General features: G+C 70.5%; 50 protein-coding genes (2 of these 50 running past the window's edge). 32 read left to right on the top strand and 18 right to left on the bottom strand.

Annotated elements, in window-relative coordinates; all coding sequences use genetic code 11:
• Positions 1-1,158 carry the 3' portion of an amidohydrolase gene (locus J3S20_RS31370; RefSeq protein WP_456305689.1) on the top strand. Its footprint begins 1,002 nt before the window's first position, so the window shows 1,158 of its 2,160 coding nt (coding positions 1,003-2,160); its start codon lies off the left edge, out of view; its stop codon occupies positions 1,156-1,158.
• Between the two features lie 10 nt (positions 1,159-1,168).
• Here J3S20_RS31370 and J3S20_RS06715 read toward each other — a convergent pair whose 3' ends face one another.
• The 3 genes from J3S20_RS06715 to J3S20_RS06725 all read right to left on the bottom strand — a co-directional run bounded on the left by J3S20_RS06715 (position 1,169) and on the right by J3S20_RS06725 (position 5,773).
• Positions 1,169-4,093, bottom strand: coding sequence for an ATP-binding protein (locus J3S20_RS06715; RefSeq protein WP_216835683.1), 2,925 nt, complete (start codon positions 4,091-4,093; stop codon positions 1,169-1,171).
• Positions 4,094-5,158 (bottom strand): TRAP transporter substrate-binding protein, encoded by a 1,065-nt coding sequence (locus J3S20_RS06720; protein WP_216835684.1) that lies wholly within the window; start codon positions 5,156-5,158, stop codon positions 4,094-4,096. It abuts the gene before it with no gap.
• A 222-nt stretch (positions 5,159-5,380) separates the two neighbouring features.
• Positions 5,381-5,773, bottom strand: coding sequence for a hypothetical protein (locus tag J3S20_RS06725; protein ID WP_216835685.1), 393 nt, complete (start codon positions 5,771-5,773; stop codon positions 5,381-5,383).
• A gap of 126 nt (positions 5,774-5,899) precedes the next feature.
• Between J3S20_RS06725 and J3S20_RS06730 the strand changes: the two genes are divergently transcribed.
• From J3S20_RS06730 to J3S20_RS06780, 11 genes are all read left to right on the top strand, one after another.
• Complete coding sequence (locus J3S20_RS06730) at positions 5,900-6,643, top strand: glycerophosphodiester phosphodiesterase family protein (RefSeq protein ID WP_216835686.1); 744 nt, start codon at positions 5,900-5,902, stop codon at positions 6,641-6,643.
• A gap of 87 nt (positions 6,644-6,730) precedes the next feature.
• Complete coding sequence (locus tag J3S20_RS06735; protein WP_216835687.1) at positions 6,731-7,546, top strand: ABC transporter ATP-binding protein; 816 nt, start codon at positions 6,731-6,733, stop codon at positions 7,544-7,546.
• Positions 7,543-9,426, top strand: coding sequence for an AMP-binding protein (locus tag J3S20_RS06740; protein ID WP_216835688.1), 1,884 nt, complete (start codon positions 7,543-7,545; stop codon positions 9,424-9,426). Before J3S20_RS06735 ends, J3S20_RS06740 begins: the two co-directional genes overlap by 4 nt.
• An 11-nt stretch (positions 9,427-9,437) precedes the next feature.
• Positions 9,438-10,331: a branched-chain amino acid ABC transporter permease gene (locus J3S20_RS06745; protein WP_216835689.1), complete on the top strand. Its 894-nt coding sequence runs from the start codon at positions 9,438-9,440 to the stop codon at positions 10,329-10,331.
• A 1-nt stretch (position 10,332) separates the two neighbouring features.
• Positions 10,333-11,400 carry a branched-chain amino acid ABC transporter permease gene (locus J3S20_RS06750; RefSeq protein WP_216835690.1) on the top strand — a complete coding sequence of 356 codons (1,068 nt, stop codon included), beginning with the start codon at positions 10,333-10,335 and terminating at the stop codon, positions 11,398-11,400.
• A gap of 23 nt (positions 11,401-11,423) precedes the next feature.
• The gene (locus J3S20_RS06755) at positions 11,424-12,707 is read left to right on the top strand and encodes an ABC transporter substrate-binding protein (RefSeq protein ID WP_216835691.1); all 1,284 of its coding nucleotides are present in this window, start codon (positions 11,424-11,426) and stop codon (positions 12,705-12,707) included.
• A complete protein-coding gene (locus J3S20_RS06760) occupies positions 12,704-13,543 on the top strand; it encodes an ABC transporter ATP-binding protein (RefSeq protein WP_343215178.1) in 840 nt (279 codons plus the stop codon). The genes J3S20_RS06755 and J3S20_RS06760 overlap by 4 nt, the downstream gene beginning before the upstream one ends.
• The gene (locus J3S20_RS06765; RefSeq protein WP_216835692.1) at positions 13,540-14,760 is read left to right on the top strand and encodes a phenylacetate--CoA ligase family protein; all 1,221 of its coding nucleotides are present in this window, start codon (positions 13,540-13,542) and stop codon (positions 14,758-14,760) included. The genes J3S20_RS06760 and J3S20_RS06765 overlap by 4 nt, the downstream gene beginning before the upstream one ends.
• Entirely contained in the window at positions 14,757-16,343 is a 1,587-nt protein-coding gene (locus tag J3S20_RS06770) for an acyl-CoA synthetase (protein ID WP_216835693.1), read from the top strand. Before J3S20_RS06765 ends, J3S20_RS06770 begins: the two co-directional genes overlap by 4 nt.
• A 60-nt stretch (positions 16,344-16,403) precedes the next feature.
• Complete coding sequence (locus J3S20_RS06775; protein ID WP_216835694.1) at positions 16,404-17,618, top strand: hypothetical protein; 1,215 nt, start codon at positions 16,404-16,406, stop codon at positions 17,616-17,618.
• 13 nt (positions 17,619-17,631) lie between these two features.
• Positions 17,632-18,804, top strand: a complete 1,173-nt coding sequence (locus tag J3S20_RS06780) for an isovaleryl-CoA dehydrogenase (RefSeq protein ID WP_216835695.1) — start codon at positions 17,632-17,634, stop codon at positions 18,802-18,804.
• 6 nt (positions 18,805-18,810) lie between these two features.
• On the opposite strand, the gene J3S20_RS06785 is transcribed toward J3S20_RS06780, so the two are convergent.
• Entirely contained in the window at positions 18,811-18,963 is a 153-nt protein-coding gene (locus tag J3S20_RS06785; protein ID WP_216835696.1) for a hypothetical protein, read from the bottom strand.
• A gap of 114 nt (positions 18,964-19,077) precedes the next feature.
• Here J3S20_RS06785 and J3S20_RS06790 point away from each other — a divergent pair, with 114 nt between their 5' ends.
• A complete protein-coding gene (locus J3S20_RS06790; RefSeq protein ID WP_216835697.1) occupies positions 19,078-19,494 on the top strand; it encodes a rhodanese-like domain-containing protein in 417 nt (138 codons plus the stop codon).
• Positions 19,495-19,497: 3 nt separating this feature from the next.
• Positions 19,498-19,968: a DUF3237 domain-containing protein gene (locus J3S20_RS06795; protein ID WP_216835698.1), complete on the top strand. Its 471-nt coding sequence runs from the start codon at positions 19,498-19,500 to the stop codon at positions 19,966-19,968.
• Here J3S20_RS06795 and pcaG read toward each other — a convergent pair.
• The 3 genes from pcaG to J3S20_RS06810 are packed head-to-tail and all read right to left on the bottom strand — an operon-like array spanning position 19,965 to position 22,476.
• Entirely contained in the window at positions 19,965-20,582 is a 618-nt protein-coding gene (gene pcaG / locus J3S20_RS06800) for a protocatechuate 3,4-dioxygenase subunit alpha (protein WP_216835699.1), read from the bottom strand. The two genes, J3S20_RS06795 and pcaG, sit on opposite strands and share 4 nt — an antisense overlap.
• Entirely contained in the window at positions 20,579-21,283 is a 705-nt protein-coding gene (locus J3S20_RS06805; RefSeq protein WP_216836385.1) for a dioxygenase family protein, read from the bottom strand. Before J3S20_RS06805 ends, pcaG begins: the two co-directional genes overlap by 4 nt.
• Complete coding sequence (locus J3S20_RS06810; protein ID WP_216835700.1) at positions 21,283-22,476, bottom strand: ATP-grasp domain-containing protein; 1,194 nt, start codon at positions 22,474-22,476, stop codon at positions 21,283-21,285. The genes J3S20_RS06805 and J3S20_RS06810 overlap by 1 nt, the downstream gene beginning before the upstream one ends.
• On the opposite strand from J3S20_RS06810, the gene J3S20_RS06815 reads away from it, so the two are divergent.
• Positions 22,467-23,327: a CoA-binding protein gene (locus tag J3S20_RS06815; RefSeq protein WP_216835701.1), complete on the top strand. Its 861-nt coding sequence runs from the start codon at positions 22,467-22,469 to the stop codon at positions 23,325-23,327. The genes J3S20_RS06810 and J3S20_RS06815 overlap by 10 nt on opposite strands.
• Before the next feature lie 245 nt (positions 23,328-23,572).
• Here J3S20_RS06815 and J3S20_RS06820 read toward each other — a convergent pair whose 3' ends face one another.
• On the bottom strand, positions 23,573-24,553 hold the full coding sequence (locus J3S20_RS06820) for a Bug family tripartite tricarboxylate transporter substrate binding protein (RefSeq protein WP_216835702.1): 981 nt from the start codon (positions 24,551-24,553) through the stop codon (positions 23,573-23,575).
• Between the two features lie 76 nt (positions 24,554-24,629).
• Between J3S20_RS06820 and J3S20_RS06825 the strand changes: the two genes are divergently transcribed.
• The 4 genes from J3S20_RS06825 (at position 24,630) to J3S20_RS06840 (ending at position 28,706) form a co-directional block, all read left to right on the top strand.
• The gene (locus J3S20_RS06825) at positions 24,630-25,820 is read left to right on the top strand and encodes a CaiB/BaiF CoA transferase family protein (protein ID WP_216835703.1); all 1,191 of its coding nucleotides are present in this window, start codon (positions 24,630-24,632) and stop codon (positions 25,818-25,820) included.
• Entirely contained in the window at positions 25,817-26,554 is a 738-nt protein-coding gene (locus J3S20_RS06830; protein WP_216835704.1) for an enoyl-CoA hydratase/isomerase family protein, read from the top strand. The genes J3S20_RS06825 and J3S20_RS06830 overlap by 4 nt, the downstream gene beginning before the upstream one ends.
• A complete protein-coding gene (locus J3S20_RS06835; protein WP_216835705.1) occupies positions 26,551-28,110 on the top strand; it encodes an AMP-binding protein in 1,560 nt (519 codons plus the stop codon). The genes J3S20_RS06830 and J3S20_RS06835 overlap by 4 nt, the downstream gene beginning before the upstream one ends.
• 149 nt (positions 28,111-28,259) lie before the next feature.
• Positions 28,260-28,706, top strand: a complete 447-nt coding sequence (locus J3S20_RS06840; RefSeq protein ID WP_216835706.1) for an NUDIX hydrolase — start codon at positions 28,260-28,262, stop codon at positions 28,704-28,706.
• A 3-nt stretch (positions 28,707-28,709) separates the two neighbouring features.
• Here the strand turns inward: J3S20_RS06840 and J3S20_RS06845 are convergent, their stop codons facing one another.
• From J3S20_RS06845 to J3S20_RS06855, 3 genes are all read right to left on the bottom strand, one after another.
• Positions 28,710-29,399, bottom strand: coding sequence for an amino acid ABC transporter permease (locus J3S20_RS06845; RefSeq protein WP_216835707.1), 690 nt, complete (start codon positions 29,397-29,399; stop codon positions 28,710-28,712).
• 74 nt (positions 29,400-29,473) lie between these two features.
• Positions 29,474-30,313 (bottom strand): ABC transporter substrate-binding protein, encoded by an 840-nt coding sequence (locus tag J3S20_RS06850; RefSeq protein ID WP_216835708.1) that lies wholly within the window; start codon positions 30,311-30,313, stop codon positions 29,474-29,476.
• Positions 30,314-30,347: 34 nt separating this feature from the next.
• Positions 30,348-31,259, bottom strand: a complete 912-nt coding sequence (locus tag J3S20_RS06855; RefSeq protein ID WP_216835709.1) for a dihydrodipicolinate synthase family protein — start codon at positions 31,257-31,259, stop codon at positions 30,348-30,350.
• A gap of 68 nt (positions 31,260-31,327) precedes the next feature.
• On the opposite strand from J3S20_RS06855, the gene J3S20_RS06860 reads away from it, so the two are divergent.
• Positions 31,328-34,195: an FAD-dependent oxidoreductase gene (locus J3S20_RS06860; protein ID WP_216835710.1), complete on the top strand. Its 2,868-nt coding sequence runs from the start codon at positions 31,328-31,330 to the stop codon at positions 34,193-34,195.
• Between the two features lie 15 nt (positions 34,196-34,210).
• Here J3S20_RS06860 and J3S20_RS06865 read toward each other — a convergent pair whose 3' ends face one another.
• From J3S20_RS06865 to J3S20_RS06875, 3 genes are all read right to left on the bottom strand, one after another.
• Positions 34,211-35,203 carry a S1C family serine protease gene (locus J3S20_RS06865; RefSeq protein WP_246602471.1) on the bottom strand — a complete coding sequence of 331 codons (993 nt, stop codon included), beginning with the start codon at positions 35,201-35,203 and terminating at the stop codon, positions 34,211-34,213.
• Between the two features lie 101 nt (positions 35,204-35,304).
• Positions 35,305-35,688: a hypothetical protein gene (locus J3S20_RS06870; RefSeq protein WP_216835712.1), complete on the bottom strand. Its 384-nt coding sequence runs from the start codon at positions 35,686-35,688 to the stop codon at positions 35,305-35,307.
• Positions 35,689-35,741: 53 nt separating this feature from the next.
• Positions 35,742-37,919, bottom strand: coding sequence for a malate synthase G (locus J3S20_RS06875; protein WP_216835713.1), 2,178 nt, complete (start codon positions 37,917-37,919; stop codon positions 35,742-35,744).
• A 261-nt stretch (positions 37,920-38,180) separates the two neighbouring features.
• On the opposite strand from J3S20_RS06875, the gene J3S20_RS06880 reads away from it, so the two are divergent.
• The 6 genes from J3S20_RS06880 to J3S20_RS06905 all read left to right on the top strand — a co-directional run bounded on the left by J3S20_RS06880 (position 38,181) and on the right by J3S20_RS06905 (position 45,317).
• A complete protein-coding gene (locus J3S20_RS06880; RefSeq protein ID WP_216835714.1) occupies positions 38,181-38,930 on the top strand; it encodes a GntR family transcriptional regulator in 750 nt (249 codons plus the stop codon).
• 99 nt (positions 38,931-39,029) lie between these two features.
• On the top strand, positions 39,030-40,604 hold the full coding sequence (locus tag J3S20_RS06885; protein WP_216835715.1) for a gamma-glutamyltransferase family protein: 1,575 nt from the start codon (positions 39,030-39,032) through the stop codon (positions 40,602-40,604).
• Positions 40,601-41,266 (top strand): GOLPH3/VPS74 family protein, encoded by a 666-nt coding sequence (locus J3S20_RS06890; protein ID WP_216835716.1) that lies wholly within the window; start codon positions 40,601-40,603, stop codon positions 41,264-41,266. The genes J3S20_RS06885 and J3S20_RS06890 overlap by 4 nt, the downstream gene beginning before the upstream one ends.
• Positions 41,267-41,382: 116 nt before the next feature.
• A complete protein-coding gene (locus J3S20_RS06895) occupies positions 41,383-42,366 on the top strand; it encodes a Bug family tripartite tricarboxylate transporter substrate binding protein (RefSeq protein ID WP_216835717.1) in 984 nt (327 codons plus the stop codon).
• A 113-nt stretch (positions 42,367-42,479) separates the two neighbouring features.
• A complete protein-coding gene (locus J3S20_RS06900; protein ID WP_216835718.1) occupies positions 42,480-44,573 on the top strand; it encodes a catalase in 2,094 nt (697 codons plus the stop codon).
• 78 nt (positions 44,574-44,651) lie between these two features.
• On the top strand, positions 44,652-45,317 hold the full coding sequence (locus J3S20_RS06905; RefSeq protein ID WP_216835719.1) for a GOLPH3/VPS74 family protein: 666 nt from the start codon (positions 44,652-44,654) through the stop codon (positions 45,315-45,317).
• An 11-nt stretch (positions 45,318-45,328) separates the two neighbouring features.
• On the opposite strand, the gene J3S20_RS06910 is transcribed toward J3S20_RS06905, so the two are convergent.
• On the bottom strand, positions 45,329-46,864 hold the full coding sequence (locus J3S20_RS06910; RefSeq protein WP_216835720.1) for a TRIC cation channel family protein: 1,536 nt from the start codon (positions 46,862-46,864) through the stop codon (positions 45,329-45,331).
• On the bottom strand, positions 46,851-47,744 hold the full coding sequence (locus J3S20_RS06915) for a polysaccharide deacetylase family protein (protein ID WP_216835721.1): 894 nt from the start codon (positions 47,742-47,744) through the stop codon (positions 46,851-46,853). The genes J3S20_RS06910 and J3S20_RS06915 overlap by 14 nt, the downstream gene beginning before the upstream one ends.
• 69 nt (positions 47,745-47,813) lie before the next feature.
• On the opposite strand from J3S20_RS06915, the gene J3S20_RS06920 reads away from it, so the two are divergent.
• From J3S20_RS06920 to J3S20_RS06935, 4 genes are read left to right on the top strand one after another with little or no spacing between them, the layout of a single operon-like run.
• Positions 47,814-49,241, top strand: a complete 1,428-nt coding sequence (locus J3S20_RS06920) for an amidase (protein WP_216835722.1) — start codon at positions 47,814-47,816, stop codon at positions 49,239-49,241.
• 14 nt (positions 49,242-49,255) lie between these two features.
• On the top strand, positions 49,256-50,140 hold the full coding sequence (locus J3S20_RS06925; RefSeq protein WP_216835723.1) for a fumarylacetoacetate hydrolase family protein: 885 nt from the start codon (positions 49,256-49,258) through the stop codon (positions 50,138-50,140).
• Positions 50,141-50,172: 32 nt separating this feature from the next.
• Positions 50,173-51,144, top strand: coding sequence for a Bug family tripartite tricarboxylate transporter substrate binding protein (locus J3S20_RS06930; RefSeq protein WP_216835724.1), 972 nt, complete (start codon positions 50,173-50,175; stop codon positions 51,142-51,144).
• Positions 51,145-51,152: 8 nt separating this feature from the next.
• A complete protein-coding gene (locus J3S20_RS06935) occupies positions 51,153-51,959 on the top strand; it encodes an alpha/beta fold hydrolase (protein ID WP_216835725.1) in 807 nt (268 codons plus the stop codon).
• On the opposite strand, the gene J3S20_RS06940 is transcribed toward J3S20_RS06935, so the two are convergent.
• Entirely contained in the window at positions 51,956-53,578 is a 1,623-nt protein-coding gene (locus tag J3S20_RS06940; protein WP_216835726.1) for an ABC transporter substrate-binding protein, read from the bottom strand. The two genes, J3S20_RS06935 and J3S20_RS06940, sit on opposite strands and share 4 nt — an antisense overlap.
• 150 nt (positions 53,579-53,728) lie before the next feature.
• On the opposite strand from J3S20_RS06940, the gene J3S20_RS06945 reads away from it, so the two are divergent.
• A complete protein-coding gene (locus tag J3S20_RS06945; protein WP_216835727.1) occupies positions 53,729-54,901 on the top strand; it encodes a M20 family metallopeptidase in 1,173 nt (390 codons plus the stop codon).
• A 139-nt stretch (positions 54,902-55,040) separates the two neighbouring features.
• Here J3S20_RS06945 and J3S20_RS06950 read toward each other — a convergent pair whose 3' ends face one another.
• A complete protein-coding gene (locus J3S20_RS06950; RefSeq protein ID WP_216835728.1) occupies positions 55,041-55,616 on the bottom strand; it encodes a histidine phosphatase family protein in 576 nt (191 codons plus the stop codon).
• A 107-nt stretch (positions 55,617-55,723) separates the two neighbouring features.
• Here J3S20_RS06950 and J3S20_RS06955 point away from each other — a divergent pair, with 107 nt between their 5' ends.
• Positions 55,724-55,967: the 5' portion of an acyl-CoA thioesterase gene (locus J3S20_RS06955; RefSeq protein WP_216836386.1), read on the top strand. Its footprint extends 92 nt past the window's final position; the window shows 244 of its 336 coding nt (coding positions 1-244); its start codon is at positions 55,724-55,726; its stop codon lies off the right edge, out of view.

Here is a 55,967-nt window from a genome sequence, read left to right on the forward strand (position 1 = left end):
CTCCGCCTCCACCGGCACGGCGGCGGCGGTGCGGGACGACCATCCGCCGATCACCGCGGGCGAGGATTTTTCCGAGTTCCTGGCGCGCATCCCCGGCGCCTATGCCTGGCTCGGCACCGGCGACCCCGCCCATCCCGAGGGGTTCCACCACAATCCGCATTTCGACTTCCCGGACGCCGCCCTGCCGCATGGCGTGGCCTTCTGGTGCAGCCTGGTGGAGCGCGAACTGGCATGAGCCGCACGACCATCATCGATTGCGACCCGGGCACGGACGACGCCATCGCGCTCTGGCTGGCACTCGCCTCGCCGGAGCTGGATGTGCGGCTGGTGACGGTGGCGGGCGGCAATGTCGGCCTCGCCTCCACCACCGCCAATGCGCGCGCCATCGTGGGGCTGACGGGGCGGGACATTCCCGTGGTGGCCGGCGCCGAACGCTCCCTCATGGCGCCCTTCCGCTTCGAGACGGCAGTGCATGGGCAGGATGGGCTGGGCGGCGTGCAACTGCCAGCGGGTCCGCCGCTGGCGCCGGGCATCGCCGCGGATGCGATCCGCGACCTGCTGCGCGGCGCGCCGCCCGCCTCCGTCACCGTCATCGGCCTCGGCCCCGTCACCAACCTGGCGCTGGCCTTCGCGACGGAGCCGGCGCTGGTCGATCGGGTGGCGGAGATCGTGCTGATGTCCGGCGCCTGGTCCGAGGGCAACATCACCCCCGCCGCCGAATTCAACGCCTGGAACGACCCGGAGGCCCTGGCCATCCTGCTCGGACTCGGCTGCCGGCTGACCATGGCGACGCTGGACCTGACGGCCCAGGCCTTCGTGACGCCGGATGTGGTGACGGCGCTGGAGGCGCGGCCGGGCGGCGCCTGCTGGCGCGCCGCCACCGCCATCCTGCGCGCCTTGCCGCCCTCCCGCCGCATGGGGTTTCGGGGGTTCCCGCTGCACGACCCGACCGCCGTGGCCTGGCTGCTGGCGCCCGGCCTGTTCGGCGCGAAGGAGGCGCAGGCGGAGGTGGATTGCGGCCCGGGCCCCGGCCGCGGTCGCACGGTGATTGACCGCTGGCAGCGCCTCGGCCGGCCGCCCAACCTGACCCTGCTGGAAAGCCTGGAGGCGCCGGGCTTTTTCGATCTGCTGGCGGCGCGGATTTCCGCGCTGCCCTGAGGCGCCCTGGCTAGTCGCCCACGCTCTGCGCCAGCCGCACCGGGGGCCGCTGCGGGCCAGCCTGGTTCGGCGGGTTCCGGTCCAGCGGCGCCTCGATCAGCGGCAGGGTGGAAGCGGCGCTTTCCAGCACCAGGCGCAGGCTTTCGCTCGGGCTGCGCCCCGCATGCAGATCCTTCTGCAGCGCCTCCGTCACCGCGCCCAGCCGGCGGGCGCCGAGGGTGCGGGCGGCGCCCAGCATGCGGTGGGCGGCGTGGCGCAGGCGGGGGAGATCCTCGGCGATGCCGGGGGCGGAGAGGGTCTCGTAGCCGAACCGCACCTCGGAGACGAATTCCGAGATCACGACATCCGCCGTCGGGCCGAGATCCGCCGCCAGATTTCGCAGCGCCGCCTCATCCAGCAGCGGCTGCTGCGCATCGGCGGACGGGGACGTGGCGGCGCCGGGCAGCGAATCGCCGGCGGCGAGGCGGGCGACGGCGGCCAGCAGCGATTCGCGGTCGATCGGCTTGGCCAGGTGTCCATCCATGCCGGCGGCACGGCAGGCGGCCACCTGTTCGGGCAGGGCGGAGGCGGTGACGGCCAGCACCGGCACGCGGCGCCGCGCGGTATCCAGGGCACGGATGCGTCGGGTGGCCTCAAGCCCGTCCATCACCGGCATCTGGACATCCATCAGCACCACGTCATAGGCATCGCGTTCCACGGCGGCCAGGGCCTCGGCGCCATCGGCGGCGCTGTCCACCCGATGCCCGGCGCCCACCAGCATGGCACGCGCCACCATGCGGTTCGCCGCGACGTCGTCGGCCACCAGGATGCGCAGGCTGCGGCCCGGCGCGGCCAGGGTGACCTCGGTCGGCGCCGCAGTGGCCGCAGCCGCGACGGCCGGCAGCGGCACTTCCTTCAGCGGCAGTTCCACCCAGAAGCGGGCGCCCTGGCCCGTTTCGCTGTCGCAGCCGATGCGCCCGCCCATGGCGGCGGCCAGCCGGGCCGAAATCGCCAGGCCCAGCCCGGTGCCGGCGCCTTCCTGGCCGGCGACGGGGAAGAGCTGGGAGAAATCCTCGAACAGCAGGTGCCGCTTTTCCGGCGGCACGCCCGGGCCGGTGTCCTGCACCTCGATCCGCAGGCCGGCGCGGCCCTCCGCCAGGCGCATGGCGCGCAGATGCACCTGCCCGCCGGGCGGGGTGAACTTCACCGCATTGGACAGCAGGTTCAGCAGCATCTGCCGCACCCGCGTGGCATCGGCCTCCACCGCCTCCGGCGTGCCGGGGGCGATGTCCAGCGTCAGGGTCATGCCCTTGCGGTCCACCTCCGGCGCCAGCAGCCCGGCGCAGGCCTCCAGCAGCGGGCGGACGGCGACGTCGCGCAGATGCAGGTCGAGCTTGCCGGCCTCGATCTTGGACAGGTCGAGCAGGCTGTTCACCAGTTCCAGCAGGTGGCGCCCGGCCTCGTGCAGGGTCAGCACCTGGTCGCGCTGTTCCTCGGTCAGCGCCGGGTCGCGCAGCAGCACCTGGGCGAATCCGAGCACGCCGTTCAGCGGCGTGCGCAGCTCATGCGACATGCGGGCCAGGAACTGGCTCTTCGCCTCGCCGGCGGCGCGGGCATTGTCGCGCGCCTGGGCCAGGTCCTCCATGGCGCGCTTCAGCGGCGTGATATCCGTGCGGATGCCCACCGTGCCGCCATCCGGCGTGCTGCGTTCCGTGATCAGCACCCAGCGGCCATCCGGCAGCAGGCGCTCGATCGGCGGGTTGTTGGCGTGGCGCCACTGGTCCATCTCGTCGACGAAAGCTTCGATATCCCCCACCGCCTGGGGATACTGCCCGCGCTTCGCGCCCTCGCGCATGATGTCGCGGAAATGCGCGCCCGCTTTGATGAAAGGCGCGGAGATCGCGTAGAATTCCTTGTAGCGCTGGTTGCAGGCGATCAGCCGGTCGTCCGGGCCGAACATGACGAAGCCGTCCGACATGCTCTCCAGCGCATTCTCCAGCGTGGAGCGCCAGCGGGCGCGTTCCGCCTCCACCCTCTCCCGCTGCCGCAGGCCCAGCAGCAGGGCGGCGGCCAGGGCCAGCACCAGGGCCGCGAAAGCGGCGGAGACCAGCAGGCCGCGCTCGCGATCCGTGCTCCAGCCCTGCAGCGCCGCCTGCAGCTCCACCGTGGTGACGATGGACAGCGAGGGGTAGAGACTCGGCCGCACCGCAACCAGCACCGCCTGGTCGTTGAAGCGGCTGCGGGTCTGGCCCGCGGTGCTGAGCGCGGAGGAGGGCGGCGACAGGCGGCGGCCGATGCGCGTCTCGTCATGCGGCAGGGAGGCGAGGAGCGTGCCGTTATCCCGCTCCAGCGTGATGCGCAGCTCCGGCGCACTGCCGCCAACGCCCAGCAGGCTGCTGACCACCGGCACCGGAACCTCCGCGACCGCGGTCACCAGGCCCAGCACGGGCATCACCACGGGGCGGGCGAAGAACAGCGCCCATTCGCCGGTGGCCGGATTCTGTACCGGCCCGCCGATCATCAGCGTGCCGGTATTCGGCGTGGCATCGGTGAAGGCGGCGCCGAGCGGCAGCGGCAGCGGGCGGCGGCGGGAAACGGCGAGCGAGGTGGCGATGGGAATGCCATCCTCGCGCACCAGCAGGATGTCCCGGAAGGTGAAGTTCTGGTTGTTCAGCTCCCGCATCACCCGGCCGGCGGCATTGGCATCGAAGCGGCCGTCGCGGGCATAGGGGCTGAGGATGGCCGGCAGGCCCGCCAGCATCGCATCCACCTGCACGAAGCTGCGGTTGATGGAGCTTTCCACCGCGCGGCTGATGCGGTCCGCGGTATCCGCCGCGGCGCGCAGCGCCGCCTCTCGCGACCTTTCGAGCAGCATGGCCGTGGCCACCGCCTGCGCCAGCAGCAGCAGGACGACAGCGGCAAGGACGGCGAGGCGGAGGCGGCGGGCGGTCTGCATCTAATCGGGCCGGGCCCTGATGCCCAGGACCGGTGCGAGGTAGTCGTTCCAGGCATCCACGCAATCGGGCCCGCAGCGATTGACCCAGCGCGGCAGCACCACATCGGTCAGCAGGCGGCGGCGGCGTTCATTGTCGGCCTCGCTGACCGGCACCACCGTCATGTTGCCGCGGCGGCCGGCGGTGCAGCTGGGCAGGCCGGCATTGCAGGCCAGGCCTTCCCCGGTCTCGCGGTCCGCCGCATTCCAGATCTGCTGCTCCAGGTCATGGACGCCGGAGCGGATGATCGCCTGCAGGTCGGTGGGGATGGCGGCCCAGGCGGTGGCATTGGCGCCGAAGATGGAAATGCCCCAGGCCAGCGCCATGGCATGCACATGGGTGGTGATCTCGTGCAGCCCGATGGCATTGCCCGAAAGCGTGCCGGTGATGGCGCATTCCACCACGCCGCCGCGGATCGCCTGCACCACCTCGGCGAAGGGGATCACCACGGGGGTGGCGCCCAGCGCCTGCAGCATTTCCGACTGCCCGACGGAGGAGGAGCGGATGCGGCGCCCGGCGAGATCGGCGAGGCCGGAGAAGGGACGGTTGCAGAAGACGACCTGGGCGGGATAGGTGTAAATACCCAACAACTCGATCTGGTACCGCTCCCGCAGCACCTGCTCGATATGCGGGCGGAAGGCGCTGACGGTCTGGCGCAGGCTGGCCATGTCCGGCGCCAGGGCCGGCAGGTCGACCGCGTTAAATTCCGGCTCCTCAGTCGCGACGATCGCCAGCAGTGCCGTGCCGAAGGGCACGACGCCGAGCCGCATCAGCTGCAGCATTTCCTGCCCGCGGATCCCGCTGCGGTCGAAGGGCGCGATTTCCGCCTGCACGCGCCCGCTGGTCAGTTCCATGATCCGGCTGCGCCAGAAGGGCTCCTCATACCGCACGTACTGGCTGACATCGGCCAGGCCGCCGACAATCTTCAGGCGGATCGCGTGGGAATCGGCTCGCGCGGCCGAAGCGAGGGCGAGGCCGGCCAGCAGCAGGGCGAAAAGGATGGGAAAGCGGCGAAGCGCCGGCAGCATGCGTGGCTCCCTGTTGACGAGGGGCCCGGGGGATGGAAACGGGCCGCGGCGGTGCCGAGACATCGCGCGCAAGTATTATAGCAGTGACATTAACGTTCACAGCAACCCTAACGCGAGTGCGGTCGAAGGCAATCGCGTATTTTCATTCCGCACCCAGTTTCTGGGCGCTGGGCCCTGACTAAGGCCCCAAATTCAAGGCCTTGTCTCTCGCCGAGGGCGCGCTTACGCCAGCACATCCCGCAGCCAGCCCTCGGCCTCCTGCGGCAGGTCGGACCAGGCCACCCTGGGGCCGACGCTGGTCACCAGAAGCAGCCCGGTCTGGTCGAAGCCGCGCCGGGCCAGGGCGCGGCGGAAGTGGCTCAGCATATAGTCCGGCGAAAGGTCGGTGGAGACCAGGATGGCGTCACTGCCCATGGTCCAATGCGCATCAGCAATTTCCCAGACCGCATCGCGAACCGCAAGCCGCATGGCCTCGGCCTCGGCCGGTGCGGGGTCGGCGGCGGAGCTGTTTTCCGGCCGGTGGATTACGATGGACAGGGTCATGAAGCCCTCCGCACGGCAACTGCTGACCACGATATCGGCCAGCGCCTTTATGCGCTGAAGGCACGCCTGCATGCAATTATGCGCCGAAGGCAGGCCTGCATGCAATCTGGCGGCAGGCGGCCGCGGGGGGGAGGAGGCGGCCGGAGGAGGGGCGAAGGGGCTGGATTTGCCTGCGCCGCGCGGCGAGACTGCCGGGCCATGCAGCCCAAGACCCTGATCGCCAGCCACCGCGGCGGCCTGTTCCTCTGGCCCGAGAACAGCGCCACCGCCTTCCGCCACTCCGCCCGCCTGGCACTGGAACAGGCGGAATGCGACGTGCACATGACCGCGGATGCGGAGGTGGTCGTGATTCACGACGCCACGCTCGACCGCACCACCGATGCGCGCGGGCCGGTGGTGGCGCGGACCGCCGCGGAACTCGCTGCCGTGCGGGTGCGCGGCACGGCCGGGGAGGCGCCGCCGACCCTGGCCGGCTACCTGGAGATCCTGGCCGGCACGCCGGTGGCGCCGCGCATCGAGATCAAGTCCGATGCCGGCGGCCGGCCCTATCCCGGCATCGTTCCCGCCACACTGGCGCGGCTGGATGCGGCCGGGCAGCGGGGGCGCAGCTGGATCATCGGCTTCCATGCAGGCACCATGGCGGAAGTGCAGCAGGCCGGCGGCCTGGCGGGCGTCGCCTGGCTGCTGGAGCTTTCGACGCTGCGCGACATCGGTCTGCCCGGCCTGCTGGCCACCGCCAAGGCCTATGGCTTCCCCGAGGTCGGCATGCATGAAAGCGCGATCGATGCCGAGCTGGTGGGCGCCCTGCGCGGGGCCGGCATCGGCATCGGCACCTGGGGCGCCAACCACGCCCCCAGCATCCGGCGCATGCTGGGCCTCGGCGTGGACATCTTCGCCACCGACGATCCGCCACTCGCGATCGCGCTGCGCGACGCCGGCTGAGGCTTCCCAAAACACGGCGTTGCGGCGCGCCGCAAAGCCGTCCTAGGCTCCCCTCAACAAGACCGGCGTTCAGGGGAGCGCGTCCATTTGAGTGAAGAAACGCCGGATCTGGCGCCGATCCTGGCTGCGGAGGGTATCAGCCTGCGCTTCGGCGGCGTGCGGGCGCTGACCGATGTCTCTTTCGCCGTGCGCCGCGGCGAGATCTTTTCCATCATCGGCCCGAACGGCGCTGGCAAGACCTCCATGGTCAACTGCATCTCCGGCCGCTACCGGCCGACGCAGGGGCAGATCCGCTTCGACGGGCAGGACATCACCCGCCTCGGCCCCAATCGCCGCGCCGCGCTCGGCATCGGCCGCACCTTCCAGAACCTGGCGCTGTTCGGCCATATGACGGTGCTCGACAATATCATGGTCGGCCGGCACCACCTGCTGAAGTCCGGCTTCCTGCGCGGCATGCTCTATTGGGTGGGCGGTGCGCAGAAGGAGGAACTCGCGCATCGCCGCGAGGTCGAGGAGATCATCGACTTCCTGGAGATCCAGCCGGTGCGCAAGGCGGTGGCCGGCACGCTGCCCTATGGGCTGCGCAAGCGCGTGGAACTGGCCCGCGCGGTCGCCTTGAAGCCGAAGCTCATTCTCCTCGACGAACCCATGGCGGGCATGAACCTCGAGGAGAAGGAGGACATGGCCCGCTTCATCACCGACCTGAACGCCGAATGGGGCATGACCGTGCTGATGATCGAGCACGATATGGGCGTGGTGATGGACATCTCCCACCGCGTCATGGTGCTGGATTTCGGCCGCAAGATCGCGGAGGGCGAGCCGGATGCGGTGCTCGCCCATCCCGAGGTGCGCCGCGCCTATCTCGGCGAGGACGCGCTGGAAGCGGAGCCCGTGGAGGCATGAGGGCGCCGACGCTGGACACGCTGCCCAAGCTGCTGGCGCAGAATGCCCGCGAGCATGGCGCGGAGGTGGCGCTGCGGGAGAAGCAGTTCGGCATCTGGCGGTCCTTCACCTGGGCCGAATATCACGACCGCACCGGCGCCATGGCGCTCGGCCTGCGCGGCCTCGGCATCGGCGCGGGCGATGTGGTGGGGCTGATCGGCGACAACCGGCCGGACTGGGTGATGGGCGAGATCGCCGCCCATGCGGTGGGCGCGCGCAGCCTCGGCCTGTATCGCGACGCGCTGGATGAGGAGGTGGCGTATCTGCTGGCGCATGCCGGCGCGAAGCTGGTCTTTGCCGAGGATGAGGAGCAGGTCGACAAGCTGCTCAACATTTTCGACAGCGTCCCGACGCTGCGGCATGTGATCTATGCGGAGCCGCGCGGGATGCGGAAGCATGACGATCCGCGGTTGATGTCGCTGGAGGCGCTGCTCGCGGCGGGTCGTGCCTTGGAAGCCGAGCAGCCGGGGCTTTACGAGGCGCTTGTGGCGGCAACGGACGGCGAGAATATCGCGGTGCTCTGCACCACCTCCGGTACCACGGCGAGGCCGAAGCTGGCGATGCTGACCGCTGGCGCGCTGATCCGCCATTGCCGCGCCTATCTCAAGGCCGATCCGAAGGGGCCGCAGGACGAATATGTCTCCGTCCTGCCGCTGCCCTGGATCATGGAGCAGATCTACGTCCTCGGCTGGGGCTTGATCGCCCGGATGAAGGTGAACTTCGTCGAGGAGCCGGAGACGATGATGGCCGATTTCCGCGAGATCGGCCCGACCTTCGTGCTGTTTGCGCCGCGCGTCTGGGAACAGCTGGCGGCCGAGGTGCGGGCGCGGGTGATGGATGCCTCGCCGCTCAAGCGCCGCATGTTCGACCTCGGCCTGCAGATCGCGGATGGCAAGCGCTCCGCCATGGCGGACCTGCTGCTGTTCCGCGCGCTGCGCGACCGGCTGGGCTTTTCCAGGCTGCGCTCCGCCGCCACGGGTGGTGCCGCGCTGGGGCCCGAAACTTTTCGCTTCTTCCAGGCGATGGGCGTGCCGATGCGCCAGCTCTATGGCCAGACCGAGCTGCTCGGCGCCTATACCCTGCATCGGGCGGGGGAGGTGGACTTCGAAACCGTCGGCGTCGGCTTCGACGAATCCATCGAGATCCGCATCGACGCGCCCGATTCCAGCGGCGTCGGCGAAATCGTCACGCGGCACCCCAACATGTTCTCCGGCTACCTGGGCACGGAGGCACCGGCGGATATGCGCGACGGCTGGCTGCACACCGGCGATGCGGGCTACTTCGACAAGTCCGGCCACCTCGTCGTCATCGACCGCATCAAGGACATCGCCGAGACCCAGGGCGGCGATCGCTTCAGCCCGCAATACATCGAGAACAAGCTGAAATTCTCCCCCTTCGTGGCGGAGGCGGTGGTGCTGGGGGCGGGGCGGTCGCACCTGGCCGCCATGATCTGCATCCGCTTCCCCATCGTCAGCAAATGGGCGGAGCGCAACCGCATCGCCTTCACCACCTATTCGGACCTGGCGGCGCGGCCGCAGGTGCTGGACCTGCTGCGGGAGGAAGTGGCGAAGGTCAATGCACGCCTGCCGCCGGCGCAGCAGCTGCGGGAATTCGTGCTGCTCTACAAGGAGCTGGACGCGGATGACGGGGAGCTGACCCGCACCCGCAAGGTCCGCCGCGGCGTGATCGCGGAGAAATACGGCGAGATCATCGATGCGATCTACTCGGGTGCGGAGAGCATCCCGGTGGACACCACCATCGCCTTCCAGGACGGCACGACGCAGCGCATCCGCACCACGCTCGCCGTGATCCGCACCGAAGCCGCGCTGGCAGCGGCCTAGAGGACCCCCGCATGGACACGTCGCTGCTGCTGCAACTGACGCTGAACGGGCTGATCGTCGGCATGCTCTATGGCGTGGTCGCGATGAGCTTCGTGCTGATCTACAAGGCGTCCCAGGTGGTGAACTTCGCGCAGGGCGAGTTCCTGCTGGTGGGCGCCTGGGTCTGCTGGTGGTTCCTGACGGAATGGCAGCTGCCCTTCTATGCGGGATTCGCCTTCACCCTGGTCTTCATGATGCTGTTCGGCCTGGTGCTGCAGGTGGTGGTGCTGCGGCCGCTGATCGGGGAGCCGGTGATCAGCGTCATCATGGCGACCATCGGCCTCGGCATCTTCTTCCAGGCGCTGATGAAGTGGATCTTTGGCGTCTTCGCCAAACCCTTCCCGCCGATCTTCGCGATGGAGCAGGTGCGGGTGCTGGGGCTGGAGGTGCAGACGGTGTACCTGGCAAGCCTCGGCGTCTCGCTGCTGATCATGGCGGGGTTCGGATGGTTCTTCAAAGCCTCCAAGCACGGGCTGGCGATGCGGGCGACGGCCTTCGACCAGCAGGTGGCGCAATCGCTCGGCGTTTCGGTGCCCAAGGTGTTTGCGATGTCCTGGGCGATCTCGGCGGTGGTCTCTGCGGTCGCCGGCGTGGTGGTGGGCGTGGTGAACGGCGTGTCCAGCGCGCTGTCTTTCTACGGCATCAAGGTTTTTCCGGCGGTGATCCTGGGCGGCTTGGATTCCATCCTTGGCGCGGTGCTCGGCGGTGTCATCGTCGGGCTGCTGGAGAACTGGGCGCATTACATCGACAGCCAATGGCTCAACTGGGGCAACATGTTCCAGATCGCGCCCTTCTACGGGCTGGTGCTGATCCTGCTGATCAAGCCCTACGGGCTGTTCGGCACCAAGAATATCGAGCGCGTGTAGCATGACCGCGCTCACCCCCTGCGGCGATTGGCGCGCCAGCTACCGTGCCGACACCACCATCTTTCCCACGCGCAACAGCCGCATCGCGCTGCTGCTGGGCATCCTGCTTCTCTGCTGCGCGCCCCTTGTGTTCGGGCGGTTCGAGCTGTCGCTGCTGATCAATATCGGCTTCCTCGGCATCGCCGCACTCGGCCTGAACATCCTGGTGGGCTTCACCGGGCAGATCAGCATCGGGCACGCGGCCTTCTTCGGCCTCGGCGCCTTCGTCTCCGCCTATCTGCATGAGCGCTACCATGTGCCGGTGCTGCTCTGCATCCCGCTGGCCGGCATCTTCACGGCCTTCATCGGGCTGATCTTCGGCGCCCCTGCGGCGCGGCTGAAGGGGCTGTACCTGGCCATCGCGACGCTCGCCGCGCAGTTCATCCTGGAGGACTTTTTCGCCCGCGCGCAGTGGTTCACCGGCGGCGTGGCGGGGCGGATGACGGAGAGCCCCGTGCTCTTCGGCTTCGCCTTCGATCGGGACGAGAGCTACTTCTACCTGACGCTCGCCTGGGTCATCATCATGTTCACGGCGGCCGCGAACCTGATGCGGTCCCGCGACGGGCGGGCGCTGGTGGCGGTGCGGGACCACTACCTGTCCGCCGAGATGATGGGCATCAACCTGGCCTATTACCGCACGCTGAGCTTCGGCATTGCGAGCCTCTATGCCGGCATCGGCGGCGCGCTCTATGCGCACTACCTGCTGTTCGCCTCGGTCGAGGCCTTCAATATCCTGTTCTCCATCCAGTTCCTCGGCATGGTCATCATCGGCGGGCTGGGCAGCGTGATGGGCAGCCTGATGGGCGCGGCCTTCATGGTGATGCTGCCGGAAGTCACGCAGATGGGCGCGGACCTGCTGGCCGGCAGCAGCATCGACCGCGCGCTGAAGCTCGGCGCCAGCATCTCCTTCCTGCGGGAGATGGTGGTGGGGGCCGCGATCATCCTGTTCCTGATCTTCGAGCCCGACGGGCTCGCAAGGCGTTGGCGCCTGATCAAGGCGTATTGGAAGCTCTACCCGTATTCGCATTGAACCAAAGGGGAGGAACGAAGACAATGAAGATGCAGATCCTGGCTGGCGCCGCGACGATCGCTCTTACGCTGCCGGTCGCGGCGCAGCCGATTCCCATCGGCCATCTGATGGACAATTCCGGCGCCACCAGCGATGTGGGCCAGCCCTATGGCCAGGGCGTCGCGGATGCGTTGGCCTGGGTGAACAGCCGGCGCAATGGCGTGGCGGGGCGGCCCATCAATGTCTCCGGCTTCGATTACGGCTATGCCGCGCCACGCGCCGTCAGCCAGTACCAGTCCTGGACCGGGCGCACGCGCGTCGTCGCCATCCAGGGCTGGGGCACCGCGGATACGGAGGCGCTGGTGCGCTTCGTCACCCGCGACCGCATCCCCTATATCAGCGGCTCCTATTCCGCCGCGCTGACCGATGCGGCCGGGCAATCCGGGCGCCAGGGGGTGGAGGCCGCGCCCTACAACTTCTTCTACGGCCCGTCCTACTCCGACGCGCTGCGCGGCATGCTGCAATGGGCGGCACAGGATTGGCGGGCGCGCGGCCAGCAGGGGCGGCCGAAATACGTCCATATGGGCGCCAACCACCCCTATCCGAATTCGCCCAAGGCGGCCGGAGAGGCGCTGGCCGCGGAGCTCGGCTTCGAGGTGCTGCCCGCGATCCAGTTCGCGTTGACGCCGGGCGATTACACGGCGCAATGCCTGACGCTGAAGAATGCCGGCGCCAACTACGCCTATCTCGGCAATACCGCGGGCTCCAACATCTCCGTGCTGCGCGCCTGCCAGACCGCCGGCGTGCAGGTCCAGTTCATGGGCAATGTCTGGGGCATGGATGAGAATGCGATGAAGGCCGCCGGCACGGCGGCGAATGGCGTGGTCTTCCCGGTCCGCACCGGCGCCGTCTGGGGCGGCGACGCACCGGGCATGGCGCAGGTGCGGGAGATCAGCCGCGTGTCCGACAGCGCCGGCACCGCCTACCGCCCAGTGCACTACATCTCCGGCATCTGCTCCGCCATGCTGATGGTGGAGGCCATGGAGACGGCCGCGGAAGGCGGCGGCCAGGTGACGGGCGAGCGCATCCGCGATGGCTTCTACGCGCGCCAGAACTGGGTGCCGCGCGGCTTCGAGGGCGTGTGCAATCCCTCCACCTATACGCCGCAGGATCATCGCGGCACGCTGCGCGTGGCCCTCTACCGCGCCAGCGTCAGCGGCGACACGACCCAGGGCAGCGTGGCGGAGCTGATGCAGGCGGGCACGATGAAGATCGAGAATATCGCGACCATCGACCTCGAGCGCCGCCGCGACTGGCTCGGCTGGTGAGCCAGGCGCTCGCCACCCCTCCGCCGGCGGCAAGGCCGGCGGAGGACCTTCTGCTGGAGGTGAACAATATCGAGGTCGTCTATAGCGACGTCATCCTGGTGCTGCGCGGTCTGTCGCTGGCCGTGCCGCGCGGGAAGATCGTGGCGCTGCTGGGGGCGAATGGCGCGGGCAAGTCCACCACGCTGAAGGCCATCTCCGGCCTGCTGAAATCCGAGGATGGCGAGATCACGCGGGGCGATATCCGCTTCGCCGGCGAGCGTTTGAACGGCGTGGAGGCGCATCAGATCGTCCGCCGCGGCATCTTCCAGGTGATGGAGGGCCGGCGCATCGTCAGCGACATGACCTGCCTGGAGAATTTGCGCCTCGGCGCCTTCACGCGCAGCGACAGCGCGGAGATCCGGCGCGATATCGAGATGGTCTATGGCTACTTCCCGCGGCTGAAGGAGCGCACGGGGCTGGCCGGCTATCTCTCGGGCGGGGAGCAGCAGATGCTGGCGATCGGCCGCGCGCTGATGGCGCGGCCGAAGCTGATCCTGATGGACGAACCCTCCATGGGCCTCTCGCCGCTGCTGGTGAAGGAGGTCTTCGGCATCATCCGCCAGCTCAACGCCGATCTCGGCATCACCATCCTGCTGGTGGAGCAGAATGCGCGCATGGCGCTGTCCGTCGCCAGCCATGGCTATGTGATGGAGCAGGGCAAGGTCGTGCTGGATGGCAGCGCGGAGGATCTGGCGAACAACGAGGACGTGAAGGAATTCTACCTCGGCGGCCACGGCGCCGAACGCAAATCCTTCCGCAACCTGAAATCCTACAAGCGACGGAAGCGGTGGCTGTGACCGGGTTCTTCGACGATCGCGAAACCCGCAGCGCCGACCAGCGCGCGGCCGAAAATGCGCAGCGCCTGGTGCGGCAGGTGGCGCATGCGAAGCGCCAGGCGCCGGCCTATGCGGCGATGCTGGCGGATCTCGACCCGCAGGAGGTGACGCTGGCGGCGCTGCCCGTCACGCGCAAATCGGATCTCATCGCCGCGCAGGCGGAAGCCCCACCCTTCGGCGGCTTCACCGCGCTGCCTCTGGCCGATGTGCCGCGCGTCTTCGCCTCCCCGGGCCCGATCCATGAACCGCAGGGCGCGGGCGCCGATCCCTGGCGCTATGCCCGCGCCCTGCATGCCACGGGGCTGCGGCGCGGCATGCTGCTGCACAACTGCTTCGCCTATCACTTCACGCCCGCGGGCATGATGCTGGAGGAAGGCGCGCGGGCGCTCGGCTGCCCGGTCTTTCCCGCGGGGCCGGGCAACACGGAAAGCCAGGCCCGCGCGGCGGCGCATCTCAAGCCCGCCTGCTACAGCGGCACGCCGGATTTTCTCAAATCCATCCTGGAGGCCGGCGATGCGCTGGGCCTCGACCTTTCCTCGCTCAGGCTCGGCCATGTCACGGGTGGCGCCTATCTGCCGGCGCTGCGCCAGTTCTACGCCGCGCGCGGCCTCACCGTCCGGCAGAGTTACGGCACCGCGGATCTCGGCCTGATCGCCTATGAGTCCGAGGCCGGGGAGGGGCTGATCTGCGACGAGGATGTGCTGGTGGAAATCGTCCGCCCCGGCACCGGCGACCCACTGCCGGAAGGCGAGGTGGGAGAGGTGCTGGTCACCACCTTCTGCGCCACCTATCCGCTGCTGCGCTTCGCCACCGGCGATCTTTCCGCCGTGCTGCCCGGCGCCTCGCCCTGCGGGCGCACCAATATGCGCATCAAGGGCTGGATGGGCCGCGCCGACCAGGCGGCGAAGGTGCGCGGCATGTTCGTCCGCCCGGAACAGGTGGCGGAGGTGTTGCGCGCGCATCCGGGCCTGGGCCGCGCGCGGCTGGTCATCGGGTTGGACGAAACGCGCGACACCATGCTGCTGCGCGTGGAGACACCGGTGCGCGATGCGTCCCTGGTCCAGAATCTTTCCGCCACGCTGCAATCTGTCACGCGCCTGCGCGGCACAGTCGAACTGCTGGAACCCGGCGCCCTGCCGAATGATGGCAAGGTGATCGACGACACGCGCCCGGCATGAGCTTCGCCTGGAACATCCCCGCCCGCTGCAATATCGCGGAGGAAGCCTGCGACCGCTGGGCCGATGGCAGCGGCCGCCTGGCGCTACTGCATCTCGATGGCGACCGTGTCGAACGCATCAGCTTCGACGAGCTGCACCGCCGCTGCTGCCGCCTGGCCAACGCTTTCCTTGCCCATGGCATCACGCGCGGCGACCGCATCGGCGTGCTGCTTCCGCAGGGGCCGGAGGCGGCGGTGGCGCATCTCGCCGCCTATCGCATCGGCGCCATCGCCGTGCCGCTTTTTCTTCTGTTTGGCGAGGAGGCGCTGCGCTTTCGTCTCGCGGATTGCGGCGCCACTGCGCTGGTCACGGACCAGGACGGCCAGGCCAAGCTCGATAGCCTACGCGCCACGCTGCCCGCATTGTCAAAGGTCTTTGCCATCGGTGGCGGCACCGGCGCGCTGGATCTCGCAGCCGAGATGGCGCGAGCGCGCGACAGCCATGCCTGCCTCGCCACCGGCCCCGACGACCCCGCCCTCATCATCTACACCAGCGGCACCACCGGCAGCCCGAAGGGCGCGCTGCATGCGCATCGTGTGCTGCGCGGCCATCTGCCCGGCGTGGAATGGCCGCATGACGGCTTCCCGCAGCCCGGCGACCTGTTCTGGACGCCCGCCGACTGGGCCTGGATCGGCGGGCTGCTCGACGTGCTGCTGCCCAGCCTGTTCCACGGCGTGCCGGTGCTGGCGCATCGCATGCAGAAATTCGATCCGGAATTCTGCTTCGACCTTATGGCGCGGCATGGCGTGCGCAACGCCTTCCTGCCGCCCACCGCGCTGCGCATGCTGCGCGGCGTGGCGAACCCCGGCCGCTTCGGCCATCGCCTGCGCAGCGTGGGCTCGGGCGGGGAGACGCTGGGGGCGGAGATGCTGGATTGGGGCCGCAGCGCCTTCGACCTGACGATCAACGAATTCTACGGCCAGACCGAATGCAACCTGATCGTCGCCAATTCGGCGCAGCTGTTTCCCGTGCGCCCCGGCGCCATGGGCCGCGCGGTGCCGGGCCATGAGCTGGCGATCCTGGATGCCGAGGGCCAGCCCCGGCCCGATGGCCAGCAGGGCGTGCTGGCCGTGCGCGCACCCGACCCGGTGATGTTCCTGCGCTACTGGAACAACCCCGCGGCAACCGCGGCGAAATTCCACGGCGACTGGCTGCTGACCGGCGACCAGGCGGTGCGGGATGGCGAGGGCCTCTTCACCTTCATCGGCCGCGACGATGATGTCATCACCTCCGCCGGCTACCGCATCGGCCCCGGGGAGGTGGAGGACTTCCTGCTCACCCATCCCGCCATCGCCCAGGCCGCCGTCATCGGCCTGCCCGATGCGCTGCGCACGGAACGTGTCACCGCCGTGCTGGTGCTGCGGCCAGGCTTCGCCCCCAGCCCGGCGCTGGTGGCGGAGATCCAGGCGCAGGTGCGCGCGCGCCTGGCCGCGCATCTCTATCCGCGGCAGATCGAATTCGTCGATGCGCTGCCGCAGACCGCCACCGGCAAGATCATGCGCGGCGCGCTGCGGGCGCGCTTCGCCGTAACGGCGGCATCGTGAGCGGCAGGCGCGATTCCCCCATGGCAGACTCCCGGCTCCCGCAACAGCCGGAGCCCTCTGATGCGTCGCCTTCTCCTCGCCGCCCTGCTGCTTCCGCCGGCCGCCCTGGCCGAGACCCTCGACGGCATCTCCTTCGAGGCGCCGGCAGGCTGGCAGCGGCAGGAGCAGCGCGGCGGGCTGGTCTTCACACGGCCGCTGCCGGCCGAGCCCGGGCGCCGCGCCGCGCGGCCCGGCAATGCGATGATCGTGCTCCGCCGCCCAGGCCCCGCCACTGGGGATTTCGAGGCGGCGATGAATGGCTGGGCGCGCGCGCCGGAACAGCTGGCGGAGGCGCGCCCCCGCCGCCGCGATGGGGAGACGTTGGAAGGCGGAAGGTTCCGCATCGAGGAACGCAGCGGCAGCCGCCCGACGCTCCGCGCCGTGCATATCGGGCTGGAACAGCAGGGCCGGCGCGTGCTGCTCGCGCTGCTGCTGGTGAACCCGCCGCGAGAGGCCGGGCGGGCGGCGCGCCAGGACTTCGCCGCCATGGTGCGATCGCTGCGCCTGAATGGCGATGGCCGCGGCTTCGTGCTGGATCCGCCACGTGGCGGCGGCGCGAAGCTGGAGGGGCATTTCACGCGCATGCAGACCGGCGTGGTGCCCAATGCCTTCGGCGGGATGGATTTCCGCGCCGATATGCGCAGCCTGACCTTCTCGCCCGACGGGCTGTTCCGCAGCGACCCGCCCGCCGCCCAAAGCCTGGCGGAGGCCTGCGCCGCCGAACCGCGTGGCTGCGGCACCTATACGCTCTCGGGCGGCACCATCACGCTGCGCGAGGTGGAGGACGAATTCGGCCGCGTCAGCCGCCGCACCCTGCCCATCGCGCGGCAATCCAACGGCATCACGCTGGATGGCGCCAATTGGCGCCGCGTGGAGCCCTTCGCGCCCGGCACGCGGCTGGACGGGCTCTGGCGCCATACCTTCGCCAGCAGCGGCAGCACCGCCTTCTCCAGCGGCTCCGTCGCGGTGGAGCGCAGCCTGGCCCTGTCGCGCGACGGCAGCTATCGCCGCACCGGCTGGTCCGGTGCCAGCAGCACCTCCGAGGTCGGGGGCGGCCGCAGCGGCGTCACCACCAGCGCGCCGCGGCGCGACAGCAGCGGCCGCTACGAGCTTTCCGGCCATGTGCTGCTGCTGCGCGACGAGGCGGGGCGCGAGGAGCGGCTTTCGATCTTCCGCGGCGACCCCGATTCGGAAAACCTGCTGGTGATCAACGGTCAGAACTACCTTCGACGATGAGAGGAGAAGCGCGATGATCTCCAACCGCATGCCCATGCTGGACTTCGACCTGGGCGAGGAGATCGACGCGCTGCGCCACAGCGTGCGCGGCTTCGCCGAGGACCGCGTCGCCCCCATCGCCGCCGAGATCGACCGCACGGATGAATTTCCGCGCTACCTCTGGCCGGAGATGGGCGCGCTCGGCCTGCACGGAATCACGGTGGAGGAGGAGCATGGCGGCGCCGGCATGGGCTATCTCGCCCATTGCGTCGCGATGGAGGAGATCTCGCGCGCCAGCGCCAGCGTCGGCTTGAGCTACGGCGCGCATTCGAATCTCTGCGTCAACCAGATCCGCCGCAACGGGACGGAGGACCAGAAGCGGCGCTACCTGCCGAAGCTGATCAGCGGCGAGCATCTCGGCGCGCTGGCGATGAGCGAACCCTCCGCCGGGTCCGACGTGGTCTCGATGAAGCTGCGCGCGCAGAAACGCGGCGACCGCTGGGTGCTGAACGGCACCAAGCTCTGGATTACCAATGCGCATTACGCCGAGACGCTGGTGGTCTATGCCAAGACGGACCCCGAGGCCGGGCCGAAGGGCATCACTGCCTTCCTGATCGAGCGCGATTTCGCGGGTTTCCGCCCCGCCCAGAAGCTGGACAAGCTCGGCATGCGCGGCAGCCCGACCAGCGAGCTGGTCTTCGAGGATTGCGAGGTGCCGGAGGAGAATGTGCTGGGCACGGTCGGTGGCGGCGTGCGCGTGCTGATGTCCGGCCTGGATTACGAACGCGCCGTGCTGGCCGCCGGCCCCATCGGCATCCTGCAGGCCTGCCTCGACCTGGTGGTGCCCTATATCCATGACCGCAAGCAGTTCGGCCAGGCGATCGGGGAATTCCAGTTCATCCAGGGCAAGGTGGCGGACATGTACACGGCGCTGAATGCCAGCCGCGCCTATGTCTATGCCGTGGCGCGCGCCTGCGACCGGGGACACGCCAGCCGCAAGGATGCCGCCGGCGCCATCCTGTTTGCCGCGGAGGCCGCCACCAAGGCGGCGCTGGATGCCATCCAGATCCTCGGCGGCAATGGCTATATCAACGAATACCCGGCCGGGCGCCTGCTGCGCGACGCCAAGCTGTATGAGATCGGCGCCGGCACCAGCGAGATCCGCCGCCTGCTGATCGGCCGCGAGATCTTTCGCGAGACGGCGTAGCGCGCCTTACAGGCGGAAGTAGCCGGCCAGCGCCATGATGGTGAAGACGGTCAGGCCGGCGGTCGCGATGATCCAGGGCAGGTCCTGCTTGAAGGCCTCGCTCTTCGAATCGACGATCTTCCGACCCATGTGGTCGTGCGTCTCTTGCGTCTCGGACATGATGTGATCTTCCCCTTGCTCAGTCCGCGCATGGCAGGGCGCGGTGCCTCATGGTTGTCCCGCAGCCGGCCAGACCCCATCCTCCCAAAATATCAAACTGACGGAGAGGAAGCCATGCCCGGTGTTCCCGATGTAACCCCCCGCGCCGCCTACCAGGCCCTGGCCGAGGATCCCGACGCCATGCTGGTGGACGTGCGCACCGACGCCGAATGGAACTTCGTCGGACTACCGGACCTGAACGAGATCGGCAAGCAGGTCACGCTGATCCCCTGGCAGGTCTATCCCAGCATGCAGGTCAACGGATCCTTCGTGGAGCAGCTGCACCGCGCCGGCGCCTCGCCCCTGTCCAAACTCTATTTCATCTGCCGTTCAGGCGCCCGCAGCCTGGCCGCCGGGCAGGCGGCGCAGCAGGGCGGTTTCCCGCATGCCTTCAACGTGGCCGATGGCTTCGAAGGCCCGGTGGATGCGGAAGGGCATCGCGGCGGCATGGCCGGCTGGAAGGCCGACGGCCTGCCCTGGCGGCAGCGCTGAGCCATGCCCATCGAACGGATGCCGTTGAACTCGGATTTCCTCTTCCGCCTGGAGCTGACGGTGGATGTCCCGCAGGTGATCGGCGCTGGTCCGATCGGCGAAAGGCGGGTGGCGCAGATCACCGGCGGGCGCTTCTCCGGCCCCGGCCTGGCCGGCAAGGTACTGCCGGGCGGGCAGGACTGGCTGGTGACGCAATCGGATGGCGGCACGCGGCTCGATGTCCGGGTGGTGCTGCAGGCCGATGACGGGCAGATGATCGGCGCCACCTACCAGGGCATCCGCCACGCCCCGCCCGAGATCGCCGCACGCCTGGCCGCCGGGGAGGAATTGCAGCCCGGCAGCTACTACATGCGCGTCGCCATGCGCTTCGAGACCGGGCCAGGGCCGAATGAGTGGCTGAACCGGGTGCTGGCCGTGGGCGTCGGGCATCGCCCGGCCAGCGGTCCGGTCTATGACGTCTACGCCATCCTCTAATCCTCGAAGAAGGGCGTTTCCGTCGCGGCGTCGCCGCGCAGCAGCAGGTCCAGGCTGAAGCGCGGCGCGCCATCCTCCGCCAGCCCATCGGGCTGGGCCACCAGCAGCGGGCGCAGCGCCTCCGGCAGGCTGGCCAGCACCGGGTCCGCCGCATTGGCCTCGGCGAAGGCGGGCAGGAAGATGGTGGTGGCGAGCCGCCCCATGATGCCGCTGCCGATGATCGCCAGGTTGATGTGTGGCGCGCGCGGGCCGGTCGCATCCCGATAGGCGCCGGGGATGATGGTGCGGAAGGCGAAGCGGCCCTCCGCATCCGTCCAGGCGCGGCCCCAGCCATGGAAGCCGGGATCCGCCTGCTGCCAGTCCGGGTCCCGCGGATGGCGGAAGCGGCCCGCCGCATCGGCCTGCCAGGCCTCCAGCACCGCATTCACGCAAGGCCCGCCGCCTTCCTGCAGCACGCGGCCGGTGAGCCACATGGGCGCGCCCTGCGCCGTGGGCGGTGCATCGGGCGCCATGCGCGTCAGGTCGTTGTCGCCCTCCCGGAAGAAGGTGTTGGGGAAGAAGGGGCCGATGGTGGCCCAGGCGGTGGGCACCAGCGGGGCGTTGGGGCGGCTCACAGCGGCGGAGTCGCGTGGCGGCCACGCAGCACCAGGTCATGCGTGTAGCCGAGCCAGTCACCCGCGATCTCCGTGGGCAGCACGCTGGCGGCGATGCAGCGCGCGCGCGCCGCCAGGTCCGGCACGGAGTTCAGGATGCGGTCCAGCCCGTTCAGCGGATCGCCCGGGAAATACATCTGCGTCACCAGCCGCATCAGCGAACCCGGGCCGAGGACCGAGATATGGATATGCGGCGGCCGCCACCAGCGGCCGCTATCCGGCACCGGATAGGCGCCTGGCTTGATGGTGAAGAAGCCGTAGCGCCCTTGCGCGTCGCTGCGCGTGCGGCCATTGCCGATGAAATTTGGATCGAGCGGCGCGTCGCGCTGGTCGATCGGGTGGAAGTAGCGGCCCCCCGCATTGGCCTGCCACAGCTCCACGATGGCGCCCGCCACCGGCCGCCCATCCTCGTCCAGCACCCGCCCGCCGACATGGATCAGCTGCCCCTGCGCCGCCCGCCCGGGCGCCAGCATCGCCAGGTTGTCATCCCCCGGCCGCAGTTTTTGCGAGAGGTCCAGCGGACCGGTCAGCTCCGTCCGCGTCAGCACCCGCCGGAACGGCGCGCGGGCCGGGTTGCGGCGCTGCGTGTTCGGGTAGCCCGGGATCGGCACCACCGGCTGCGTCGCCGGGTCCAGCGGGTCGAAGCGGTCCGGATGCTGCATCACGCTGTCCTCCCGGGGCGGATTGCTGCCGCCAATTGTCGCACCAGCGCATGCGGATCGGCCTCCAGCGCTGTCACGCCCACCGCGGCCAGCTCCGCCGCCGCCTGCGCCATGGAATAGCCCGCCAACGCCGCATGTCCCGCCGCCAGCCCGACGAACAGCGGCTTCGGCGAGGGCCGTTCGCGCAGTGAGGCCGCCAGCGCCTCCACCCGCCCGCGCAAGGGGCGGGAGGCGAGGGTGGTGTAGAACAGCACCGCCTCGATCTCCGGCCGCTGCGCCATCTCGAAGGCGATGGCGAAGCGCTGCGGCGCGGTCTCCGCCGGGCCGCCCTGGGCATTGTCCATGAAGCAGGCCGCGGGGCAGCCGGCATCGCCCAGAAGGTCCAGCATCATCATGCCGAGACCCGCCCCGGCGGTGACCATCGCCACGCGCCCGCCAGGGATCTCCACCATCTGGAAGCCCTCATCCCGCGCCCGGCGCTCCAGCGGCGTCATCGCCGCGGCCTCCAGCCCCGCCGAGAGCGCCGTCGCCTCCGCATCGTGCCGGAACCCTGCCGCCTCATCCCGCACCGCTTTGCAGTCGCAGGCCACCAGTCTGCCATCAGCGAGCCGCGCCAGCGGGTTGATCTCCAGGCTTTCGAGATCCTCCGCCACCATCACCCGCGCCAGCCGCACCACCATCCGCGCCAGCCGTGCCGCCAGATCCGGCGCGAAGGCGCCGCGCAGCATCCGCAGGCTGTCCGCCAGCGCCGCCGCGGCTTCCGGTGCCACATGCCAGCGCAGCGGCGGCGCGCCCGCCTCCACCTCCACGCCACCCTCCGGCGCACAGAGCACCTCGATGGCCTGCGCCGTGCCATCGACCCGCAGCGCCAGGAAGATCTCCTGCGCGATCGGCACCGGACGCTCCAGCAGCAGCGGCGCCGCGGCATCGCCCAGCCGCGCGCGAATGTCCTGCGCCAAGGCCGCGGGCGCTCCCCGCTGCACCAGGCCGCGCTTGCCGCGCCCGCCCTCCAGCACCTGCGCCTTCACCACGGCGTCGTCCCAGCCGGGCCGCAGCGCCTCCCGCAGCAGCACCCCCTCCGGCACCGCCAGGCCATGACGCCGGAGCGCCGTCTTGCCGTCCCACTCCGTCAGCCGCATCGTGACGCCCAACCGCCCGTCGCCAAAAAACCCGTCCGAGACGAATGAACCCAAGCTTCCTGCACGCACCGCCGCGGCGCGTCGTCATCATCAACCCGACGGGACGCTACGCAAGTGCCCAGGTCGCCGCCATGCGCGCCGCCGGCACCGCCCTTATCGCCGGCATCGCCCCCGGCCGCGGCGGCACCACGCTGGACGGGCTGCCGCTGCTCGACGACCTCTCCCAACTCGATGCCCCCGCCGACGCCGCCGTGCTCTACACCCCACCCGAGGGCGTGCTCGACGCCGTCCGCGCCTGCATCGCCGGACGCATCCCTCTCATCGTCGCCGCCGCCGAATACGTGCCGGTGCACGACAGCCTGAAAGCCGCCCAGGAAGCCCGCGCCGCCGGAAGCTGGCTCATCGGGCCCAACACCCTCGGCCTCTGCATCCCCGGCCAGACCCTGCTCGGCTCCATCGCCCCGGAATTCTGCACCCCGGGCCACATCGCCCTGCTCTGCCGCAGCGGCACCCTGACCCTGGCGCTCGCCCGCCTCCTCACCGAAGCCGGCCTCGGCCAGTCCGCCGTCATCCATATGGGCGGCGACCTCGTCATCGGCCGCAACCCGCACGAATACCTGGCTCCCCTGGCCGCGGACCCGAACACCCGCGCCATCCTCCTCTGCGGCGAACTCGGCGGCGACAAGGAATACGCCCTGGCCGAGGCACTCCCCACCCTCAACAAGCCCCTCATCGCCCTCATCATGGGCCGCCACGCCCCCGCCGGCACCCGCATGGGCCACGCCGGCGCCCTTGCCGGCGCCGACCGCGAAACCGCGCACGCCAAGCTGGACGCCCTGCGCCAGGCCGGCGCCATCGCGGTCGAGAGGCCGGAGCAGGCGGTCGCGGCCCTGGCGGAGTTGTAGGGCGCGCGGGTGGTGCGAGAGGGGCTTTGCCCCCCTCGCGCTCCCCCCACGAAGGGTCAGTGGACCCTTCGAACCCCGGTATGGAGGAGCAGGGGGGAGGAGGGGCATCGCGGGCGTGCCGGGACAGGCGGTTGCGCCGCGCCCCTCCTCCCCCCTGCTCCTGAATGGGATTCCAAAGGGACCACTGTCCCTTTGGTGGGGGGCGCCGGGGGGCAAAGCCCCCTGGCAACCACCCGCGCCGACCCTCACTCCGTCCGGATCCCCGCCCGCTGCACCACCTCTCGCCACTGTGGCACTTCCTTGCGCAGGCGGTCGGCCAGGCGGGTGGGGCCGTCGAGCAGCAGTTGTGCGCCGCTTTCTTCCATGCGGGTGGCGAGGGGGGTGCCGCGGGCGAGGGGGGCGACTTCGCGGGCCAGGCGGTCGACCACTTCGGGTGGTGTGTTGCGGGGGCCGAACATCGCGTACCAGATGCTCATGTCGTAGCCGGGCACGGCTTCGGCGATGGCCGGGGTATCGGGCAAAGCGGGGCTGCGGGTGCCGCTGGTGACGGCGATCGCTTTCAGGCGGCCGTCGCGGACGTGGATCAGGGCTTCGATGGTGCCGATCACCAGCAGGTCGGTATCGCCGGCGTAGAGGGCGTTGATGGCCTGGCCGGCGCCGCGATAGGGCACGTGCAGCAGGTCGATGCCGGCGCGCACGCCGAGCAGGGCGCCGCCGAGATGGGTGGTCGCGCCGACGCCGGAGGATGCGTAGCTGATGGCGCCGGGCCGGGCTTTGGCGCGGGCGATCAGGTCCGCCAGGTCCTTGATCGGGTGGTCGGGTTTCGCCAGCAGCACCATGGGCGCTTCGCTGACCATGGTGATCGGCACCAGGTCGCGGAACGGGTCGTAGCCGGGGTTGGACATCAGCGCCGGCACGATGGCGACGGAGGAGGTGGTGAAGAGCAGCGTGTGCGGGTCGTTGGCCTGCACCACGGCCTGCACGCCCAGCGCCCCGCCGGCGCCGGGCCGGGTTTCCACCACCACGGGCTGGCCGAGTGTGTGGCCGAGCGAATCCGCGATGAATCGGGCCGGCACTTCCACCGGGCCGCCGGCGGCGAAGGGCACGATGAAGCGGACCGGCCGGCTGGGCCAGGCGGCCTGGGCGCGCGCGGGCCTGGTGAGGAAGGGCAGCCCGAGCGTGGCGAGGCCAAGCCCGGCCAGGCTGTCCCGGCGGGTGATGCGCATGGTTTTCGTCTCCATCCCTTACCGTTGACAGCATCAACCACTTGCGCCCAGAAGCGCAAGCGTTGAGGAGGCGGCCATGGACGGGTTGAACGGCAGGAAGCCGCTGGAGGGGCTGCGGATCCTGGATCTGTCGCGGGTGCTGGCCTGCCCTTTCGCCACCATGCTGCTGTCGGAGCTGGGCGCCACCGTCATCAAGGTGGAGCAGCCGGGCGCGGGGGATGAGACGCGGAGCTTCGAGCCCTTCTTCGATTTCGGCGTCAGCGGTTATTTTCTCGCCTGCAACCGCGGCAAGCGCAGCATCACGGTGGATATGCGCAAGCCCGGCGGGCGGCAGCTGATCCGCGACCTGGCGGCGCAGGCGGATGCGCTGGTGGAGAATTTCCCGACCGGTGCGCTGGCGCGGCGGAAGCTCGACTATGCCGCGTTGCGCGAGGTGAATCCGCAGCTGGTCTATCTGTCCTGCACCGGCTTCGGCCAGACCGGGCCCTATGCGCATCGCAAGGGCTACGACACGGTCTTCCAGGCGATGGGCGGGCTGATGGGCCTGACCGGGGAGAAGGGCGGCGGGCCGGTGAAGCCGGGGCTGCCTGTGGCGGATCTCACCAGCGGGCTCTGGGTGGCGATCGCGCTGCTGGCGGCGCTGCGCGGGCGCGATGCAAGTGGGCAGGGCGCGCATGTCGATTTCAGCATGCTGGACGGGCAGGTGGCGCTGCTGACCATCGCGGCCGCGCGGTTGTTCGCGCTGGGCGAGGTGCCGCCGCGGCTGGGCACGGAGCATCCTGGCCGCGTGCCGACGGCGAGCTTTCGCTGCAAGGACGACCGCTTCCTGCATATCACGGCGAGCGACCAGCATTGGGCGCCGCTGTGTTCGGCGCTTGGCCTGTCCGAACTGGCCGGCCTCACGACCAATGCCGAAAGGCTGGAGCAGCGGGAGCGCATCATGGCGGCGATGTCCGCCGCGCTGGGCGCGATGACGCGGGCGGAAGCGGTGGCGGCGCTGGATGCCGCCAATGTGCCGAACGGCCCTGTGCTGGCGCTGGATGAGGTGGTGGCGGACCCGCATGTGCAGGCGCGCGGCAGCGTGGCGCAGGTGGCGCATGGCGCGGCGACCCATCCCGCGCTGCGCCTGCCGTTTCGCTTCGACGGCTTTGCGGACCCGGCGCCGCTGCCCGCGCCGGCGCTGGGCGCGGATACGGACGCGGTCCTGGCCGAGCTCGGCTATGACTCGAGAAGGATCGCCGCATTGCGGGAGGAAGGCGCGATATGACGGAGCCGCTGCTCTATGCCGAGGCCGACGGCTTGGTGACGCTGACGCTGAACCGGCCGGAGGCGCGCAATGCGCTGAACCTAGCGCTGGCCGAGGCACTCGCCGCCGCCTGCCGTCGCGCGACGGACGCTCAGGCGAAATGCGTGCTGATCCGCGCCAAGGGCCCCGTCTTCTGCGCCGGCGCGGATCTGAAGGAACGCCAGGGCATGGACGACAACACCGTGCGCGCCCGCCGCGTGAAGGGTTTCTGGGCCTATGAATCCATCGAGCGGCTGCCGATGCCGAGCATCGCGGTGGTCGAAGGCCCCGCGGTCGGATCCGGCGTGGAGATCGCCGCCGCCTGCGACATGATCGTCGCGACGCCTCGGGCCAGCTTCAAGACGCCGGAGGCGCTCTGGGGCACGGTGGGCGCGACCCAGCGCCTGCCGCGCATCCTCGGCAAGCGGCTGGCCAAGGACATGATGTTCACCGGCCGCGTGCTGGGGGCGGAGGAGGCGCTGGCCGCCGGTCTCGTCGCGCGGCTCGTGGAACCGGAGGCCTTGCAGCCGACGCTCGATGCCATCACCGCCACCATCCTGAAGGCGCCGGCCTCCGCCATGGCGCTGGCAAAGCGCTGCATCGACGAAGGGCTGGAACGCGATCCGCGCGGCGCCCTGGCGACCGAACTGATGGCGATCGAGGACAGCCTGGCCGCCGCCGAATGGCGCAAGACCATGTCGGGTTTCGGCCGATGAGCTGGACCACCCGCCTGTCGGACCTGCTCGACGCCAATGCGCGCGATCGCGGCGCGGCGGAAGCCCTGGTGGCGGAGGGTATGCGGCTAACCCATGCGGAGTTGCGCGCGGAAGCCCGTGCCGTCGCCCGCAGCCTGCTTGCGCTGGGCATCGGCCGCGGCGATTTCGTCGGGCTGCTGATGGGCAATGACGCGAAGTGGGTCGCCAGCTTCTATGGCGCGGCGCTGATCGGCGCGGTGACGGTGCCGATCAACACCCGCTTCAAGCCGCCCGAGATCGCCTTCGCTTTGTCCCGCGCGCGCTGCAAGGCGGTGCTGCTGGCCGACCGCTTTCTCAATATCGACTTCGCCGCAGCGGTGGATGAGGTGCGCGGCGACCTGCCCGACCTGCACCATGTCGTGGTGGCCGGCACGCCGTCCTGGGACGCCTTCCTGGCCCGCGCGCTGAACGACACCACGCTGGACGCCGCCATCGCCCGGGTCTCGGCGGAGGATGTGCTGCTGGTACAATACACCTCCGGCACCACCGCGCATCCCAAGGGCGTGCTGCTCACGCACCACAGCATGCTGCGCAACGCGACGGCCTGCGCGGCGAAGCTGGGCGTGCGGCCGGAGGATCGCTACCTGAACTGCCGGCCCTTCTTCCATGTCGCGGGATCCACCCTCTCGCTGCTCGTCTGCCTCGTCACCGGCGCCGTGATGGTGACGCCGAAAACCTTCGAAGCCGGCGCGGCACTGGATCTGCTGGAGCGCGAGCGCTGCACGCTGACCTCCGGCAATGACGCGATCTTCCAGCTGATGATGTCGCATCCGCGCTTCGATCCCGCGCGGCTGCATCTGCGCGGCGGTTGGGCCGCGGCGGGGCCGGAGACGATGCGCCGCATCGTGGAGGAGATGGGCGTGTCCGACCTGTGCTGGGCCTATGGCCTCAGCGAGGCTTCGCCCAATGTCGCGCTTTCCGATCACCGGGAGCCGGTGGAAGCCCGCATCGCCGGCGGCGCCGTGCCGCATGCGGGGCTGGAGGTCCGCATCGCCGACCCCGCCACCAACGCCGCCCTGCCGCATGGCCAGTCCGGCGAGATCCAGGTGAAGGGCTGGTCCGTCATGCGCGGCTACCTGAACGACCCGGACAATACCCAAAAGGCTTTCACGCCGGATGGCTTCCTGCGCACCGGCGACCTCGGCACGCAGGATGCAGAGGGCCGGCTGCGCCTGGTCGGGCGCATCAAGGACGTCATCCGCGTGGGCGGGGAGAATGTCGCGCCGGCCGAGGTGGAGGAGGTGCTTTCCGCCCACCCCGCCATCGCGCTGGCCCAGGTGGTTGGCGTGCCGGATGCGCGGCTGGGGGAGGTGGTGGCCGCCTTCGTGCAGCTGCGGGACGGGGCGGCGGCGACCGAGGCCGAGCTGCTGGCCTGGCTGAAGCCGCGCCTCGCCAATTTCCGCCTGCCGCGGCACCTGCGAATCGTGGAGGGCTTCGAGCAGATCGGCATGACGGCCAGCGGCAAGGTGCAGAAGGTGAAGCTGCGTGCGCACGCCCTGGCGCTGCTGGACCTGTGACAGATCAATGACAGAGCAAGTCGTCTAGGTGAAATCACCCGCATGACTAATAGGGACTTCACAGTTGGTGCCGGATTCTTCATCTGAACCCGATGGGATTTCGCAAGCGGTTCGGCCGCTTCACCATACCGGGAAGGATCAGGCGTCCGATGCTGGAAGGCGATGTGGTGGGTCTTGCGCGCAGGCCGGGCGATCTGCGCCGGCAATGCGCCGCCCTGCCGCTGACCGGCACGGGCCCGGCGCTACGCGTGGTGCTGGTGACCAGCCGAGAGACGCGGCGCTGGGTGATCCCCAAGGGCTGGATCGAGCCCGGCGAGCAGCCGCATCGCAGCGCGGCCCGCGAAGCCTTCGAGGAAGCCGGCATCCTGGGTGAGGCCGATCCCGACCCGATCGGCCAGTTCGCCTATGCCAAGCGCAAGGCCGGCGGCGTGCTGCTGCCCTGCGAGGTGCTGGTCTTCCGCCTGCGCGTCGCCCGCCTGCTGCATGACTGGCCTGAGCGGCGAGAGAGGGAGCGCCGGCTGGTCACCCCGGCCGCCGCCGCCGGGCTGGTGGCGGAGCCGGAGCTGGCCGCGCTGCTGCGCGGCATCGCCGGCTGACCTTCAGCGGCGGTCGGCCGCCGTAAGGTCGTAGGCGCGGCCGTAGCGCTTCTCCAGCTGGCGCTGCACCAGGTCCCAGACCGTTGTCATCACCAAGTACCAGAAGGCGGCGGCGAGGAACAATTCCAGCACCAGGAACTTCTCCTGGATCAGGATCTGCGTGCGCCGCAGCAGCTCCTCCATGGAAATCACACTGGCCACGCTGGTGGTCTTCAGCAGCCCGTTCACCGAATTGCCCAGCGGCGGGATGATGATGCGAAAGGCCTGCGGCCAGGTGATGGTGCGAAACACCTGGATCTTCTTCAGCCCCAGCGCCAGCCCGGCCTCCCGCTGCCCAGGGCCGACGGCGGAGATGCCGGAGCGCACGATCTCGCTGAGATAGGCGGCCTCGTTCAGCGCCAGGCCCAGCAGCGCGGCCTGGGTCACGCTGAAGCGCAGGCCGAACAGCGGCAGGCCGGTATAGATGATCAGCAACTGCACCAGCAGCGGCGTGCCGCGGAAGATCCAGCAATAGAAGGCGGCGAGCCCCGCCAGCCAGCGGTTGCCCGACAGCCGCAGCAGCGCCACCGCCACGCCCAGGATCAGGCCGAAGAACAGGGACGCCGCGGTCAGCCACAGCGTGGTGACCGCGCCCTGCAGCAGGAAGGGGTTGAACAGGTAGTCGAAGAACCCCTGCCAGGACCAGATATGCATGTTTCAGGCTTTCAAGCGCAGGGCGCCGCCTGGGCCCGCGCCAGGGGGCGCGGGCCGGCGGAGCGTCCTGGCGATTATTGCGGGCCGACGACCTCGAAGCCCGCCTCGTACTTGCTCACGCCGTAGCGGTCGAACAGGCGGTCGTAGCTGCCATCCGCCTTCATCTCCGTCAGCACCTTGGCGATTTCCTGCGCCAGGGGGCGGGACCGCATGGCGAGGCTGGCGGGGGTGGGGAACAGCCCGTGCAGCACGCGCGGGAAATCGCCGCGCTGGTCGTATTCGGCGGCCACCGCATCCACGCTCGTCACCGCCTGCACCTGGCCGGCGCGCAGCGCCTGGAAGGCGATGGCGAAGTTGTCGAAGGTGCGGATGGTGATGGCGGGCTTGCCGCGCGCCACCAGGTCGGCGCTCAGCGCCCGGGTGCGGGCTTCCTCGAAGCCGCCGAGCTCCACGCCCACCACCTTGCCCGCCAGGTCATCGACGCTGCGGATGTTCAGCGGATTGCCCCGCGCGGCGGAGAAAGCGACGGCCGCATTCTCGTAGCGCAGCATCTGCATGATCTCGGCGCGCGCCGGGGTGAAGAAGGTGCCGCTGTTGATCACGTCCCAGCGCCGCGCCGCCAGGCCCGGGATCATGGCGCTGAATTCGATGCGCACCCATTCCGGCGTCAGGCAGAGACGCTTGGCGATCTCCTCGCCCAGCTCGAAGCGCAGGCCCTGCAGCTGGCCCTGCGCATTGACGAATTGCAGCGGCGGCAGGGTCGGGTTGATCGACATGATCAGCGTGCCCGGCTTCACCAGCTCGGAATTCGCCACGCGCGGCGTGCAGCCGGCGGGGGCCTGGGCTGAAGCGTGGGGCGCGAAGGCGGGCGAGGCGAAGGCCGCGAGCGCGGCAGCGAGAAGAAGACGACGCATGTTGTGAAACTCCCTGTTGTTTGGAAGAAGGTTTTCAGGCCGCCTGGCGCGCACCCTCGGCGAGCAGGCCCATGCCCTGCAGCACGCCACTGAGCTGCGCCATGTCGGCGCCGGGCAAAGGCAGGCGCGGCGGCCGCGGATCGCCCATCGGCATGCCCATCAGCCGGAAGCCGGCCTTGGTGCCCGAGACATAGCGCGGGCCGCCGACGAAGGGCAGCAACGGCATCAGCTTGCGATACAGCGGCAGGGCCTTGTCCATGTCCTTGTCGAAGGCCGCCGCGTGGAACATTTCTGTCGAGAGCTTCGGCGCCAGGTTGGAACACACGGCCACCCAGCCGATGGCGCCCAGCCAGGCGCTTTCATAGCCGAGCACGCCGGCGAAGACTTCCATGCGGTCGCCGCAGAGATCGACGATGTCGCGCACGCGCGTCACCTCCAGCGTGCTTTCCTTCACGTAGAGGCAGCTCTCGATGGTCGCGAGACGCGCGAGGATCTTGGGCGTCAGGTCGACATTCGCCGTGGCGGGATTGTTGTAGACCATGATGGGGATGCCGATCGCATCCGCCACTTTCTTGTAGTGGACATAGAGCTCGTCCTCGGTCGGCACCGAATAGAAGGGCGGGATGATCATCACGCCATCGGCGCCAAGCGCCTCCGCCTCCTTCGAGGTGCGGACCACCTCGCGCGTGTCTTCCGCGCCGGTGCCGATCAGCACGGGCACGCGGCCGCGCGCGGTCTTCACCACCGTCTCGACGATGGCGGTGCGTTCCTCGGGCGAGACCGACAAGAATTCGCCGGTGGAGCCAAGCGGGATCAGGCCGCGTATACCTTCGCGGATCTGGAATTCCACGAGGCGCTCCAGCGCCTTCAGATCCACCGCCTCGCCGCCCTCGGTGAAGGGCGTGATCAGGACCGTGTAGCAGCCGCGGAATTTCTTGACGGCCATTGGGTTGCTCCCACTTCGCGAAAGGGCGACATCCATGCGCCTTTCCGTGAAAGCATCAAGCCCATCCCATGCGACTCACTCATGCCGCCATCACGCCGTCTGCCGAAGCGGTGGGCATCACCTTCGATGGCCGCTCGATTCCGGCGCTTTATGGAGAGACGGTGGCGGCGGCGCTTTCGGCGGCCGGTGAGCTGACGCTGCGGTATACGCAGTCCGGCGCGCCGCGCGGCCTGCATTGCGGCATGGGCGCCTGCTTCGATTGCCTCGTCACCATCGATGGCCGTGCCAACCAGCGCGCCTGCCTGGCCAAGGTGGCGCCCGGCATGGTGGTGGAACGCGCGCCCCCCGCGCAGCCCGCGCCGCTCGCGCCGCCGCCGCAGCCGCAGGCGGAGGAGGTGGCATGCGACCTGCTGGTGGTGGGCGCCGGTCCCGCCGGCCTGTCCGCCGCCATCGCCGCGGCGGAGGCCGGTTGCCGCGTGGTGGCGCTGGATGAGCGCGATGCGCCGGGCGGGCAATACCTGAAGCCGCTGGCCGCCAGCCATGCCCATGCGGCGCCGGACCGCCAGTTCCGCCAGGGTGCGGAGCTGCGGTCGCGGGCCGTCGCCGCCGGTGTCGACTTTCGGTTCGGCGCCACCGTCTGGGGCGGTTTTGGCGCGGACGAGATCGCGGCGCTGGTCGAGGGGCGCAATGTCCTGTTCCGGCCGCGGCGGCTGGTGATCGCGGCGGGCTCGCATGAACGCCCGGTGCCGATTCCCGGCTGGACCCTGCCGGGCGTGATGACCACGGGCTGCCTGCAGACCCTGGCGCGGGCGAATCGCGTCTCGCCCGGGGATCGGGTGGTGATCGCCGGCAATGGCCCGCTGAACCTGCAGCTCGCCTGCGAATTGGTCGAGGGCGGGGTGCAGGTGGCCGCGGTGCTGGAAGCCGCGCCCTTTCCAGGCTTTCGCGGGGTACGCCAGGCGCTGCGCCTGGCCGCCGGTGCGCCGGACCTGGCCTGGGACGGCGCGCGCTACCTGGCGGTGCTGAAGCGCGCCGGCGTGCCGGTGATCTGGGGCGCGCGGCCCCTTGCGGCGGAAGGCGAGGGCCGCTTCACCGCGCTGCGCGCCAGCACGCCGAAGGGCGAGATCCGTATCGCCGCGGATGCGCTGGCGCTGAACCTCGGCTTCCAGCCGGAGACGGGCCTGGCCCGTGCGCTCGGCTGCACCCATCGCTTCGTCGATAGCGGCCTCGGCCGGCTGGAGACGGTTACCGACACGGACGGTCGCACCAGCCTTCCCACGGTTTTCGCGGTGGGGGACGGCGCGCAGGTCGGCGGCGCGCGCATCGCCTTCGCGCGCGGACGCCTGGCGGGGCTCGCCGCGGCGCGGGATCTGCGGCCGGGCCTGCCGGACGACACCGCCAGCCGCCGCGCCCTGGCGCGGGCCATCGGCTTCCAGGACGCGCTGTGGCGCTTCTTCGCCGTGCCGGAATTCGATGCACGCAGCCTGGCGGACAGCACCACGGTCTGCCGCTGCGAGGAGGTCTCGGCCGGCACGCTGCGCGCCGCCATGGCGGCGGGGGCGGAATCGCTCGGCGCGGTGAAGAAGGCGACGCGCGCCGGCATGGGCCGCTGCCAGGGCCGCATGTGCGGCGCGACGGTGGCCCGCATCGTCGGCGCCTCGGAGGAAGCGGGCTTCGCCGCCCCCCGCGCGCCGCTGAAGCCGGTGCCGGCCATCGCGCTCGCCATGGAGAAGCCGGAATGGGTTGAGGGCCCCAGCGCCATCCCGCGCCCCATTCTGCCCACGCACCACACCCCCGCCACCGGGCCGGCGGAGGCCTGCGACGTGCTGGTGGTGGGCGGCGGCGCGCTCGGCCTCTCCACCGCGCTCTACTGCGCCCGCGAAGGCCTGTCGGTGATGGTCGCGGAGCGTGGCGAGCCGGGGCAGGGCGCCACCACCGGCAATGCCGGAAGCCTGCATATCCAGCTGCATGCCTATGACAGCGCCGGCGCCGAGGAAGGCCCGGACAGCGCCGCCGCCCAGGTGCTGACCATCGGCCCGGCCTCGGTCGCGCTATGGCGGGAGATCGCGGCGGAGGCCGGCGAATCCCTCGGCATCCGTACCGAGGGCGGCATCATGCTGGTCGAAACCCCGGAGCAGCTGCGGCGGCTGGAAGCCAAGGTGGCCATGGAGCGCCAATTCGGCGTGGACAGCCGCCTGCTGGGCGCGAATGAGCTGATGTCCGTCGCCCCCTACCTGGCCCCCGGCTTCGCCGGTGCCGCCTTCTGCGCGCCGGAGGGCCAGATGGACCCGCTGCGCGGCCTCTCGGCCCTGCTGGCCCTGGTGCAGCGGGCCGGCGCACTGGTGCGCGGCGGCACCACCATCGCCGCCATCGCGCGGGACGGCACCGGCTTCCGGGCGGAGACGGCGGGGGGCGGCGTGATCCGCGCCGGCCAGGTGGTGAACGCTGCCGGCCCCTGGGCCGGGGAGCTGTCCCGGATGCTGGGCGCGCCGATCCCGGTGGGGGCGGCGGTGCAGCAGGTGATGGTGACGGAGGCGGCAGGCGGCGAGATCATGCGCCACCTCGTGCTGCATGGCAGCCGGCACCTCTCCGCCAAGCAGGGCGATGCCGGGCACCTGGTGCTGGGCGGCGCCTGGCCCGGCGTGCTGGATGGGGCGGGCCGCCCGCGCAACCTGCGGCAGTCGATCGAGGGCAACCTCTTCGTCGCGGGCTCTGTCCTGCCGGCCCTGGCGGGGCTGCATGTGATCCGCGCCTGGACCGGGCTGAATGTGCAAGTGCCGGGGCCGATCCTGGGGGCGGACAGCCGGGTGCCGGGGCTGCACCATGCGGTGACGTTCAACGGTTGGACGCTGGGGCCCATCGCCGGGCGGCTGGTGGCGGAGGGAATCCGGGGCGGCGCCGGGGTCGGGCAGGCCTTTTCCCCCAACCGCTTCTGAGCGCGCTGCCGCCGCTCAATGCAACCTCGGCGCCTTCAAGAACTTGCTCCGATCCGCGCTGACCACCGGCAGCACCAGCCGCCGCCCGTCCCGCTCCGCCGCCACATTCACCGAAACCCCCGCCGCGCCGCGCGACCACAGGCTGCGCCATAGCGCCGCCAAGTCCGGCGCCTCGCTGTCATCCAGGCCGAGGATGCGGTCGCCCGGGCGAATGCCCGCGCGCTCCGCCGGCCCCTTGGCGGCGACGGAGGCCACGACCACCCCCTCCTCCTGGTCCGCGCAATAGACGCCGAGCCAGGGCCGCGGCGGCTTGTTGACGCGGCCATAGGCCAGCAGGTCGTCCAGGATCGGGTGCAGCAGGCCGATCGGCACCACCAGGTTCAGGTCCAGCTTGCGGCCCTTCTGGTCGCGATGCTGCAGCACCAGCGACCCGATGCCGAGCAGCGATCCCTCTGGCCCGATCAGCCCCGCCCCGCCCCAGGAAGGATGCGCCGGGGCGGTGAACAGCGCCTCCTCCAGCAGGTATTCCCAGTAGCCGGCGAAAGGCTCCTTCGCCACCACGGAGCAGGCCAGCGCACCGCCGCCGGCGGCGGTGCGGCCGGGCTGCGGCGCGGCGGCCAGCACGGTCTGCACCCCGGCCTCCGGCAGGGCGGCGGGGCCGAGCGGCATGGCCGGCGCCTCCAGCCGCCCCAGCGCCTGCACCAGGCCGAAGCCGCTTTCGAAGTCATAGGCCAGCGCATGGCCGGGCACGACGCGCCCCGCGGCGGTCTTGATCCAGATGCTGTCGGCTTCCCCGATCAGGTAGCCGATGGTCAGCACCAGCCCATCCTCCCGGATCACCACGCCGCTGCCCTCCCGCTCCGTCCCCAGGGTGCGGGCGGAGAAGGCATCGGCGGGCACGCGGGTCTTCAGGCTGACCACGGAGGACAGCGCGCGCGCCAGGTCGAAGCTGTAGTCGGCCGGATCGGGCCGCAGATCCTCGGGGATGTTCCAGTCCTCGTCCGCCATCAATCCACCCGTGCCTGGTCGCAGGATTCTAGTGCAAATGCGCCACGAGCCAAACCTCGGCGCCGGTGGTCGGGTTTCCGAAGATGTCGCGACAGCGCGGTTCAGTAGAGTCCGGCGCTGACAGCCGATGGGGCAGCCGATGGGGCAGCCGGTGCGACAGCCTGCTGGGCCGGTTCCGGCGGCGGCACGGGCGTGCCCGCCAGCAGCGGCTCCTCGCCCGTCTCTGCCGCATTGGTCCGGGGGCAGCGGAAGGCGATGGTATAGTCGCGGTCGCCGATCTGCGTGCGGGTCGGCGCGAAGCCGCGCCCCAGCCCGGTGCAATGGCGGCGCGCCCGGTCCACGCCCAGCCGCGCCGCCGTGGCGGCCGTGCTGGCATGGCTGGTCAGGCCATAGACCTCCGGCGCCAGCTCGGCGACCGGGCTGGCGGAGCTGCAGGCGCCAAGGGCCAGCAGCAGAAACAGGGCAGCGGGGCGTGGCAGGGTCATGGGCTCCACGGATCGTTCCGCCACCCTAAGCCCCCCGCCGCCCCGATGCCAACTCAGCCGGCCGCCTTGGCTTCCCGGCGCCGCCGGTGCAGCACGAATTCGGTGTAGCCGTTCGGCTGCGCCGCGCCCTCGAACACCAGGTCGCAGGCCGCCTTGAAGGCGGGGCCGTCGAAGCCCGGCGCCATCGGGCGGTACAGCGGGTCGCCGGCATTCTGGCCATCCACCACCCCGGCCATGCGCCGCATCGTCTCCTCCACCTGAGCGCGGGAGACGACGCCATGGCGCAGCCAGTTGGCTATGTGCTGGGCGGAAATGCGCAGCGTGGCGCGGTCCTCCATCAGCCCGACATCGTTGATGTCCGGCACCTTGGAGCAGCCGACCCCCTGGTCCACCCAGCGCACGACATAGCCCAGGATGCCCTGGGCGTTGTTGTCGAGCTCCGCCTGCACGTCCTTCGGCTCCCAGTTCGTGTCCTGGGCCAGCGGGATGGTCAGGATATCGTCCAGCTTGCCGCGGCGGCCGCCGCCCGCGATTTCCGCCTGGCGCGCGGCCACGTCCACCTGGTGGTAGTGCAGCGCATGCAGCGTGGCCGCGGTGGGGGAGGGGACCCAGGCGGTGTTGGCGCCGGCCTTGGGGTGGCCGACCTTCTGCTCCAGCATCGCCGCCATCATGTCCGGCATGGCCCACATGCCCTTGCCGATCTGAGCCCGGCCGCGCAGGCCGCACAGCAGGCCCACATCGACATTCCAGGCCTCATAGGCCGCGATCCAGGGCAGCGCCTTCATGTCGTTCTTGCGGACCACGGCGCCGGCTTCCATGGCGGTGTGGATCTCATCGCCCGTGCGGTCCAGGAAGCCGGTATTGATGAAGACCACGCGGTCCCGCGCCGCCTTGATGCAGGCCTTGAGGTTCACCGTGGTGCGGCGTTCCTCGTCCATGATGCCCATCTTGATGGTGGCGCGCGGCAGGCCCAGCACATCCTCGACGCGGGCGAACAGGCTGTCGGCCAGCGCCACTTCCTCGGGCCCGTGCATCTTGGGCTTCACCACATAGACGCTGCCGGTGCGGGAATTCATCCGCTTGCCGCGGCCGGGCGGCTGGATGTCGTGCAGCGCGATGGCCACCGTCACCATGGCGTCCAGCGCCGTCTCCGGAATCTCGGCCCCGTCCAGGGTCACCACATCCGTCATCATGTGGTGGCCGACATTGCGCACCAGCATGACGGAGCGGCCATGCAGGGTGACGGCGGACCCCGCCGGGGTCTTCCAGACGCGGTCTGGGTTCAGGCGGCGGGTGATGGTCTTCCCGCCCTTCTCCAGCTCCGCCGTCAGGTCGCCCTTCATCAGGCCGAGCCAGTTGCGATAGACGTCGATCTTGTCCGCCGCATCCACCGCCGCGACGCTGTCCTCGCAATCCATGATGGTGGTCAGCGCCGCCTCCATCACCAGGTCGGAGACGCCGGCGGGGTCGGTGCGGCCGATGGCGCTGGTGCGGTCGATATGCAGCTCCAGGTGCAGGCCGTTGTTCACCAGCAGGATGGCGGTGGGCGCCCAGGGCTCGCCCTGGAAGCCGACGCATTGGCCGGGGCGGGCCAGGCCCACCTTCCGGTCACCCTCCAGCGTCACCACCAGGGCGCCACCCTCGATGGCATAGGACCGGGCGCCGACATGGCTTTCGCCGCCGGCCAGCGGCGCGGCCTGGTCCAGCACGCGGCGCGCGAAGGCGATGACCTTCTCGCCCCGCTTCGGATTGTAGCCGCGGCCCTTCTCGGCCCCATCGGCCTCCGGGATCGCATCGGTGCCGTAGAGCGCATCGTACAGGCTGCCCCAGCGGGCATTGGCGGCGTTCAGCGCGTAGCGGGCATTGGAGACGGGGACCACCAGCTGGGGCCCGGCCATCTGGCCGATCTCGGCATCCACATCGGTGGTGCCGACGCTGAAATCCTCCGGCTCCGGCAGCAGGTAGCCGATCTCGGCCAGATGCGCCTTGTAGGCGGCCTGGTCGATCGGGCGGGCGGGGTTGGCGCGGTGCCAGGCATCGATCTGCGCCTGCAGGGCATCCCGCTTCGCCAGCAGCGCGGCATTGCGGGGCGCGAAGTCGCGCAGCAGCGCCTCGAAGCCGGACCAGAAGCGGGCCGGCTCCACCCCGGTGCCGGGCAGGGCCTCGGCCTCGATGAACTGCCGGAAGGCCGAGTCCACGCCGAGGCCGCCGATTCGGACCGATGCTGCCACAATTTCTCTCCCATGCTGCGCGGCGACCGGCCCCAGCCAGGGCCCTCGCCTGCCCCGGAAAGGGCCAATTCGCGCGTCATTAGGCGCAATCGGCCGGCCATCCAAGGGGCCTCGCCACCCCGGCCGCGGCTGCCGACCGGCGGGGCTCGGTCATGAACAGAGCGCAACTTGTGTCCAAGCCCCCCACGGGGCGAGACAGGTGACCAGGTGATGTGGTGAAATGACCTCACATTACACAAGACCCGTCCAAGGCCGCCGCCCGTGAATGCCACCTCCGCCGAGGCTTTCGAGCCACCCGCTCCCGAGGATGCCAGCCCTGGCGACCAGCGCCGGCTGGCGCCCGTGCATCCGCGCACGATGGTCGAACAGGCGGCGGAGGCCGTGGTGGCCGCCGCCGCGCGCGGCGTCTTCCTGCCCGGCGACCGGCTGGTGGAAGCCGAGATCGCCCGCGAACTGGGCATCAGCCGCGTCCCGGTGCGGGAAGCGCTGCGCCTGCTGGAGAGCCAGGGCATCGTCGTCTCCACGCCCTACAAGGGCATGCGGCTGATGCAGGTGACGAACCGGGCGGTGGCCGAGCTGATGCGGGTGCGCACGGCCCTCGAATCCCTCGCCTTGCGCGAAATCCTGGCCAGCGGCCTCGCGACGCCCGACCGCCTGGCCCCGGCGCGGCGCGCGGCGGAGCGCTACCATGCCGCGGCGGAGGGGCCGGATACGGCCGCGATCGTCGCGGCCGACGAGGCCTATCACGGCGAGCTCTGCCGGCTGTCCGGCAATGGCGTGCTGCACGGCATCTGGCTGAGCGTGGCGCGGCAGCTTTCCGTGGTCTGGGGCCTGGGCCATGACGTGCGCCCCAAGCCGCGGATTTCCGCCGAGCATGTCGAGATCCTGGACCTTCTGGAGCGCGGCGACCTGGCGGCGGCGCAGGCGGCGCTCGATCGCCATCTGAGCTGGCACGAGGACCTGGACTTCGAGAAGGCCGTGGACCGGCGCCGTGCGGCGAAGCCGCGCTGAGGCGCGGGGCCGCGAAGCCGCGCTGAGGCGGCGGGTCTCGGGCCCGGCTTGCGGCGCCGCGCCCCCGGGTCGATCCTTCGCTTATTCGGAGGATCCCGCATGTACCAGCCGCCCGACCACACCACCCAGCACTGGCAGGTCACCAAGCCCGCTGCCCGCGGCCGCCGGGGCATGGTCGCCAGCCAGTCCCGCGCCGCGGCCGAGGCCGGCATCGCCATCCTGGAAGCCGGCGGCAATGCCGCGGATGCGGCGGTGGGCATGGCCTTCGCCCTGGCCAGCACGGAGCCCTGGAACAGCGGCCTCGGCGGCATCGGCTTCGCCCAGGTGGCGGCCCCGGGCGGCCCGGCCGAGACCTTCGACTTCGGCCCCGTCTCCCCCGCCGGCCTCGATGCGAAGGACTTCCCGACCACCGGGCGGATGAAGCAGGACCTCTTCGCCTGGCCGGAGGTGGAGGGCGATCGCAACATCCACGGGCCGATGAGCTTCTGCATCCCCTCCTCGGTCGCCGGCTATGCGCTGCTGCATCAGCGCCGCGGCCGGCTGCCGGTGGCGGAGGTGCTGGCGCCGGCCGTGGCCCTGGCGAAGCGTGGCCTGGCGCAGGACTGGTTCACCACGCTGAAGATCGCCAATGCGGCCTCCACCCTGAAGCTCTATCCGGAATCGGCGCGCATCTACCTGCCGAACGGCCTGCCCCCCGTCGCCCCCTACCAGGGCAAGCCCGGCTTCTTCCGCCAGGGCAATCTGCCGGCGACGCTGGAGCGGCTGCAGCAGGCGGGCTTCCGCGACTTCTACGAGGGCGAGGTGGCGGCGGCGATCGCGGCCGATGTGCGGGAGGCGGGCGGCATCCTCTCCGCCGCCGATCTCGCCGGCTGCCAGGCGCGGGTGCTGCCGGCGGTCTCCGTCCCCTGGCGCGGCCGCACCCTGCACCTGTCCAATGGCCTGACCGCCGCCCCCACCTTCCGCCGCGTCATGGCGCTGATGGAGGGGGCGGACTGGTCCGGGCAGGCGCCGGGCACCGCCTGGCACCTGGCCTTCGCGAAGGCGATGCAGGAAGCCTATGCCGAGCGCCTGGCCGGGCTGGGCGATGCCGAGCCCAAGGGCGCCGATAGCTGCACCACCCATCTGAACGTGGTGGATGCGGATGGCATGATGGTCTCCATGACCACCACGCTGCTTTCCTCCATGGGGTCCCGCGTCGTGCTGCCGCGCTCCGGCGTGCTGATGAACAACGGCGTCATGTGGTTCGACCCGCGGCCGGGCAGCGCGAATGCGATCGGGCCCAGGAAGCGCCCGCTGACCAATATGTCGCCGGTCATCGTGGCCGATGCGGCGGGCCGGCCGGAAATGGCGCTCGGTGCCTCCGGCGGGCGGCGCATCCTGGCGGCCGTCTTCCAGATGCTGTCGCTGGTCAGCGGCTTCGGCATGGACCCGCAGGCGGCGGCGCATTTCCCGCGCCTCGATGTCAGCGGGCCGGAGGGTGCGACGGCGGACCGCACCCTGCCGCAGGCGACGCTGGACGGGCTGGCGGCGATGGGGCCGCTGGAGCTGGTGGAGCATGCGGTGCTGCCGGTGAATTTCGCCTGTCCCAACCTGATCCTGGTGCAGCCCGGCGGCGAACGCATCGGCGTGACCGATGTGATGTCCCCCTGGTCCGCGGCGCTCGCCCAGCCGTGAGCGAGGGCGGCCTCACCCTGGCGGAGGAGATCGTCCTCCTCGCGCTGGATGACGAGACGGGCCGCCCGGTCGGCCGCAGCGGCATGGCGCCCGACCGGGCGCTGGCCGGCGCCCTGCTGATGCAGCTGGCGCTGGCCGGTCGCGTCGATACCGACCGGGACCGGCTGATCCTGGTGGATGCGACGCCAACGGGCGATGCGGCGCTGGATGCCGCCCTGGCCCGGCTGGCCGCGCCCGGCGCGCCGGCCGATGCGCGCGGCGCCATCCCGCTGTTGGCGCGCGATGCGCCGGCGGCCCGCGCCGCGATCCTCGACCGGCTGGTGGCGCGCGGCATCCTGCGGCGGGAGGAGGGAAGGGTGCTCTGGATCCTGCCCGACCGCCGCTACCCCAAGACCCCCGGCCGGCCGGAGGTGACGGAGGCCCGCACCCGGCTGCGCACCCTGCTGCTGATGGAAGAAATCCCCGCGCCGCAGGACGCGCTGCTGCTCGGCCTGGCCCGCGCCGCCGGGCTGCTGCCGCTGCTGTTCTCGGAGGCGGAGCTGGAGGCGGTGCAGCCCTGGCTCGGCGTGGTGACGCGGATCGAGAGCCTGAACCGGTCGCTGGCGGTCGCGGTGTCCGACGTCCGGGGCGTCGGCCTCGGCACCGCCCAGCGGGAGGGCTGAGCGCGGCATACGATTTGCCTTGCCCCCTGTCAGAGGGGCAAGGCGTGAGACCAGTCAGGGCGGATGCCCAAGGCTTGTGCGCCATCCCTCGGTTTCTGATCGCTGGGAGCGCAACAATGCAGACGCGTCGCAATCTCCTCGGCCTGGCCGCCGCCGGCCTGGCTGCCCCCTTGGCAACACCGGCCTTGGCGCAGGCCGCCTGGCCCAACCGCTCGATCCGCCTGGTCGCCCAGTTCCCCCCGGGCGGGCTGGTGGATACGGTGGCCCGCCTGCTGGCGCCGGCCATGGCACAGGCGCTGGGCCAGAATGTGGTGGTGGAAAACCGCCCGGGCGCCGGCGGCATCATCGGCACCGACGCGGTCGCCAAGGCGCCGGCGGATGGCTACACGCTGCTGGTCAGCCATGCCTCCGTGCATGTCTTCTCCACCGCCACGCGCCCGACGCTGCCCTTCGACCCGATCAACGACTTCACCCATATGATGCATATGGTGGAGGCGCCGAACATCATCCTGGTGCGCGCGGCCTCCCCCTTCCAGACGCTGGAGCAGCTGCTGGCCATGGCGCGGACACGGCCGGTGCGCTTCGGCTCCTCCGGCATCGGCTCCGCCCCGCATCTGCTGGGGGCCATGCTGTCGTCGGAGGCGCGGGCGCCCAACCTCGACCACATCCCCTATGCCGGCAGCGCGCCGGCCATGCAGGATGTGCTGGCGGGCAATATCGAATGCATGGTGGACCCCATCACCACCAATACGGCGCAGATGCGGGACGGGTCGCTGCGGGCGCTCGCCGTCTCCACGCCGCAGCGGCTGGCGATGTTCCCCAATGTGCCGACCTTCGCCGAGCTGGGCTTCCCAAAGCTGACCTCGGCGCAATGGCTCGGCATCTCGGGGCCCAAGGGCCTGCCGGCGCCGATCGTGGAGCGGCTGACCGCCATCATCCCGCCGATCCTGCAGCGGCCGGAGCTTTCGGCCCGCTTCGTCGACCTGCAGACCATGCCGCGCAACCCGCCGCCGGCGGGCGAGGCCTTCGTCGGGCTGATGCGGCAGGAGATCGCGGAATGGACCGCCGTGGCGCGGCAGTTCAACATCGTGGTGGGCTGAGACCGAGTGGGCCCGGCCGATGCCGGGCCCATTTTCCTGTGCGGGTACTGCCGGCCGGGAACCGCGGCGAGGCGGCTGCGTCAGAGTGACGTCGCAGCGTCGCCGAGGATCACATGTCCAATACGAAGACGTCCATGTCCGACCAGGCCGCCAGCCTCGGCCATGGCGGGGAGCTGCACCAGACCGCAAGCCGCCCCGATGCCCGGATCACCACCAATCATGGCGTGCCGATCAGCGACAATCAGAACTCGCTGAAGGCCGGCCGGCGTGGCCCCTCGCTGCTGGAAGACTTCGTGCTGCGGGAGAAGATCCAGCATTTCGACCATGAGCGCATTCCCGAGCGCATCGTCCATGCCCGCGGCTCCGCCGCGCATGGCTTCTTCGAGCTGACGGACTCGCTCGCCGAATTCACCACCGCGAAGATCCTGACCGAGGTCGGCAAGAAGACCGAGGTCTTCACCCGCTTCTCCACCGTTGCCGGCGGCGCCGGCTCCGTCGATACGCCGCGCGACGTGCGCGGCTTCGCCGTGAAGATGTACACGGTGGAGGGCAACTGGGACCTGGTCGGCAACAACATCCCGGTCTTCTTCATCCAGGATGCGATCAAGTTCCCCGACCTGGTCCATGCCGCGAAGATGGAAGCCGACCGCGGCTACCCGCAGGCCGCCACCGCGCATGACACCTTCTGGGACTTCATCGGGCTGATGCCCGAATCCATGCACATGATCATGTGGGCCATGTCGGACCGCACCATCCCGCGCTCGCTGCGCATGATGGAAGGCTTCGGCGTCAACACCTTCCGCCTCGTCGATGCGAACGGGAAGGGGACATTGGTAAAGTTCCACTGGCGGCCGAAGCTCGGCACGCAGTCCACCTGCTGGGACGAGGCGCTGAAGATCGCCGGCGCCGATCCGGATTTCCACCGCCGCGACCTGCACGACGCCATCGCCGCCGGCGACTTCCCGGAATGGGAATTCGGCGTGCAGCTCTTCACCGATGAGGAGGCGGAGGCGCTGCCCTTCGACATCCTGGACGCCACCAAGCTGGTGCCGGAGGAGGTGAAGCCGATCCGCGTCGTCGGGCGGATGGTGCTGGACCGCAACCCCACGAACTTCTTCGCCGAGACCGAGCAGGTGGCCTATCTGCCGACCAACATGCCGCCCGGCATCGATGTCTCGGAAGACCCGCTGCTGCAGGGGCGGCTGTTCTCCTACCAGGACACGCAGCTCTCCCGCCTCGGCTCCACCAATTTCCATCAATTGCCGATCAACCAGGCGAAGGGCTGCCCCTTCCAGAACTTCCAGCGCGACGGGCATATGCAGACCCAGGTCATCCCGGGCCGCGCCAATTACGAGCCGAACAGCCTGGGCGAGGCGGGGGAAGTGGCCGGCCCCCGGGCGGATCCGAAGGGCGGCTTCCGCAGCGTGGCGGTGCCGGTGGGCGAGACCAAGGTGCGGCTGCGCGCCGAGAGCTTCGCCGACCATTTCAGCCAGGCGCGGCTGTTCTTCCGCTCGCAGACCGAGATCGAGCAGTCGCATATGGCCTCCGCCCTGGTCTTCGAGCTGTCCAAGGTGACGCTGCCGCATGTCCGCCTGCGGGTTCTGTCGCTGCTGCGCAATGTGGATGAGACGCTGGCCCAGCGGGTCGCCAATGGCATGAACCTCGACCTGCCGGAGGCGGCGACCCCGGCGGTCGCGCCGCAGGACCTGCCGCCATCCCCCGCGCTGCGCATCGTCGGCAAGTATCCGGAGACGCTGAAGGGCCGCGCCGTCGGCATCCTGGTCTCCGACGGCGCCGATGGCGCGATGGTGGAGGCGGTGCGCAAGGCGGCGATGGCGGAGGGTGCCAAGGTGATGATCGTGGCGCCCAAGGTCGGCGGCGTCACGCTGAAGGACGGCCGCAAGCTGCCGGCCGATGGCCAGCTCGCGGGCACGCCCTCCGTCATCTTCGACGCGGTGGCGGTGGTGCTGTCCGAGGCCGGCTGCACGCAAATGATGCAGGACAGCGCGGCGCAGGACTTCGCCAGCTTCGCCTTCGTCCATCTGAAGGCGATCGGCCATTCGCCGGAGGCCATGCCGCTGCTGAAGAAGGCGGGCGTCATGCCGGATGAGGGCATCCTGGACCTGGCCAAGGGCGTGGATGGCTTCACCGCGATGGCCGCGACGCGGCGATGGGCGCGGGAGCCGAAGGTGCGCATGCTGGCCTGAGATCGGCGGGAGGCACCGCCATGGATGGCTCCGCGGGGGCCTTTCATGGCATCCTGTCCTGCAAAGACGGGGGCCCCGATGTCGCTGACCATGCCGGAGGAGATCCTGCTCCTCCTCCTCGATGACGAGACCGGCAAGCCGGTGGGGCTGCCAGGCCCGGCCGGCGACCTGGCACTGGCCGGCGCCATCCTGATGGAGCTGGCGCTGGCCGGGCGCATCGACACCGACCTCGACCAGCTGGTTCTGGTGCAGTCGCGGCCCACCGGCGACGCGCTGCTGGATGAGGTGCTGGCCCGCCTGGCCAGTGCCGCTTCGGCGGGTGGCGCGGAACGGACCAGCCGCTGGTGGATCCAGGATATCGCCAAGACCGGCCCCGCGCTGCGCGCCCAGGTGCTGGAACGCCTGGTGGCGGGCGGCGTGCTGCGGCGGATCGAGGACCGCTTCCTCTGGGTCTTCCCGGAACGCCGCTACCCCAAGGCGACCGGCCGGGCCGAAACCGCGGAAGTGCGGCGCCGCCTGCGCGGCGTGCTGCTGGAGGACGAGATCCCCGACCCGCGCGACGCGCTGCTGATCGGCCTGGCGAAATCCACCGGCCTGGTGCCGCTGGTGCTGTCCGAGGCCGAGCGCGCCGGGGCCGCGGCGCGGCTGGACCATGTGGCGGGGCTGGAGGAGCTTTCCCGCTCGCTCTCCGCCGCGACGCGGGATGTCTATGCGACGCTGCTGCGCCAGGGCGCGGTGCATTAAAACCCGGGCCGTCAGCCCAGGCGCGGCGGCCGCCAGTCGAGGGCCAGCGCCGCGATGCGGGTCAGCACCGCGCCGATGACGGCCGCCACCACCACCACGATCACCTCATCCAGCTCGATCTCCGCCTTGCGCGCCATGAGGTAGGCGGACAGCGCCAGCGCCCAGATCAGCGCCACCTCGCCATAGAAGCCGGTCTTCAGATTGGGGATATTGCCGCCGCCGCGCAGCACGTCGCGCAGGATGCCGCCACCCGCGCCGGTGATGGTGCCCAGCATGGGGCCCCAGAGCCAGAAGGGCTCCGCCCGCATGCCGAAGGCGACCGCCACGCCCAGCACGGTGCTGGCGGCCAGCCCCAGCGCATCCGCGGCATCGAACAGCCAGCGGTCGATCCGCCGCCGCCGCATCGCCACCGCCAGCTGCGCCACCCAGAAGGCCAGGATCAGCCTTCCGCGCAACAACCCCCAGAGATGGGTGACCGCCCAGCAGAAGATCACCGTGCCGAAGATCAGCTTCAGGAACAGCGGGTCCTGGGCGATGCCGATGGGAAAGCGCCCCACCAGAAGGTCGCGCAGCACGCCGCCGGCGGCCGCCGTGACGCCGGCCAGGACGAAGGCGCCGAACAGGCTCCAGCCGCTCAGCCGGGCTGCGAGCGTGCCGGCCAGCGCGGCGGCCAGCGTGCCCAGCACCTGCAGCGTGCGGAACCAGTCGCTGTCGAGCGTCTTGGACAGCAGCAGCGGAAAGCGGAAGCGCGCGGCGATCTGGTCCAGCGTGCCATCCGCCCGCAGCGCCAGGATCGCCTCGTCGAAGGCCGCCACCGTCGCCGCGGGCGTCGTGGCGCGGCTGAAGGCCAGGTGCAGGGGGATGCGGTGGCGCATCGCCTGCTCCTCCACCGCCTGGCCCAGGCGCAGCTCGGTGATGGCAAGGGCGACGGACAGCCGCTCCGCCAGGAAGCCGTCGATCTCACCGGCCAGCAGGCGGCGCAGATTGGTGGCATCGTCATCCGCCGCGCGGACCTGGCCCGGGTCAGGTGGCTGGGCGATGACTTGGTCCAGCGCCGCGTCGAAATAGCTGTAGCCGGCGCGCACGCCCAGGCGGAAGCGGCCATTGGCCTGCAGATGCGCGGCCAGGCCCGCGGCATCGGTGAAGCGCAGCGCGGCGGCCTCGCCGCGCCGCATGATCAGCACATTGGTATCGAAGCGATAGGGGCGAGACAGCGCATAGGTCTGCTGCCGCGCCTCGGTTGTGGCGATGCCGGTGAAGAGGTCCATGCGCCCGGCAGCCACATCCTCCAGCAGCGGCAGGTAGCCGTGCTGCGTCCAGCGCAGCGCATGGCCGGCATGGCGGGCCAGGGCCTGGACCATCTCGATATCGAGGCCGGTCAGCGCCCCGTTGCGCTGATACTGCTGCGGTTCGGAGGCATACCATCCGGCGCGCAGCACCGGACCCGGCTGGGCCAGCGCCGGCCCGGCAAGGAAAAGCGGCGCGCCGGCCAGCAGGATCAGCCAGAGCCGGCGCGCGAAGGCCCGAAGCGGTTCAGCCCGAGGCATGGTCCTTGCACCATTGCGCAACCTGGGCATGGGTGGCGAACCACACCCCCTCATGCTTCTTGATCCGCGTCACCAGCCGGTCCAGCAGGGTGATGCGGCTGCGATGGCCGATGACATGCGGATGCATGGTCAGCAGGAACATGCCGCCCTCCGCATAGGCGCCGTCGAATTCGGCGGCGAAGATTTCCTCCACGGCCGAGGGCGGGGTGTAGGGGCGGAGCCCCGAGAAGCGCAGCATATTGAAATAGACCGCATCGTCCCGGATCCACTCCGGCGGCAACTCGACGATGCCGGTCGGCTCGCCCTGGTCCAGCAGCTCATAGGCATCGTCATCCGCCATCAGGGAGCTGTCATAGAGCAGCCCCATCTCCTTGATGATGGACAGCGTATCCACCGAGAAGTCCCAGGACGCCGTCCGCATGCCGACCGGCCGCTGGCCGCTGACCTTCTCCAGCGTATCCCGTGCCCGCAGCGTCAGTTCGCGCTCCACTCCGGGGGGCAGCTTGGTGTTCGCCTCATGGATCCAGCTATGGACGCCGATCTCGTGGCCTTCCTGCGCCACGGCACGGACCTCGTCCGGGTGCAGCAGGGCGGAGACGGCCGGGTAGAAGAAGGTGGCCGGGATGCCGTGCTTCGCCAGCAGGGCGCGGATGCGCGGGACACCCTGGCGGTTGCCGTATTGCCCCTGGCTGATGCGCATCGGGCTTTCGTCATTGTCGCGCAGCGGAATCGTCTCGTGATCCGCATCGAAGCTCAGCGTCACGCAGCAGCGCGCGCCGTCCGGCCAATGCGTCGGCCGCAGGCTGCGCCCGGCCCGCGCCCGGCCGACGATCTCGCGCCATTCCGGCTCGCTCCATTCCCACGGATTTGCGCTGGTCATGCTGCGGGGTTTCCCTGGCCCTGGTGAGCGGCCATGCTGCGCGTCCTCGCCCCGATCCGGAAGCCCCGCATGACCACGCCGACCGATCCCGCCCAGATGACGGCCGAACAGCTACTGGCGCTCTATGCCACGCGCCGCCTGTCGCCGGTGGAGGCGCTGAAGGCGGTGATGGAGCGGGTGGCGCGCTACAACCCCTGGGTGAACGCCTTCGCCACCATGAACCCCCAGGCGCTGCGCCAGGCCGGCGAGTCGGAGGCCCGCTGGGCCGCCGGCCGGCCGATCGGCATGCTGGACGGCGTCCCCTGCACCGTGAAAGATTTGCTCAACATTGCCGGCTTTCCCACCCGCCGCGGCAGCCTGACGACTGACCCAACCCCGGCGACGGAGAATGCCCCCGCCGTGGTCGGCCTGCTGGCCGAGGGCGCGGTCATCATCGGCAAGACGACCACCACCGAATTCGGCTGGAAGACGCCGAGCGACTGCCCGCTGCATGGCGTGACCCGAAACCCCTGGAACCCGCAGCGCTCCGCCGGCGGCAGTTCCTCCGGCGCTGGCGCCGCGGGGGCGGCCTGCTTCGGGCCGCTGCATATCGGCACCGATGCCGGCGGCTCCATCCGCATTCCGGCCGCCTATTGCGGGCTGGTGGGGGTGAAGCCGTCCTACGGCCGCATCCCGCAATGGCCGCATGGCGCCTTTTCCGGCGTGGCCTGCGCCGGGCCGATGACGCGCAGCGTCGGCGATGCGGCGCTGATGATGTCCGCCCTGGCCCGCCACGACCTGCGCGACCCGGTCAGCCTGCCGGATGACCCGCGCGACTGGCGGGCCGGCATGGACCAGGGGGTGGCCGGGTTGCGGGTGGCCGTGGTGCGTCGCCTGGGGTTCGAGCCGCCGCTGGACGAGGAGGGGGAGGCCGCGCTGCAGGTGGCCGCCAAGCTGCTGGCCGAGCAGGGCGCCATCGTCGAGGAGGCGGACCCCGAGCTGCCCGATACCCGCGCCATCTTCTCCCGCGTCTGGGGCGTGGCCATCGCCCGCATCTGGAACGGTGCGACGGAGGAAAAGCGCGCCCAGCTGGATGCCGGGATCGAGGAGGTGGCGCGCAGGATGGGCGATATGTCGGCGGCCGATTTCCTCGGTGCTGATATGATGCGGGTGGAGTGCGGCCACGCCATGGCGCGCTTCCACCAGCGCTACGACCTGATCCTGACCGCCGCCACGCCGACCGCCGCCTTCGATGCGGATGCCCCCACCATCAAGCCGGTGGAGGCGCTGTGGCGCGACTGGGCGCCCTGGACCTTCGCCTTCAACCTGACCCGCCAGCCCGCCATCGCCGTGCCGATCGGCCTGGACGAGGCCGGCATGCCGCGCGCGGTGCAGGTGGCGGCCGCGCTCTATCGCGACGACCTGGCCTTCCGCGCCGCCCGCGCACTGGAACGTGCGGCCAGCCTCCCCCTGGCCAATCCGGCGGAAACCGGGCAGATGCGGGCGAAGCTCAACTGAGGGATTACCGCGCCATGCGCCTTGTCACCTTCACGCGCCCGGGAAAGCTGCAGCAGGAAGTCGGCGCGCTGGGGGAGGGCGACCAGGTTCTCGACCTGGCGGCCGCCGAGCCGCTGCTGCGCGGCCAGAGCATGCTGGACCTGGCCGCCGCCGAGCCCGCCCTGCTGGACAAGGCGCGCGCCGCCATGGCCAAGGCGCCGAAGGTGGAGGGCGCCAAGCTCTGCGCGCCGATCCCCCGCCCGCCGAAGAACGTCTTCTGCGTCGGCAAGAACTACCACGAGCACGCCAAGGAATTCGCCGGATCCGGCTTCGATGGCGGGGCCAAGGACGTGGTGCCGCCCTTTCCCGTCGTCTTCTCCAAGCCCCACACCAGCATCATCGCCACTGGCGAGAAGATTCTGGGGCATCTCGATACGACCGGCGGGCTGGACTATGAGGGCGAGCTGGGTGTCGTGATCGGGCAGGGCGGGCGCGGCATCTCCAAGGCCGAGGCGCTCAAGCATGTCTTCGGCTACACCATCATCAACGACGTCACCGCGCGCCACCTGCAGAAGCGCCACAGCCAGTGGATCCTCGGCAAGGGCCTCGACACCTTCTGCCCGATGGGCCCCGCCGTGCTGACGGCGGATGAGGTGCCGGACCCGACGAAGCTGGTGCTGACCACCTGGGTGAATGGCGAGCAGCGCCAGCACGCGCCGGTGGCCGACCTCATTTTCGACATCCCGACCCTGATCGAGGCGATCAGCGCCGTCATCACGCTGGAGCCGGGCGATGTGATCGCCACCGGCACGCCGGCCGGCGTCGGCATCGGCTTCAACCCGCCGGTCTTCCTGAAGTCCGGCGATGTGGTGAAGATCGCGATCACCGGCATCGGCGAGCTGGAGAATGCGGTGGCCTGACGAGGCCACTGGAAACGGGAGGAACCAAGAAAATGAACCGTCGCACCCTGCTGGGCGCCGCCGCCGCGCTGCCCTTCGCTGGCAGCGCCCTGGCGCAGACCGACTTCCCCTCGCGCCCGCTGAACATGGTGGTGGCCTTCCCACCCGGCGGGCAGGCCGACCTCGCCGCGCGGCCGACCGCGGCGGCCATGGAGAAGATCCTCGGCCAGGCGGTGGTGGTGCAGAATCGCGGCGGCGCGGCTGGGGCCATCGGCAATGCCTTCGTCGCCCGCAGCGTGCCGGATGGCTATACGACGCTGATGGCGCTGTCCTCGCTGGCGGTGATTCCCGAAGCCGAAAAGCTCTTCGGCCGCACGCCGCCCTATACGGTGGACCAGTTCGCGCCCATCGCCCTGGTGAATGCAGACCCCACCATGCTGGCGGTGCCGGCGAGCGCCCCCTGGCAGACGATGGAGGAGTTCATCGCCGCCGCGAAGGCGCGGCCGGGGGACATTCCCTACGGCTCCTCCGGCACCTACGGCACGTTGCATGTGGCGATGGAAATGCTCGCCGCCGCGGCGGGCTTTCGCGCGCTGCATGTGCCCTTCAGCGGCGCCGGTCCCGCCATCACCGCGCTGCTGGGCGGCCAGGTGCAGGCGCTGGCCTCCGCGCCCGGCACGCTGACGCAGCATGTGCAGTCCGGCCGCGTGCGCGTGCTGGGCTGCTGGGGCAAGGACCGCGTGGCCGCCTTCCCCGATGTCCCCACCTTTATGGAAAAGGGATTTTCGGAGGTCGAGTTCTACATCTGGGCCGGGCTCTTCGCCCCGGCGGCGACGCCCGCGCCGGTGCAGCAGAAGCTGCGGGATGCGGTGCGGCAGGCGGTGCGGGACCCGCAGCTGGTCGCGGCCTTCACTGCAGCCGGCGCGCCGGTGGCGTACCTCGACGCGCCGGAATTCGCCACGTTCTTCGCCGAGGACAGCGCGCGGCTGCTGCGTGCCGTCCAGCGCATCGGCAAGGTGGAGTAGGCTCGCGCATGCCGGGCGTCGCCTCCGGCCGCGCCGTCCTGGCCACGCAGGCGGCCGGGCAGGGGGACCCGCTCGTCTTCCTGCACGCCAATGTCTGCGACAGCCGCATGTGGTCCGCGCAGATGGCGGCGCTGGCCGCCACGCATCGCGTCATCGCCTATGACCGGCGCGGCTTCGGCGGCACGCGGGCGGAGGCCGAGGATTTCTCGCCGGTCGCCGACCTGATGGCGGTGATCGAGGCGCTGGGCGAGGGGCGTCCGTTGGTCCTGGTCGGCTGCTCCCAGGGCGGCAGGATCGCGATCGACGCGGCCCTGCGCCATCCCGCCCGCATCCGCGGCCTGGTTCTCATCGCCCCCAGCCTCGGCGGCGCGCCGGAGCCGGCCTATCCACCGGCGATCCGCGCGATGCTGGACCGGCAGAGGGCGGCGGAGGCGGTGGGCGACCTCGATGCGGTGAATGCGCTGAAGGCGCGCCTCTGGCTGGACGGGCCCTTGGCGGCGGAGGGACGGGTCGCGGGGCCGATGCGGGACCTGTTCCTGGAGATGAACGGCATCGCGCTCCGATCCCCGTCACTGGGCCAAAGCCTCGACACGGCGCCCGCCTTCGGCCGCCTGCACGAACTCCGCATGCCGGCGCTGGTGGCCTGGGGTGAGCTCGACTTCCCGCATATCCAGGATCGCTGCCGCCAGATGGCGGCAGCGATGCCCGCGGCCACCGCCCAGGCCTTGCCCGGCGCCGCGCATCTGCCGAGCCTGGAGCAGCCGGCGATCATCACCGACCTGCTCCAGACTTTTGTGCAGCGCCTGGACGGTTAGGCCGCCCCGCCCCAGTTGCGGGCCGAGAAATCCATGACGAAGGATTTCGAGGCCTGCCAGGGCAGGTCCTTGCGCTTGCCGGTGAAATTCGCCGTCTGGAACAGCACGGTATAGGCGGGGTCCTCGCGCTCCGTCAGGGTCAGCAGGCGGCGGAAGGTGTCGCGGCGTTTTGCCAGGTCACTCTCCGTCTGCAAGGCGTCCATCAGCCGCGGCGCTTCCTCGTTCTGCCACTGACCGCTGGCCCAGGTCTGGCCGCCCGGCGCATAGACGGACATCGGCGCGACGGGGTCGTTGAAGACCGCGGTGTTGGAATTGTCGCAGAGGCCACGGCCCTCGAAGCGGCCGATGATCTGGCCCCAATTCTCCTTCATCTCGATCTGCACGTTCAGCCCCGCCTGGCGCCAGCCCTCGACCAGGATCTGCGAGGAGGCCACCTGCAGCGTGTAGTAGTTGTTCAGCAGCTGGTACGGGATCGGCTGGCCCTGGTAGTTCGCCTCCCGCAGCAGGCGGCGCGCCTCGGCCAGGTCGAAGCGCGGCGCTTCCCAGTCGGCCAGGTACATGTCGCCATAGACCTCCCATTGCAGGCCGCGCGGCACCGCGGTGCGGCCGCCCCAGAGGCTGTCGACGATCGCCTGGCGGTCGATGCTGTGCGACATGGCGCGGCGCACCAGCGGGTTCGCCAGCACGGGATGCGTCTTGTCCCAGACGATCAGCCGGTTGTTGTTGATCGGCCCGCCGACGACGTGGTGGCGCGCGCTGCGTTCGATGCCCGGGATCTGGTCCGGCGGCAGGTCGCAGATGAAGTCGTAGTCGCCGGCCTGCAGCCCCGCGACGCGCGACGCCACATCCGGCACCTCGACGAAGCGGATGCGCTTCAGGGGCGGGCGGCCGCCCCAGTAGTCGTCATGCGCCTCCAGCACCAGGTCCTGGCCCGGCCGGAAGGAGGCGACGCGATAGGGCCCCGTGCCCACCGGCTTGCGCGCCCAGTCCAGCCAGCTTGCGGCCTCCGCAAAAGCGGCGCGGGAGAAGATGGCGCCCGTGGTGCGCGTCAGCCGGCCTTCCAGCGTCACATCGGGCACGGAATTCACGAAGCGCACGGTGCGGCGGTCCACCACCTCCATGCGTTCGAAATTCGGGAAATGCGCGCGGCTAATCGCGGCAGCCTCGGGCGGCGGCGTTTTGCCCGCGGCGCCGGCGGTGGTGGACACAAACAGGCCGCGGGTGTCGGCGGGCAGGCCGGTCCACATGCGCTCGTTGCTGAAGGTGAAGGCGACGTCCTCCGCCTCCATGATGCGGCCGTCATGCATGCGCACATCGTCGCGCAGCGTCAGCTCCAGCGTCTTTGCATCGATGCGGCGCCAGGATGTCGCCAGCACCGGCTCGGCGCGCTGCGTGCGCGTCCAGTCGATGCCGATCAGCGGCTCGGAAAAGCTGGGCATGATGCGGAAGCCGACATTGGACTGTTCGCGCATCGGCTCCAGCGTGCCGGAGATGCTGACGATCTGCACGGCGACCGTGATGGAGGGGCGCGTATCCGGCCCCGCATTCTGCGCGATGGCGAAGCGCGGCAGCAGTGCCGCGCCGGCGGTGGCGCCCAAAATATGTCTGCGCTGGATCATGATGGCGGCTCCCGTTCCGATCGGCGGCGGAAGCTAGGCGCGGCCGGTGACGGTGCGATGACCCGGCGGTGAAGCCTTGACGATGACGGGCCTTCCCAGGCCCCGGCGCGGATGCGAGGCTGCCACTGTTGCAGCGGAGAACGGATGATCATGGCGGCTGAGACGGACATCATCGAGTGGCTGTCCACACAACGCGAGTCGATGATCCAGGTGCTGCGCGAGATGGTGGACACCGATGGCGGCAGCTACGACAAGGAAGGCGTGGATCGCGTCGGCGCCCAGGTCGCGCGCTTCATGGCGGCGCAGGGCATTCCTGTCGAAACCCTGCCGCAGCAGAAGCACGGCGACTGCATCAGGGCCGTGCTGGATGACGGCAGCGGGATCAGCGGGGGCAATACTCGGAAAAACATCCTGCTGATGGGCCATCGCGACACCGTCTTCCCGAAGGGCGAGCCCACGCGCCGCCCCTTCACCATCGAGGGCGACCGCGCCTTCGGCCCCGGCGTCGCCGATATGAAGGCGGGGCTGGTGATGAACATGTTCGTCCTCGCCGCCTTCCGGAAATTCGGCGGCGCGCCGGGACCGCTGGTGGCGCTGTTCACCGGTGATGAGGAGATCGGCTCGCCGGAGGGCCGCCCGGTGATCGAGGCGGAGGCGAAGGCGGCGCGCGTGGTGTTCAATTCCGAACCCGGCCGGCCGAATGGCGGCATCGTCACCGGCCGCAAGGGTGGCGTCTTCTCGGTCTTCGACATCGAGGGCAAGGCCGCGCATTCCGGCGGCAATTTCGAGGCCGGCATCAGCGCCATCGGCGAGCTGGCGGCGAAGATCACCGCGATCCATGCGCTGACCGATCTGAAGCGCGGCATCACGCTGAATGTCGGACTGGTGACCGGCGGGCAGAGCGTGAACACGGTGGCACCGCATGCCCAGGGCCAGATCGACCTGCGCTATGTGGAACCGGCGGACCGTGAGGAGGTGATGGCGAAGATCCAGGCCATCATCGACAAGTCCTTCGTCCCCGGCACGCGCGCGAAGCTGACCATCAAGGGCGAGTTCCTGCCGCTGACGCAGTCGCCGGAGGCGGCGAAGCTGTTCGCCACCTATCGCGTGGCGGCCAGCGAATCCGGATTCGACCCGAGCGGCGAATTCAGCGGCGGCTGCGCCGATAGCGGCTTCACCGCGGCGATGGGCGCGCCGACGCTCTGTGCGGTGGGGCCGGTGGGCGGCAAGGCGCATACGCCGGAGGAGTATCTGGAACTGTCGAGCCTGGTGCCGCGGGCGCAGGCGGTGGCGCGGGCGATCTTGAAACTCGGCCCGGGTTGAGGGGCGGCGCTGCCCCCACCCCGACACAGCCTGTGGCGTTGCGGCAGCGCCGCAACCCCCCGCAGGCGGGGGAGGGAGGGGCCCGCGCGGAGCGCGGGGTTGCGGCGCTGCCGCAACGCCGCAGGCTGGTGGGGGCCTGCTACCCCTCCACGCGCCGCCACCCCTCCAGCAACCGCCAATCCTCCCGCGCAAACCGGAACCCATTCCCACCGCCGCGCCCCGGCTGGTCCTCCGCCCGGCTGATCTTCACGCCCTTGATGTGGCACAGCAGCAGCGCACCGACGCCGCCATGCGCCACGATCGCCACATCTCCCGGCGGCGCCTGCGCCAGCACCTGGCGCACCGCGCCGACGATCCGCGCCTGGGCATCCGCCGCGCGTTCCCAGCCCCGCACGCTGCGTGCCGGTTCGGCGAAGAATTCATCCGCCACCGCCTCGAACTCCGCCGGCGGCAGGTAGCCGGTGGCGCTGCGGTCATTCTCCCCCAGCGCCGCCAGCTGGGTGACGGGCAGGCCCCGATGCGCGGCCAGGATCTCCGCCATGTCGCGCGCCTTGCGCTCCTCGCTGCTGAACACCGAACGGATGGCCGGCACCCAGGGCTGCGCCAGCATGGCCCGCGCGCGTTCCAGCCCGCGCGGCGAGAGTGGCCAGTCGGGCACCGGCACGGCGGGGTCGATGGCGACCTCCGGATGTGTCAGGAAGTGGACTTGCGCCATGGCTGCCGTAAGGATGGTTGCGCTGCCACCCTACCACGGAGACAGGCTTGCCCAACCCACCCACCCGCACCCCGCCCGATACCGCGCCGAAGCTGCGCACCATTGCCATGCCGGCCGATGCCAATCCCTCCGGCGACATTTTTGGTGGCTGGCTGATGGGGCTGATGGACCTGGCCGCCGGCAATGCCGCCGGGCGCCGCGGCCGCGGCCGCTTTGCGACCATCGCGGTGGAGGGGATGAAATTCCACATGCCGGTGCTGGTGGGTGACGAGGTCAGCATCTTCGCGGAAGTCGTCTCGGTCGGCCGCACCTCCATGCGCATCGAGGTCGAGGCCTGGCGGCGCGAGCGCT

The sequence above is a fragment of the Falsiroseomonas tokyonensis genome (genome assembly GCF_019024325.1).
Taxonomy (GTDB): domain Bacteria; phylum Pseudomonadota; class Alphaproteobacteria; order Acetobacterales; family Acetobacteraceae; genus Falsiroseomonas; species Falsiroseomonas tokyonensis.

What these genes read in the sequence shown, in the direction of transcription:
- J3S20_RS06805 (WP_216836385.1), bottom strand. Translation starts at nt 21,283, where the DNA reads ATGCAGCATCCGGACCGCTTCGACCCGCTGGACCCGGCGACGCAGCCG.
- J3S20_RS06950 (WP_216835728.1), bottom strand. Translation starts at nt 55,616, where the DNA reads ATGGCGCAAGTCCACTTCCTGACACATCCGGAGGTCGCCATCGACCCC.
- J3S20_RS06915 (WP_216835721.1), bottom strand. Translation starts at nt 47,744, where the DNA reads ATGACCAGCGCAAATCCGTGGGAATGGAGCGAGCCGGAATGGCGCGAG.
- J3S20_RS06755 (WP_216835691.1), top strand. Translation starts at nt 11,424, where the DNA reads ATGAAGATGCAGATCCTGGCTGGCGCCGCGACGATCGCTCTTACGCTG.
- J3S20_RS06770 (WP_216835693.1), top strand. Translation starts at nt 14,757, where the DNA reads ATGAGCTTCGCCTGGAACATCCCCGCCCGCTGCAATATCGCGGAGGAA.
- J3S20_RS06850 (WP_216835708.1), bottom strand. Translation starts at nt 30,313, where the DNA reads ATGCGTCGTCTTCTTCTCGCTGCCGCGCTCGCGGCCTTCGCCTCGCCC.
- J3S20_RS06935 (WP_216835725.1), top strand. Translation starts at nt 51,153, where the DNA reads ATGCCGGGCGTCGCCTCCGGCCGCGCCGTCCTGGCCACGCAGGCGGCC.
- J3S20_RS06840 (WP_216835706.1), top strand. Translation starts at nt 28,260, where the DNA reads ATGCTGGAAGGCGATGTGGTGGGTCTTGCGCGCAGGCCGGGCGATCTG.
- J3S20_RS06795 (WP_216835698.1), top strand. Translation starts at nt 19,498, where the DNA reads ATGCCCATCGAACGGATGCCGTTGAACTCGGATTTCCTCTTCCGCCTG.
- J3S20_RS06815 (WP_216835701.1), top strand. Translation starts at nt 22,467, where the DNA reads ATGAACCCAAGCTTCCTGCACGCACCGCCGCGGCGCGTCGTCATCATC.
- J3S20_RS06715 (WP_216835683.1), bottom strand. Translation starts at nt 4,093, where the DNA reads ATGCAGACCGCCCGCCGCCTCCGCCTCGCCGTCCTTGCCGCTGTCGTC.
- J3S20_RS06780 (WP_216835695.1), top strand. Translation starts at nt 17,632, where the DNA reads ATGATCTCCAACCGCATGCCCATGCTGGACTTCGACCTGGGCGAGGAG.
- J3S20_RS06895 (WP_216835717.1), top strand. Translation starts at nt 41,383, where the DNA reads ATGCAGACGCGTCGCAATCTCCTCGGCCTGGCCGCCGCCGGCCTGGCT.
- J3S20_RS06930 (WP_216835724.1), top strand. Translation starts at nt 50,173, where the DNA reads ATGAACCGTCGCACCCTGCTGGGCGCCGCCGCCGCGCTGCCCTTCGCT.
- J3S20_RS06725 (WP_216835685.1), bottom strand. Translation starts at nt 5,773, where the DNA reads ATGCAGGCGTGCCTTCAGCGCATAAAGGCGCTGGCCGATATCGTGGTC.
- J3S20_RS06750 (WP_216835690.1), top strand. Translation starts at nt 10,333, where the DNA reads ATGACCGCGCTCACCCCCTGCGGCGATTGGCGCGCCAGCTACCGTGCC.
- J3S20_RS06720 (WP_216835684.1), bottom strand. Translation starts at nt 5,158, where the DNA reads ATGCTGCCGGCGCTTCGCCGCTTTCCCATCCTTTTCGCCCTGCTGCTG.
- J3S20_RS06920 (WP_216835722.1), top strand. Translation starts at nt 47,814, where the DNA reads ATGACCACGCCGACCGATCCCGCCCAGATGACGGCCGAACAGCTACTG.
- J3S20_RS06785 (WP_216835696.1), bottom strand. Translation starts at nt 18,963, where the DNA reads ATGTCCGAGACGCAAGAGACGCACGACCACATGGGTCGGAAGATCGTC.
- J3S20_RS06940 (WP_216835726.1), bottom strand. Translation starts at nt 53,578, where the DNA reads ATGATCCAGCGCAGACATATTTTGGGCGCCACCGCCGGCGCGGCACTG.
- J3S20_RS06835 (WP_216835705.1), top strand. Translation starts at nt 26,551, where the DNA reads ATGAGCTGGACCACCCGCCTGTCGGACCTGCTCGACGCCAATGCGCGC.
- J3S20_RS06925 (WP_216835723.1), top strand. Translation starts at nt 49,256, where the DNA reads ATGCGCCTTGTCACCTTCACGCGCCCGGGAAAGCTGCAGCAGGAAGTC.
- J3S20_RS06855 (WP_216835709.1), bottom strand. Translation starts at nt 31,259, where the DNA reads ATGGCCGTCAAGAAATTCCGCGGCTGCTACACGGTCCTGATCACGCCC.
- J3S20_RS06900 (WP_216835718.1), top strand. Translation starts at nt 42,480, where the DNA reads ATGTCCAATACGAAGACGTCCATGTCCGACCAGGCCGCCAGCCTCGGC.
- J3S20_RS06905 (WP_216835719.1), top strand. Translation starts at nt 44,652, where the DNA reads ATGTCGCTGACCATGCCGGAGGAGATCCTGCTCCTCCTCCTCGATGAC.
- J3S20_RS06745 (WP_216835689.1), top strand. Translation starts at nt 9,438, where the DNA reads ATGGACACGTCGCTGCTGCTGCAACTGACGCTGAACGGGCTGATCGTC.
- J3S20_RS06790 (WP_216835697.1), top strand. Translation starts at nt 19,078, where the DNA reads ATGCCCGGTGTTCCCGATGTAACCCCCCGCGCCGCCTACCAGGCCCTG.
- J3S20_RS06945 (WP_216835727.1), top strand. Translation starts at nt 53,729, where the DNA reads ATGGCGGCTGAGACGGACATCATCGAGTGGCTGTCCACACAACGCGAG.
- J3S20_RS06740 (WP_216835688.1), top strand. Translation starts at nt 7,543, where the DNA reads ATGAGGGCGCCGACGCTGGACACGCTGCCCAAGCTGCTGGCGCAGAAT.
- J3S20_RS06845 (WP_216835707.1), bottom strand. Translation starts at nt 29,399, where the DNA reads ATGCATATCTGGTCCTGGCAGGGGTTCTTCGACTACCTGTTCAACCCC.
- J3S20_RS06885 (WP_216835715.1), top strand. Translation starts at nt 39,030, where the DNA reads ATGTACCAGCCGCCCGACCACACCACCCAGCACTGGCAGGTCACCAAG.
- J3S20_RS06870 (WP_216835712.1), bottom strand. Translation starts at nt 35,688, where the DNA reads ATGACCCTGCCACGCCCCGCTGCCCTGTTTCTGCTGCTGGCCCTTGGC.
- J3S20_RS06820 (WP_216835702.1), bottom strand. Translation starts at nt 24,553, where the DNA reads ATGCGCATCACCCGCCGGGACAGCCTGGCCGGGCTTGGCCTCGCCACG.
- J3S20_RS06730 (WP_216835686.1), top strand. Translation starts at nt 5,900, where the DNA reads ATGCAGCCCAAGACCCTGATCGCCAGCCACCGCGGCGGCCTGTTCCTC.
- J3S20_RS06775 (WP_216835694.1), top strand. Translation starts at nt 16,404, where the DNA reads ATGCGTCGCCTTCTCCTCGCCGCCCTGCTGCTTCCGCCGGCCGCCCTG.
- J3S20_RS06910 (WP_216835720.1), bottom strand. Translation starts at nt 46,864, where the DNA reads ATGCCTCGGGCTGAACCGCTTCGGGCCTTCGCGCGCCGGCTCTGGCTG.
- J3S20_RS06830 (WP_216835704.1), top strand. Translation starts at nt 25,817, where the DNA reads ATGACGGAGCCGCTGCTCTATGCCGAGGCCGACGGCTTGGTGACGCTG.
- J3S20_RS06865 (WP_246602471.1), bottom strand. Translation starts at nt 35,203, where the DNA reads ATGGCGGACGAGGACTGGAACATCCCCGAGGATCTGCGGCCCGATCCG.
- J3S20_RS06860 (WP_216835710.1), top strand. Translation starts at nt 31,328, where the DNA reads ATGCGACTCACTCATGCCGCCATCACGCCGTCTGCCGAAGCGGTGGGC.
- J3S20_RS06825 (WP_216835703.1), top strand. Translation starts at nt 24,630, where the DNA reads ATGGACGGGTTGAACGGCAGGAAGCCGCTGGAGGGGCTGCGGATCCTG.